Annotated in this window: 54 protein-coding genes (1 of these 54 cut by a window edge); 25 read left to right on the forward strand and 29 right to left on the reverse strand. The window is 45.0% G+C overall.

What is annotated here, in order from left to right; all coding sequences use genetic code 11:
• Nucleotides 1-15: 15 nt before the first annotated feature.
• Together clpB and BHE18_RS08740 are read right to left on the reverse strand one after the other, a co-directional pair.
• On the reverse strand, nucleotides 16-2,616 hold the full coding sequence (gene clpB, locus BHE18_RS08735; RefSeq protein ID WP_071618292.1) for an ATP-dependent chaperone ClpB: 2,601 nt from the start codon (nucleotides 2,614-2,616) through the stop codon (nucleotides 16-18).
• A gap of 153 nt (nucleotides 2,617-2,769) precedes the next feature.
• Entirely contained in the window at nucleotides 2,770-2,949 is a 180-nt protein-coding gene (locus BHE18_RS08740; RefSeq protein ID WP_032089181.1) for a YjzC family protein, read from the reverse strand.
• A gap of 189 nt (nucleotides 2,950-3,138) precedes the next feature.
• Here BHE18_RS08740 and BHE18_RS08745 point away from each other — a divergent pair, with 189 nt between their 5' ends.
• Nucleotides 3,139-3,948 (forward strand): undecaprenyl-diphosphate phosphatase, encoded by an 810-nt coding sequence (locus tag BHE18_RS08745; protein ID WP_071618170.1) that lies wholly within the window; start codon nucleotides 3,139-3,141, stop codon nucleotides 3,946-3,948.
• Nucleotides 3,949-3,999: 51 nt separating this feature from the next.
• On the opposite strand, the gene BHE18_RS08750 is transcribed toward BHE18_RS08745, so the two are convergent.
• Both BHE18_RS08750 and BHE18_RS08755 read right to left on the reverse strand, forming a co-directional pair.
• The gene (locus BHE18_RS08750; protein ID WP_071618171.1) at nucleotides 4,000-4,308 is read right to left on the reverse strand and encodes a metal-sulfur cluster assembly factor; all 309 of its coding nucleotides are present in this window, start codon (nucleotides 4,306-4,308) and stop codon (nucleotides 4,000-4,002) included.
• Between the two features lie 70 nt (nucleotides 4,309-4,378).
• Nucleotides 4,379-5,152: a prolyl oligopeptidase family serine peptidase gene (locus BHE18_RS08755; protein ID WP_071618172.1), complete on the reverse strand. Its 774-nt coding sequence runs from the start codon at nucleotides 5,150-5,152 to the stop codon at nucleotides 4,379-4,381.
• A 134-nt stretch (nucleotides 5,153-5,286) separates the two neighbouring features.
• Between BHE18_RS08755 and BHE18_RS08760 the strand changes: the two genes are divergently transcribed.
• From BHE18_RS08760 to BHE18_RS08765, 3 genes are all read left to right on the forward strand, one after another.
• Entirely contained in the window at nucleotides 5,287-6,102 is an 816-nt protein-coding gene (locus tag BHE18_RS08760; protein ID WP_071618173.1) for a Cof-type HAD-IIB family hydrolase, read from the forward strand.
• A gap of 100 nt (nucleotides 6,103-6,202) precedes the next feature.
• Nucleotides 6,203-6,355: a hypothetical protein gene (locus tag BHE18_RS23205; RefSeq protein WP_171910678.1), complete on the forward strand. Its 153-nt coding sequence runs from the start codon at nucleotides 6,203-6,205 to the stop codon at nucleotides 6,353-6,355.
• Complete coding sequence (locus BHE18_RS08765) at nucleotides 6,356-6,547, forward strand: DUF3813 domain-containing protein (RefSeq protein ID WP_071618174.1); 192 nt, start codon at nucleotides 6,356-6,358, stop codon at nucleotides 6,545-6,547. It begins immediately after the preceding gene.
• Nucleotides 6,548-6,605: 58 nt separating this feature from the next.
• Here the strand turns inward: BHE18_RS08765 and BHE18_RS08770 are convergent, their stop codons facing one another.
• Complete coding sequence (locus tag BHE18_RS08770) at nucleotides 6,606-7,460, reverse strand: YitT family protein (RefSeq protein WP_071618175.1); 855 nt, start codon at nucleotides 7,458-7,460, stop codon at nucleotides 6,606-6,608.
• Nucleotides 7,461-7,684: 224 nt separating this feature from the next.
• On the opposite strand from BHE18_RS08770, the gene BHE18_RS08775 reads away from it, so the two are divergent.
• The 5 genes from BHE18_RS08775 (at nucleotide 7,685) to BHE18_RS08795 (ending at nucleotide 11,834) form a co-directional block, all read left to right on the forward strand.
• Nucleotides 7,685-8,533, forward strand: a complete 849-nt coding sequence (locus BHE18_RS08775; protein WP_071618176.1) for a DegV family protein — start codon at nucleotides 7,685-7,687, stop codon at nucleotides 8,531-8,533.
• Between the two features lie 70 nt (nucleotides 8,534-8,603).
• The gene (locus tag BHE18_RS08780) at nucleotides 8,604-8,735 is read left to right on the forward strand and encodes a DUF3941 domain-containing protein (protein WP_071618177.1); all 132 of its coding nucleotides are present in this window, start codon (nucleotides 8,604-8,606) and stop codon (nucleotides 8,733-8,735) included.
• Between the two features lie 136 nt (nucleotides 8,736-8,871).
• Complete coding sequence (locus tag BHE18_RS08785; protein WP_071618178.1) at nucleotides 8,872-9,363, forward strand: YajQ family cyclic di-GMP-binding protein; 492 nt, start codon at nucleotides 8,872-8,874, stop codon at nucleotides 9,361-9,363.
• Nucleotides 9,364-9,466: 103 nt separating this feature from the next.
• Nucleotides 9,467-10,816, forward strand: a complete 1,350-nt coding sequence (locus BHE18_RS08790; RefSeq protein WP_071618179.1) for a CoA-disulfide reductase — start codon at nucleotides 9,467-9,469, stop codon at nucleotides 10,814-10,816.
• A gap of 148 nt (nucleotides 10,817-10,964) precedes the next feature.
• The gene (locus BHE18_RS08795) at nucleotides 10,965-11,834 is read left to right on the forward strand and encodes an SDR family oxidoreductase (protein WP_071618180.1); all 870 of its coding nucleotides are present in this window, start codon (nucleotides 10,965-10,967) and stop codon (nucleotides 11,832-11,834) included.
• A gap of 389 nt (nucleotides 11,835-12,223) precedes the next feature.
• Here the strand turns inward: BHE18_RS08795 and BHE18_RS08800 are convergent, their stop codons facing one another.
• From BHE18_RS08800 to BHE18_RS08820, 5 genes are all read right to left on the reverse strand, one after another.
• Entirely contained in the window at nucleotides 12,224-13,273 is a 1,050-nt protein-coding gene (locus BHE18_RS08800) for a LacI family DNA-binding transcriptional regulator (RefSeq protein WP_071618181.1), read from the reverse strand.
• A gap of 85 nt (nucleotides 13,274-13,358) precedes the next feature.
• Complete coding sequence (locus tag BHE18_RS08805; RefSeq protein WP_071618182.1) at nucleotides 13,359-14,897, reverse strand: alpha-amylase family glycosyl hydrolase; 1,539 nt, start codon at nucleotides 14,895-14,897, stop codon at nucleotides 13,359-13,361.
• Nucleotides 14,898-14,936: 39 nt separating this feature from the next.
• Nucleotides 14,937-15,779: a sugar ABC transporter permease gene (locus BHE18_RS08810; protein ID WP_071618183.1), complete on the reverse strand. Its 843-nt coding sequence runs from the start codon at nucleotides 15,777-15,779 to the stop codon at nucleotides 14,937-14,939.
• A gap of 2 nt (nucleotides 15,780-15,781) precedes the next feature.
• Nucleotides 15,782-17,068 (reverse strand): carbohydrate ABC transporter permease, encoded by a 1,287-nt coding sequence (locus BHE18_RS08815; RefSeq protein WP_071618184.1) that lies wholly within the window; start codon nucleotides 17,066-17,068, stop codon nucleotides 15,782-15,784.
• A gap of 152 nt (nucleotides 17,069-17,220) precedes the next feature.
• Complete coding sequence (locus tag BHE18_RS08820; RefSeq protein ID WP_071618185.1) at nucleotides 17,221-18,501, reverse strand: extracellular solute-binding protein; 1,281 nt, start codon at nucleotides 18,499-18,501, stop codon at nucleotides 17,221-17,223.
• 289 nt (nucleotides 18,502-18,790) lie between these two features.
• Between BHE18_RS08820 and BHE18_RS08825 the strand changes: the two genes are divergently transcribed.
• The 4 genes from BHE18_RS08825 to BHE18_RS08840 all read left to right on the forward strand — a co-directional run bounded on the left by BHE18_RS08825 (nucleotide 18,791) and on the right by BHE18_RS08840 (nucleotide 24,341).
• The gene (locus BHE18_RS08825) at nucleotides 18,791-20,551 is read left to right on the forward strand and encodes an alpha-glycosidase (protein ID WP_071618186.1); all 1,761 of its coding nucleotides are present in this window, start codon (nucleotides 18,791-18,793) and stop codon (nucleotides 20,549-20,551) included.
• A gap of 92 nt (nucleotides 20,552-20,643) precedes the next feature.
• On the forward strand, nucleotides 20,644-22,023 hold the full coding sequence (locus BHE18_RS08830) for an MATE family efflux transporter (protein WP_071618187.1): 1,380 nt from the start codon (nucleotides 20,644-20,646) through the stop codon (nucleotides 22,021-22,023).
• A 534-nt stretch (nucleotides 22,024-22,557) separates the two neighbouring features.
• Nucleotides 22,558-22,899: a P-II family nitrogen regulator gene (locus BHE18_RS08835; protein WP_032089200.1), complete on the forward strand. Its 342-nt coding sequence runs from the start codon at nucleotides 22,558-22,560 to the stop codon at nucleotides 22,897-22,899.
• Between the two features lie 59 nt (nucleotides 22,900-22,958).
• A complete protein-coding gene (locus BHE18_RS08840) occupies nucleotides 22,959-24,341 on the forward strand; it encodes an ammonium transporter (RefSeq protein WP_071618188.1) in 1,383 nt (460 codons plus the stop codon).
• Between the two features lie 67 nt (nucleotides 24,342-24,408).
• On the opposite strand, the gene asnB is transcribed toward BHE18_RS08840, so the two are convergent.
• The gene (asnB, locus tag BHE18_RS08845; RefSeq protein ID WP_071618293.1) at nucleotides 24,409-26,265 is read right to left on the reverse strand and encodes an asparagine synthase (glutamine-hydrolyzing); all 1,857 of its coding nucleotides are present in this window, start codon (nucleotides 26,263-26,265) and stop codon (nucleotides 24,409-24,411) included.
• A 148-nt stretch (nucleotides 26,266-26,413) separates the two neighbouring features.
• On the opposite strand from asnB, the gene BHE18_RS08850 reads away from it, so the two are divergent.
• Entirely contained in the window at nucleotides 26,414-26,977 is a 564-nt protein-coding gene (locus BHE18_RS08850) for a DUF2777 family protein (RefSeq protein WP_071618189.1), read from the forward strand.
• Between the two features lie 53 nt (nucleotides 26,978-27,030).
• On the opposite strand, the gene BHE18_RS08855 is transcribed toward BHE18_RS08850, so the two are convergent.
• The 4 genes from BHE18_RS08855 to BHE18_RS08870 all read right to left on the reverse strand — a co-directional run bounded on the left by BHE18_RS08855 (nucleotide 27,031) and on the right by BHE18_RS08870 (nucleotide 32,707).
• Entirely contained in the window at nucleotides 27,031-29,919 is a 2,889-nt protein-coding gene (locus BHE18_RS08855) for a bifunctional diguanylate cyclase/phosphodiesterase (RefSeq protein WP_235860266.1), read from the reverse strand.
• A gap of 231 nt (nucleotides 29,920-30,150) precedes the next feature.
• Nucleotides 30,151-30,510, reverse strand: coding sequence for a YisL family protein (locus tag BHE18_RS08860; RefSeq protein WP_071618191.1), 360 nt, complete (start codon nucleotides 30,508-30,510; stop codon nucleotides 30,151-30,153).
• Nucleotides 30,511-30,588: 78 nt separating this feature from the next.
• Complete coding sequence (locus tag BHE18_RS08865; RefSeq protein ID WP_071618192.1) at nucleotides 30,589-31,482, reverse strand: fumarylacetoacetate hydrolase family protein; 894 nt, start codon at nucleotides 31,480-31,482, stop codon at nucleotides 30,589-30,591.
• 40 nt (nucleotides 31,483-31,522) lie between these two features.
• The gene (locus tag BHE18_RS08870; RefSeq protein ID WP_071618193.1) at nucleotides 31,523-32,707 is read right to left on the reverse strand and encodes a DUF418 domain-containing protein; all 1,185 of its coding nucleotides are present in this window, start codon (nucleotides 32,705-32,707) and stop codon (nucleotides 31,523-31,525) included.
• A gap of 130 nt (nucleotides 32,708-32,837) precedes the next feature.
• Here BHE18_RS08870 and BHE18_RS08875 point away from each other — a divergent pair, with 130 nt between their 5' ends.
• The 6 genes from BHE18_RS08875 (at nucleotide 32,838) to BHE18_RS08900 (ending at nucleotide 34,885) form a co-directional block, all read left to right on the forward strand.
• Nucleotides 32,838-33,059 carry a spore germination protein gene (locus tag BHE18_RS08875; protein ID WP_071618194.1) on the forward strand — a complete coding sequence of 74 codons (222 nt, stop codon included), beginning with the start codon at nucleotides 32,838-32,840 and terminating at the stop codon, nucleotides 33,057-33,059.
• Nucleotides 33,060-33,070: 11 nt separating this feature from the next.
• Complete coding sequence (locus tag BHE18_RS08880; RefSeq protein ID WP_071618195.1) at nucleotides 33,071-33,313, forward strand: spore germination protein GerPB; 243 nt, start codon at nucleotides 33,071-33,073, stop codon at nucleotides 33,311-33,313.
• A gap of 27 nt (nucleotides 33,314-33,340) precedes the next feature.
• Nucleotides 33,341-33,964, forward strand: a complete 624-nt coding sequence (gene gerPC / locus BHE18_RS08885) for a spore germination protein GerPC (RefSeq protein WP_071618196.1) — start codon at nucleotides 33,341-33,343, stop codon at nucleotides 33,962-33,964.
• The gene (locus tag BHE18_RS08890) at nucleotides 33,945-34,124 is read left to right on the forward strand and encodes a hypothetical protein (RefSeq protein ID WP_032089210.1); all 180 of its coding nucleotides are present in this window, start codon (nucleotides 33,945-33,947) and stop codon (nucleotides 34,122-34,124) included. Before gerPC ends, BHE18_RS08890 begins: the two co-directional genes overlap by 20 nt.
• Nucleotides 34,125-34,131: 7 nt before the next feature.
• Nucleotides 34,132-34,587 (forward strand): spore germination protein GerPE, encoded by a 456-nt coding sequence (locus BHE18_RS08895; protein WP_071618197.1) that lies wholly within the window; start codon nucleotides 34,132-34,134, stop codon nucleotides 34,585-34,587.
• A 79-nt stretch (nucleotides 34,588-34,666) separates the two neighbouring features.
• Nucleotides 34,667-34,885 carry a spore germination protein gene (locus BHE18_RS08900; protein ID WP_032089211.1) on the forward strand — a complete coding sequence of 73 codons (219 nt, stop codon included), beginning with the start codon at nucleotides 34,667-34,669 and terminating at the stop codon, nucleotides 34,883-34,885.
• Between the two features lie 65 nt (nucleotides 34,886-34,950).
• Here BHE18_RS08900 and BHE18_RS08905 read toward each other — a convergent pair whose 3' ends face one another.
• From BHE18_RS08905 to addB, 3 genes are all read right to left on the reverse strand, one after another.
• Nucleotides 34,951-35,259, reverse strand: coding sequence for a hypothetical protein (locus BHE18_RS08905; RefSeq protein WP_071618198.1), 309 nt, complete (start codon nucleotides 35,257-35,259; stop codon nucleotides 34,951-34,953).
• 99 nt (nucleotides 35,260-35,358) lie between these two features.
• A complete protein-coding gene (addA, locus tag BHE18_RS08910; RefSeq protein WP_171910687.1) occupies nucleotides 35,359-39,129 on the reverse strand; it encodes a helicase-exonuclease AddAB subunit AddA in 3,771 nt (1,256 codons plus the stop codon).
• Nucleotides 39,119-42,613: a helicase-exonuclease AddAB subunit AddB gene (addB, locus tag BHE18_RS08915; RefSeq protein WP_071618200.1), complete on the reverse strand. Its 3,495-nt coding sequence runs from the start codon at nucleotides 42,611-42,613 to the stop codon at nucleotides 39,119-39,121. The genes addA and addB overlap by 11 nt, the downstream gene beginning before the upstream one ends.
• Nucleotides 42,614-42,783: 170 nt before the next feature.
• Between addB and BHE18_RS08920 the strand changes: the two genes are divergently transcribed.
• Nucleotides 42,784-43,992: an MFS transporter gene (locus tag BHE18_RS08920; RefSeq protein WP_071618201.1), complete on the forward strand. Its 1,209-nt coding sequence runs from the start codon at nucleotides 42,784-42,786 to the stop codon at nucleotides 43,990-43,992.
• Here BHE18_RS08920 and BHE18_RS08925 read toward each other — a convergent pair.
• From BHE18_RS08925 to BHE18_RS08955, 7 genes are all read right to left on the reverse strand, one after another.
• Entirely contained in the window at nucleotides 43,972-44,520 is a 549-nt protein-coding gene (locus tag BHE18_RS08925; RefSeq protein ID WP_071618202.1) for a GNAT family N-acetyltransferase, read from the reverse strand. The two genes, BHE18_RS08920 and BHE18_RS08925, sit on opposite strands and share 21 nt — an antisense overlap.
• A 791-nt stretch (nucleotides 44,521-45,311) precedes the next feature.
• Entirely contained in the window at nucleotides 45,312-46,487 is a 1,176-nt protein-coding gene (locus BHE18_RS08930; protein ID WP_440480380.1) for an endonuclease, read from the reverse strand.
• Between the two features lie 189 nt (nucleotides 46,488-46,676).
• On the reverse strand, nucleotides 46,677-47,852 hold the full coding sequence (locus tag BHE18_RS08935; protein ID WP_071618203.1) for a thiolase family protein: 1,176 nt from the start codon (nucleotides 47,850-47,852) through the stop codon (nucleotides 46,677-46,679).
• Between the two features lie 34 nt (nucleotides 47,853-47,886).
• Nucleotides 47,887-48,630 (reverse strand): 3-oxoacyl-ACP reductase FabG, encoded by a 744-nt coding sequence (gene fabG / locus BHE18_RS08940; protein ID WP_071618204.1) that lies wholly within the window; start codon nucleotides 48,628-48,630, stop codon nucleotides 47,887-47,889.
• A gap of 132 nt (nucleotides 48,631-48,762) precedes the next feature.
• On the reverse strand, nucleotides 48,763-49,323 hold the full coding sequence (gene lepB / locus BHE18_RS08945) for a signal peptidase I (protein ID WP_071618205.1): 561 nt from the start codon (nucleotides 49,321-49,323) through the stop codon (nucleotides 48,763-48,765).
• Nucleotides 49,320-49,961 (reverse strand): TVP38/TMEM64 family protein, encoded by a 642-nt coding sequence (locus BHE18_RS08950; RefSeq protein ID WP_071618206.1) that lies wholly within the window; start codon nucleotides 49,959-49,961, stop codon nucleotides 49,320-49,322. Before BHE18_RS08950 ends, lepB begins: the two co-directional genes overlap by 4 nt.
• Before the next feature lie 255 nt (nucleotides 49,962-50,216).
• Complete coding sequence (locus tag BHE18_RS08955; protein WP_071618207.1) at nucleotides 50,217-52,187, reverse strand: S9 family peptidase; 1,971 nt, start codon at nucleotides 52,185-52,187, stop codon at nucleotides 50,217-50,219.
• Nucleotides 52,188-52,423: 236 nt separating this feature from the next.
• On the opposite strand from BHE18_RS08955, the gene BHE18_RS08960 reads away from it, so the two are divergent.
• Nucleotides 52,424-52,828 carry a hypothetical protein gene (locus tag BHE18_RS08960; RefSeq protein ID WP_071618208.1) on the forward strand — a complete coding sequence of 135 codons (405 nt, stop codon included), beginning with the start codon at nucleotides 52,424-52,426 and terminating at the stop codon, nucleotides 52,826-52,828.
• A 37-nt stretch (nucleotides 52,829-52,865) separates the two neighbouring features.
• Here BHE18_RS08960 and BHE18_RS08965 read toward each other — a convergent pair whose 3' ends face one another.
• Nucleotides 52,866-53,399, reverse strand: a complete 534-nt coding sequence (locus tag BHE18_RS08965; protein ID WP_071618209.1) for a competence protein ComK — start codon at nucleotides 53,397-53,399, stop codon at nucleotides 52,866-52,868.
• A 197-nt stretch (nucleotides 53,400-53,596) separates the two neighbouring features.
• On the opposite strand from BHE18_RS08965, the gene BHE18_RS08970 reads away from it, so the two are divergent.
• Both BHE18_RS08970 and BHE18_RS08975 read left to right on the forward strand, forming a co-directional pair.
• Complete coding sequence (locus BHE18_RS08970) at nucleotides 53,597-53,836, forward strand: IDEAL domain-containing protein (protein WP_171910679.1); 240 nt, start codon at nucleotides 53,597-53,599, stop codon at nucleotides 53,834-53,836.
• 108 nt (nucleotides 53,837-53,944) lie between these two features.
• Nucleotides 53,945-54,607 carry a DUF421 domain-containing protein gene (locus BHE18_RS08975; protein ID WP_071618210.1) on the forward strand — a complete coding sequence of 221 codons (663 nt, stop codon included), beginning with the start codon at nucleotides 53,945-53,947 and terminating at the stop codon, nucleotides 54,605-54,607.
• Between the two features lie 21 nt (nucleotides 54,608-54,628).
• Here BHE18_RS08975 and BHE18_RS08980 read toward each other — a convergent pair whose 3' ends face one another.
• The 3 genes from BHE18_RS08980 to BHE18_RS08990 form a co-directional block, all read right to left on the reverse strand.
• Nucleotides 54,629-55,897: a M48 family metallopeptidase gene (locus BHE18_RS08980; RefSeq protein WP_071618211.1), complete on the reverse strand. Its 1,269-nt coding sequence runs from the start codon at nucleotides 55,895-55,897 to the stop codon at nucleotides 54,629-54,631.
• Between the two features lie 289 nt (nucleotides 55,898-56,186).
• A complete protein-coding gene (locus BHE18_RS08985) occupies nucleotides 56,187-56,498 on the reverse strand; it encodes an AzlD domain-containing protein (protein WP_071618212.1) in 312 nt (103 codons plus the stop codon).
• Entirely contained in the window at nucleotides 56,491-57,219 is a 729-nt protein-coding gene (locus BHE18_RS08990) for an AzlC family ABC transporter permease (RefSeq protein ID WP_071618213.1), read from the reverse strand. The genes BHE18_RS08985 and BHE18_RS08990 overlap by 8 nt, the downstream gene beginning before the upstream one ends.
• Nucleotides 57,220-57,323: 104 nt before the next feature.
• On the opposite strand from BHE18_RS08990, the gene BHE18_RS08995 reads away from it, so the two are divergent.
• On the forward strand, nucleotides 57,324-57,671 hold the 5' portion of the coding sequence (locus BHE18_RS08995) for a helix-turn-helix domain-containing protein (protein WP_071618214.1). The gene runs 210 nt beyond the window's last position; 348 of the gene's 558 nt are visible here — the first part of the coding sequence; its start codon is at nucleotides 57,324-57,326; its stop codon lies off the right edge, out of view.

Genomic DNA, 57,671 nt, shown 5'->3' on the forward strand with positions numbered 1-57,671 from the left:
AAGGTAAGATGATTCTTACTCGGCTATCGCTAAAGTCAGTCCCTGGTCATCTGCATCAATGGTGACTTCTTTGTTTGCCCCGATACTGCCTGCTATCATTTCCCTTGCGAGTTTGGTTTCAACTTCCCTTTGGAGATAGCGTTTTAACGGGCGAGCTCCGTAGACGGGGTCGTATGCGGATTCTGCGATGAATTCTTTTGCTTTTTCTGTCAGGTTAATTGTTATTTGCTGTTCCTCTACTCTGGACTGTAATTCTTCAAGAAGCTTTTCGATGATGTCTTTCACATTTTCGATGCTGAGCGGCTTGAATAGTATGATATCATCCACACGGTTCAGGAATTCCGGCCTGAAAGAGCTTCGCAGCTGCTTCATGACCAAATCCTTCGTATCTTCATCAATTTCTTCCTGCCCCTTATTTCTTTCCAGTAAGTATGAGGAGCCGATATTGGAAGTCATGATGATGACAGTGTTTTTACAGTCGACGGTTCTGCCTTGTGAATCGGTTAATCTCCCGTCGTCAAGCATCTGCAGTAAAATGTTGAACACTTCAGGATGGGCCTTTTCAATTTCGTCAAGCAGGATGACCGAGTAAGGCTTCCTCCTGACAGCTTCAGTCAATTGACCTCCTTCTTCATAGCCGACATAGCCTGGAGGTGCACCGACAAGCCTGGATACTGCATGCTTCTCCATATATTCAGACATATCAATGCGTACCATCTGTTCTTCACTGTCAAACAGGGTATGGGCAAGGGTCTTGGCAAGTTCAGTCTTTCCGACTCCGGTTGGTCCGAGGAATATGAACGAGCCGATCGGCCGGTTCGGATCCTTGATTCCTGCTCTGGCCCGGATTACGGCATCACTGACAAGTTCTACAGCCTCATCCTGGCCGATGACACGTTCGTGCAGTATTTTTTCGAGTTTAAGGAGTTTTTCCCTTTCCCCCTCCACAAGTTTTGTGACAGGGATCCCGGTCCATCTGGCTACGATGTTTGCGACTTCTTCTTCCGTCACTTCTTCTCTCAGGAGCCTGCCTTCCTGCTCCTTCATCATTTCCTGCTCAACAGATTGAAGTTCCTTTTCCATGGCGGGTATTTTCCCATGGCGCAGTTCCGCTGCCCTGTTTAAGTCGTAGTCGCTTTCCGCCTCCTCAAGCTGCCGTCTAAGCTTCTCCAGCTCTTCCCTCTTCTCCTGCACAATCCCGATACTTTCTTTTTCTTTTAACCACTTAAGCTTCATCGCATCGGCTTTTTCCTTCAAATTACTTAACTCTTCCCTGATTCGGGCGAGGCGTTCCTTGCTTTGTTCATCTTTTTCCTTTGTCAGTGCGGCTTCTTCTATTTCAAGCTGCATCACCTTTCTAGTCACTTCATCCAATTCCGAAGGCATCGAGTCTATTTCCGTCCGGATCATCGCACATGCTTCATCGACCAGGTCAATCGCTTTATCGGGCAGGAATCGATCAGAAATGTACCTGTCCGACAATCTTGCTGCTGCAACGATTGCCCGGTCGTGGATATTGACTCCGTGATGAATTTCAAATCGCTCTTTTAATCCCCTCAGTATGGACACAGTATCTTCCACATTGGGTTCCTGCACCATCACCTGTTGAAAACGGCGTTCAAGCGCCGGGTCTTTTTCGATATATTTCCGGTATTCATTCAGCGTAGTGGCACCGATACAGTGCAGCTCACCCCTGGCAAGCATCGGTTTCAATATGTTGCCGGCATCCATGGCACCTTCGGTTTTTCCAGCCCCTACAATCGTGTGCAGTTCATCGATGAACAAAAGGATCCTTCCTTCGCTTTTCTTCACTTCCGTCAGTACCGCTTTCAATCTTTCTTCGAATTCTCCCCGAAATTTTGCACCGGCAACGAGTGAACTCATATCAAGTTCAAAAATGGTTTTATCCTTCAGCCCCTCAGGAACGTCTTTTCTGACAATCCGCTGGGCAAGTCCTTCGACGATGGCTGTTTTTCCTACACCCGGTTCACCGATCAATACAGGATTGTTTTTTGTTTTCCTTGAAAGGATCCGGATGACGTGGCGGATCTCACTGTCCCGGCCGATGACGGGATCAAGCTTGCCGGATTTGACTTCCGCCACAAGATCCCTTCCATATTTTTTCAGAGCTTCATATGTAACTTCAGGATTTTGAGTATTCACCTTTTTTCCCCCTCTTACGGAAGTAATGATTTCTGTGAGCTTGTCTTTGTTTATACCCATTTCTTTCATATATATAGTGATGGCATGATCCCTTAGTTGAAATAGTGCGAGAATCAAGTGTTCAATGGATAAATAATCATCTTCCCACTTTTTTTGAATTTTTTCACTCTCTTGTAAAAGTCGGTTCAATTCACTCGATATATAATTTCCATACTGTACCCCGCTGCCCTCAACTGCAGGAATGCCCTTAAGCTGTTTATCAAGGAATTCATTTAAATCCGCCGTCTTTACCCCTGCCTTTTCGTATATGGAGGGGAGCAGACCATCCCCCGTCTGGCTCAGTGCTTTCCATAAGTGGATGACTCGGATGTCGGTATGTTTATACTCTTTTGCGAACTGCCCTGCAGATACAAGACCTTCTTGAATGCTGTGTGTCATGGATTCATATTTCATCATTAATCACCTCTTTTGACCTTTATTGACCTTTGTACCTATTATATATCCTATCCCAAAAAATAAAAAGAACAAGGATGACCGGTTGAATGAGGAATGTAGTATGTTCATTCCCTTTATGTCCAAACGGTAATCCCTGCTCCTAGCCTATCGTTAAGGTTTTCTCATATATGTCCAGTGGCGGTTGTGGTTGGAATTTTCAGGAAACCGGTCTCCCGCTTTCATTTTTAGCTTTTGAGGATTGTTTACATTACTGCCGGTTTCACCAATTTCGATATAAATTCCATTGTTTGGCGCTTTTTCTCCGCCCCTGAAGTGTCTTGGTTGTCCCATTCATGATTCCCCCTCATTTTGAAGCATGGCTTCTTTCTTATTTTTCTCTTAGGGAGGTGGTTCATGCATGCCATTTGGAGGTAACCATTAGATTACGGTTTGGTTAACATTCGGAAAAAGTCTTTACAGTTTGTACCTGTTTGGTGTTAAATAAAAAAATGTGGAGAAATAACGCTTGGAGGATATGTAATGGATTTTTATACGATAGTGAAATACTTATTTTTAGGGATATTCCAGGGCTTTACTGAGCCGATCCCAATTTCATCAAGCGGGCATCTCGTCCTCGCCCAGCACTTTCTGGGGATTGAAGAACCGGGATTGACCTTTGAAATATTAGTGAATACCGCTTCCCTCTTTGCTGTATTATTAGTTTACCGTGAAGATATTTGGCGTTTGATTGTGAATGGATTAGGTTACTTTAAGGAAAAAACACCGGAGAACAAGCGCGATTTTCATTTTATCGTGTATTTGATCATCGGTACGATTCCAGCCGGAGTAATCGGAATCGTCTTCGGCGATGTCATTGAAGAACATCTATCCTCTGTCGTGACGATCGGGATCACTCTCATCATAACGGGGACGGCATTGTGGCTCATCCGCAACCTGCGCGGAAGTAAGAATGACGGAGACTTGAACGCGAAGGATGCTTTGATCATCGGTCTGGCACAGGCAGTGGCACTGATTCCGGGAATAAGCCGGTCAGGGGCAACGATTGTTGCAGCGATGGCCCGCGGGATGAAAGCAGAGACCGCTCTCCGCTATTCCTTCCTTTTATACATTCCGGTCAGCTTCGGCGTGATGCTGCTCGGTATCAAGGATCTCATTGAAGCGCCGCCTGCAGCATCAATGACCGTTCCTTACGTGCTGGCATTCCTGGGATCATTGATTGCTTCATATTTCTCTTTGAAATGGTTCATGAATATTATGGTCAGAGGAAACCTGAAATATTTTGCTTTTTACTGCTTGATCGTAGGGTTACTCGTTGTTATGTTTATTTAATAGCGAAAAAAAACCCCTTTTCAATATCAATTGAAAAGGGGTTTTTTATGATCATCTGATGCCAAGCGCGATTTTTGCATAGCGTGACATATTGTCTTTGCTCCATGGCGGATTCCAGACAATATCGACTTCTGTTTCTTTTACCTCAGGGATATCCCTTAAAGCAGCCTTGACTTGATCGACAATCGTTCCTGCCAGCGGGCAGCCCATCGATGTTAGTGTCATGGTAACGGTCGCTTTGCCTTCCTCATCGAGATCGACATCATATACCAATCCCAGATTGACGATATCTATTCCCAGTTCAGGGTCGACAACTTGTTCAAGTGCACCCATCAAATTATCTTTAAGATCCTGATCCATCGTAACACTCTCCTTCACTCATCTTTATCTACCATTCATCTTAACAAAGAAACGGCCTGAAAACAAAAGGTTAAGCCGAAAGATGTTTTTCGAACCATTCCACCAGCTTCATGACACCTTCCCTGGAAACCTTATGATCCGCCTTATCATCAGCAATGAAGAGAATGTTTTCTTCATTTCCTTCGTAGGCAGGAAGGATAGCCCTGTAAAACTCCTCTGTCAGATGGAAAGGGACAACCTTGTCTTTTCTTCCATGCCAGAACATGAGCGGACGGCCATTCAACTTTTCCGGCTGCAGACTCAAATCATATTTTGACAGTTCATCAAGGATCGCCTTCACTTCTTCCTCACTGAACGGCAGCTCGTATCCAGCTGACTTCAGGTGAGCAAGCTGAGCCTTTGCAAATTTAACATAAGATGGGTTCCCCATCAGTGAAACTGCTGAAGAAATCCAATCATACTGAGTCAGTGCTCCAAGTGTGACGATGCCTCCCATCGATGTTCCGGCAACGCCGATTCCGTTATCGATCAGCAAGCCTTTTTCTTCAAAGTGACCCTTTAGCAGGGAAAGTTCATGGATGCTGTTCAAGACTATTTTCCAGAACACCCCGCCTAATTCAGCTTCTGTTTTACCTGTCGCCCTTTCTCCATGCTCCAGGCAATCCGGCAGGACGACTCTGAAGCCTTTTTCAGCCAGGTAATAAGCATAATGAAGATTATGCTCTTTCGCACTTGTGAATCCATGTATAAAAAAGCACAATGGCAGAGGCTGATTTCTTTCCTCTTCCTTTACTAAATGCAGATATGGGATATTTCCGATATACGACTTCTCAATTACGATCATGATCAGCTGCTCCCTCCTGTACGCTTATAACACTATTATGATATCCTAGATTTTACAGGTTGTATATTAATCAGCTCCTGTATTTACAAACTAATTTGATTCACGACATTACAAAGAATTGGGGATAATACGTTATGACTTTACATGAAAAACACTTAATCGTATTAGATTTGGACGGTACACTTCTGACCGATGAAAAAAAGATTTCATCAAAGACTTTCCATACATTAACAGAAGCAAGAAAACAGGGTCATGAAGTGATGATCGCGACCGGCCGTCCTTACCGTGCAAGTGAAATTTATTATAAGGAATTGAATTTAGCTACTCCCATTGTCAATTTCAATGGGGCTTTCACCCATCATCCAATGGATGAAAATTGGGGTATTTATCACACCCCGATGGATCTACATGTATCCAAGCAGATCATTGAAGCGTGCCACGACTTTCCGTTCCGTAATATCATCGCTGAGGTGAAGGATGATGTATATCTTCATTACCATGACGAAAAGCTTATTGATGTTTTCATGATGGGAAACCCTTCAATTTCCACGGGGGATATTCGTGAGTTTCTCACAGAGAACCCGACTTCCATGCTGATCCATGCTGAAGAAAAAGATGTGAAGGACATCCGGGCACATCTTGATGAAGTTCATGCCGAAGTAATCGATCACCGCAGATGGGCTGCACCCTGGCATGTCATTGAAATTGTGAAATCCGGTTTAAATAAAGCTGTCGGGATTGAAAAAGTCGCTTCTTCTTTAAACATCCCTCAGGAGCGCATCATCGCATTCGGTGATGAAGATAACGATTTTGAAATGCTTGAATACGCAGGAACCGGCATTGCAATGGGGAATGCCATCGACAAAGTAAAGGAAATCGCCAATGATGTCACATTGACGAACGAAGAAGACGGAATCGGCGTATACCTGCAAAAGCGCTTTAATCTTTGATGGCAGGAGTGGGAATTTTTTTTACTGTAAACACCGCCGGGTTAAGCCATACTACAAAAGAACACAATTCGTGTTCAAGCTTGTAAAAGGGGTGGTTGCAGTGGGTAGAAATAAATCGAAACGATTTGTACAACAAGGTAAAGTTGCTGTGGCAAAGCATGATGAACGGATTCCGTACCACTTGACGTATGCTGAAGCAGAGGCGAACAAGCTGTCTTCCAAAGTGGAAGATTCCTCTTTGGGGGGAATATAAATGAGCAACCCATTATTCCGGCAGGCCCGTCAGGCAGTCAACTCTGCAAAGCAGGCAGCATCTCAAGGCGGTAATACGGAGGCATCCGTCACCAAAGCCAAAAATGCCTTATCTTCTGCCTATGCGAACAGCAATACAGCAGAACAACACCAATTACGCGCCCTTCAGGATGAGCTGAATACTCTTCAATAAAGCAAAAAAAGGTTGACCTTCCAAGACGGGATGGTCAACCTTTTCTTCTTTTGCTGAATTAATCTCTCCTAAAGAACCCAAAGATGCCTGTCGTCTGCACGATATTGGTGAAGGCGTTCGGGTCGACTTCTTTTATCGTATGCTCCAGCTCATACAATTCATAACGCGAAATGACAATGATCATCATTTCTTTCTGCTCTCCGGAAAAGGCACCTTTTGCAGGAAGAGTAGTAATTCCCCTCATCAGTTTCGAGTGGATGGCTTCGCGGAGCTCCTGGGATTTCTTTGTGATGATCATCGCCGTCAATTTCTCATGACGGGTATGGATGGCATCGATGACACGTGTGGAAGCATACAGCGTCACGAGTGTATACAACGCTTTTTCCCAGCCGTATAAAAAGCCGGCAGAGATAATGATGAAAGCATTCATGGCAAAGAAATAAGAGCCCACCGGCTTATCTTTCATGCGGGACAGGATCATGGCAATGATATCCATACCACCTGTTGATGCCCCCCACTTCAATGTCAGGCCGACTCCGACAGCCGCAATCACACCTCCGAAAACGGCATTCAGCAAAATATCCGGTGATAAATGAATGACCGGGATGACCTCGAGGAAGAATGAGGTCAGAAATACAGAGATAAAGCTGTATACAGTAAATGATTTACCAACCTTGAACCATCCGATAATGGTGACGGGAATATTCAATAAGAATAATAAAATACCGGTTGATACATTAAACTGTGTAAATTCTTTGATGATGCTTGATAATAATTGTGCCATTCCAGTAAATCCACTGGCGTAAACGTTTGCCGGTATCAAGAAGAAGTTCATGGCGATCGCACCCAAAACAGCACCGATCAGCACCACCACAAACTTTTTCACTTCCAAATGCACACTATCCCTATTCATGCACAGACCTCCCCTATTGTGTAGCTTCTACTACTAAATATGTTCCACAAAATATCATAACTAAACTCTCCCTCAAATTCAGCTGCACAACGGTTTTTTCACAAAAATGATCTGTAAGTAACAAAACATTCTTTCATAAAGGGAAATTAGACAGGATTAGATTGTCATTTCAGCGAAAAATAGCTAGACTAAAGCTATAAGTAAAGATAAAAGGATGAGAAATGATGACAGTAAAATTATTTGCCGACAGTGCAAGCGACCTGCCAAAAGAATTTTTCAATCAGGACAACATAGAATTTTTCCCACTTAAAGTACATATCGAAGGACAGGATTATGAAGACCTCATCAGCATTGAACCCAAAAAGGTTTTTGATAAAATTCGTGAAGGCCACATGCCTAAAACCTCTCAAGTATCACCTGAAACCTTCCTGAAGAAGTTCACTGAAATTGCAGAAAACGACGAAAAAGGAATCTATGTCGCCTTCTCTTCCCAACTTTCAGGAACGTATCAAACAGCCGTGATGATCCGTGATCAAGTAAAAGAAGAACATCCCGGGCTTGACCTTGCCATCATCGACTCCAAGTGCGCTTCCCTCGGCTACGGCCTAGTGGTCAAGAGTGCCCTGACTGCCCTTAATGAAGGCTGTGACCAGCAAGAAATCATTGATATAATCAACTATCAGGCCGAGCATATGGAACATCTTTTTACCGTTGAGGATCTTGATTATCTCGCCAAAGGCGGCCGTGTTTCAAAAGCTTCTGCATTTTTGGGCGGACTGCTTAATATCAAACCTCTTCTTCATGTCGAAGACGGTAAGCTTGTACCGATTGAAAAACTCCGCGGCAAAAAGAAACTCCTGAGACGAATCCTTGAACTGATGGAAGAACGCGGTACAAACCTCTCGGAACAGACAATCGCCATCAGTCACGGAGATGATGAGGAACTTGCCCTGGAAATGAAAAAGTTGATTGAAGAAAAATTCTCTCCAAAAGATGTATATATCAATATTATTGGATGTGCCATCGGTTCTCATACAGGAACAGGGACATTGGCAGTATTTTTTCTCCACTGAGGCTCATAAAGCTCCCTGCTCTTTGTCATACTAATCGGGAAACCGTTTCTACTTGAAGGGAGTGCTTACTATGCCGCACACATCAGATAACGATAAAAAAGCGAAAGACAACCAGGCTCTGCATGAAGAGAAAAACAAAATGAAAGAACTAAACCGTCAAGCCGGAAAGAATCAATACTCCAAAAAAACGGACCACCTCTAATATGGACTCAATATGAATCAACCGGCCACCTGACAACAGGTGGTCTTTTCATTTCAATCATCTTTCTTCATAGTTGTGCAATATAAAGGGACTTCGATATAATGTTAGAAGAATATAGTAATGGAGGGAACTACATATGGCAAAAGAAAGCTCTTTCGATATTGTTTCAAAAGTCGAAATGTCAGAAGTAAGCAACAGCATCCAGATTGCACTGAAAGAAATTCAAACCAGGTATGACTTTAAAGGAAGCAAAAGTGATATCAAACTGGACGGGGAAGAAATTGTATTAGTATCTGATGACGAGTTCAAAATGAATCAGCTGAAAGATGTCTTATTAAGCAAGTTGATCAAACGCAGCGTACCGGTTAAAAATCTTGATTACAGCAAGCTTGAAGGAGCCTCCGGGGGCACAGTGCGCCAGCGTGCGAAACTCGTTCAGGGAATCGATAAAGAGAACGCGAAAAAAATCAATACAATCATCAAAAACTCCGGTGTGAAGGTAAAGAGCCAGGTCCAGGATGACCAGGTCCGTGTCACCGGAAAAAGCAAGGATGACCTGCAAAAAATCATTTCAGCCGTAAGGGAAGCGGACTTATCCATTGATGTCCAGTTTGTAAATTTCCGCTGATTTGTTATCTTACATAGTCTGATGGGTAAACTATACTCATTGGACTTTTTTTATATTCTGTACTGATTATGATTAATACTAGAGAAGTATACGGAGGAGAAATATGAATAAGAAAATTATCGTTATAGGAGCTGTGGGCGGAGGCGCCACAACTGCTTCGCAGCTGAGGAAGCTGGACGACAAAGCAGAGATTATTTTACTCGAGAGAACTTCTTATCTTTCATACGGAGCGTGCGGAATGCCGTATTATCTCGGAGAAGTAATCGAGGACCGTGAAGATTTATTTGCCTATACTCCTGAAAAGCTGCAGTCCAAAAAAAAGATCGATGTGAGGATGCAGCATGAAGCCGTAAAGATTGACCGGGAAAAGCAAACTCTTCATATTCATGACCTTCTTAAGAACCAAGAATATCAAGAAACCTATGATGCGCTGATCATAGCGACTGGTGCATCCCCATTCGTCCCTGATATAGAGGGACTTGGTACCATCCCCTCTTTCACTCTGAGGACGGTTGAAGACATGGATAAACTAAAAAACTACCTGATAACGGAAAAGCCAACAGCCGGGGCCATCATCGGCGGCGGGTTCATTGGCGTGGAAATGTCCGAAAACCTCACCCGTCTCGGTATCAACACTTGTATTGTTGAACGGTCCAAACATGTCCTCAACATCATTGATGAAGAAACGGCTTTGAAGATCCAGGATCACGTAAAAGGAAAAGGTGTTTCATTATACGTAGAAAACGGACTGCACAAAGTCACTTCTGAATCGGAAATCCTGCTTGATAATGGAGAAACGGTTAAAACTGATTTTATTCTTTTATCAGTCGGGATAAAGCCTAACAATGCACTCGCAAAGGATGCCGGGCTTACGATCGGAGATTCTGGCGGCATCAAAGTTAACGAGTATATGCAGACCGATGATCCGTCCATTTATGCTGTCGGTGATGTGGTCGAATCTTTCGACAGAATCGACGGCAGTCCGAAACAAGTCCCGCTTGCCTGGCCGGCACACCGCCAGTCCTACATCATCGCCAAACACCTGACAGGCAGTCCTGTCTCTTTTGGAGGGATGCTTGGAAGCGCGATTGCGAAAGTATTTGACTTGAGCATTGCCACGACCGGATTGGGCGAAAAAGAGCTGACAGAACGGAAAACGAAGTATAAGACGGCTGTACATGAAGGGAAATCACATGCAGGTTACTATCCGGACAGCAAAGATGTGTATGTGAGGGTTCATTTCTGTCCCGACACTGGTAAAATCTATGGCGGCAATGTAGTCGGCGGCGGAGGAGTGGATAAACAAATCGATGTCCTTTCCACTGCCATCACCGGCGGTCTCACGGTCTTGCAGCTGCAGGAAATCGAAACCTGCTATGCCCCCCCATTCTCCTCTCCAAAGGGCCTGCTGAATATGATCGGATACAAGGCAGAGAAGATGATGGATTCCTGATTAACGGAACAGACCCAGAGTGGGTCTGTTTTTTTTAGAAAAGGCAGTTTCCAAAAATGTCGACAAATGATGTTAATAATTGGACTCATCGGGTAAACACTAACCTAAGGATAATCATTTAACTTTACATTTAAAGGAGTGTTTCAGTTTGTCACAACAGCAAAATGAAAAGCAAACCTTCCCGCCGCAGCACCAGGATCATCAGCCAGGTACGATAGACGAAATGAATCCGCAGCCGATCCATACCGACCAGAACTATAAAGGAAGCGGTAAACTGGATGGGAAAGTCGCTCTTATCACAGGAGGAGACAGCGGGATCGGGCGTTCTGTCGCTTGGTACTTCGCACGTGAAGGTGCACATGTCGCCATTTCATACTTAGATGAACACGAGGATGCCAACAAGACGAAAGAACTGGTGGAAGCAGAAGGCGTTCGGTGCATGCTGCTCGCAGGCGATATCGGCAGCGAGACGTTCTGCAAAGACCTGATCAACAAAGTGATTTCGCAGTTTGGCAAATTGGACGTTCTCGTCAATAATGCTGCAGAACAGCATCCCCAGGACGGCCTTGAAAACATCAGCAGTGAACAGCTTGAAAGAACATTCAGGACCAATGTATTTTCAATGTTCCATTTGACCAAAGCTGCCCTGCCTCATCTTAAAAAGGGGGCATCCATTATCAATACAGCTTCGATCACTGCCTATAAAGGCAATAAAGATCTCATCGATTACTCTTCAACTAAAGGGGCAATCGTAAGCTTTACCCGGTCCCTTGCTGAAAATATCGCTTCAAAGGGTATCAGGGTCAACGGCGTTGCACCCGGCCCGATCTGGACTCCGCTCATCCCTTCCACTTTCAGTTCAGACAAGGTATCTCAGTTCGGTGCCAATACACCGATGGGAAGGGCCGGTCAGCCATTTGAATTAGCCCCTGCTTATGTCTATCTGGCAAGCGATGATTCTTCCTATGTGTCGGGGCAGATGATCCATATTAACGGCGGGACGGTCGTGAACGGTTAATCTGCTTTAGAAGAGGTGGCATGTGAGGCAGAGATTTGAATCATTTTAAGGAATAGTTAGAAACCGGGTTTTGGATACCCGGTTTTTTTCTGCGTGGAAATGTCTATTGACGTTCTGTTCCAGATTAGAATGATTGTTAAGAGATCATATATTTGGAATTAGGATCGTATTTTTGAATTCAGGATCGTAAATCTCAGATTCGGATCGTATTTTCCAAATTAGGTGCTTAAATCCGGAATAACCCTTACAAAACACCCACCCGGGTATACCCCTTGTGTTCATACTCCACCCAAAAACTTCTTCCACACCTCATTTCCAGCGTATTTTTACTAAATGAAGGACTATAAGCAGTTACACTCAACCCTTTTACCAAAAAAAGACCGGGGCAACTAAGCCTCGGTCTCTTCTTTATGATCAACTTCCCTCTTACTGCATGATGCACGCTTTACAATTTCGTGCGGTATGATGATTCGTTTGATAGGGTCGTTCGGGTTTTCGAGTTTCTGGATCAGGCTTTTAGCCGCTTCATTGCCTAGGTTGAAAATATTGATATCAACCGATGTCAGCGGGGGGCGGGACATTTCTGCAAGAAGAACGTTATTAAAGCTGATAATGGATATATCTTCCGGAACGGAAATATCCATTTCATCCAGCGTATTCAACACACCCAGTGCCATTAAATCATCAGCTACAACCAGTGCAGTCGGGGGGTGTCCCAGCTGCATCAGTTCATTGATCGCTTCCCTGCCGCCTTCGCGAAGAAATTCTTCGTGGATGATATATTCATCTTTTAAATCGTGGCCTGCATCCCTGAGCGCCTTTTCATATCCCAATAAACGTTCGACCGTAACGACCAGGTTCAGGTTCCCGCCGATAAAACCGATGCATTCATGGCCCAGTCCAAGGAGATAATTCGTTACCTCTTTCGCTGCCCTGAAATTATCATTGTCCACGTGTGTAATTTCTTCAGAATATTTATAAGGCTTTCCGACAACCACAAATGGAAAGCTGCGTGCTTTTAAATAGTTCATCACTTTGTCTTCGACTTTTGAATAAAGAAGGATGATTCCATCCACTCTCCCGCCTTGGACCATTTGGACGACACCTTCAAAGATTTCTTCTTCCGACTGGCCTGTCGTCATTTGAAGTGCATATTGCTTTTCGTGTGCTCCTTCACTCAACCCCCTCAAGACTGTGGGGAAGAATGGATTTTGAGAAAACGTACTGGCTGAACCTGGAAGTACCAGCCCCAATACCCTTGTGGATTGATTCGCCAGACTTCTGGCGATGAAATTCGGATGATACCCCAGTTGATCCATTGCTTCTCTTACCTTTTGTTTTGTCTTTTCACTGATTCTCGGGTTATTTGCGATTACGCGTGAAACGGTTGATGGTGCGACATTTGCCAGTTTCGCCACATCTTTTATCGTAACAGCCATCGTCACTCCCCCCTTCTGCTGCAAAATGAAAAATAATAGCGCTTTCAATCTTATACCTTCAAGGCCCTTTATAGAGCCCATCAGGTTAAGCTTTTCGGTTTTTCCTTCCGCGTTTCCATACCAGGTAAATAAATATTAGAAATAATACATAGACCGCTGCAAGTGCTGACAAATAAGGAATATTCAATCCGCTTTTGTCTTTCAGCAGGTAGATTTCCGCTTCTTCCCGTTCAAGCGCCACTTTATATTTCCCATTGTCATCACTGCGGACGAGGTCGCTTGTGAGCAAGCCTTTCAGCTCCTGATTCTCTGCCAGGTCTTCGGGACTTAGTTCCACTGTCTGGGTCTTGCTTGAATTATTGATGGCCACCACCACTGTCTGATCTTTATAGGTGCGTTTATAGATACCCATTCCATCTTTTTCATACAACGGTTCTACTGTTCCCCTTGTCAAAGCCGGGTAGTCCTGACGAACCTTTCCGAGTGTTGATATGTAATCAATAAGTTCCTTATCCGCTCGGAAATTCATCAGTCTCCGGTTATCGGGATCTTCTCCCCCGTCCATGGCAATCTCAGAACCATAATAGACAATCGGTATTCCCGGGGTGGTGTACATATATGCCATGGCAAGCTTCCAGCGCGTTCCGGGGAATACATTTTCCTGTACCAACAGCCTTGTAAAGCGTTCCATATCATGGTTATCGATAAATGTGCCCATTACATAGGGATTTTCATAATACGTTTCATTGTATTTCCAAAAATTGAAGAGCCTGTCCATTGACGTATCAGGTTTTTTAAATACTGATCGCATTTCTTCGGCTTGCGGGACATTAACAAATCCATCAATGCCGACGTCGTTATATTCAGCGATCTTCTGTGGGTCGCGGTCAAAAACCTCACCAAGAAGATAGAAATCGTCTTTTACTGACTTCACCTCTTTACTGAATTCACTCCAAAAATCCTGTGGAACATGACGAACCGTATCCAATCGGTAGCCGTCGACATCGGTCTCCTTTATCCACCATTTTGCAGCATTAAAAAGGTATTCCCTCACTTCGGGATTTTCGGTGTTCAAATCAGGCAAGTCATATAACCATGCATTCTGCAGACTATCCTTATTGGAAAAGTTCATCGGCTGCTTTTCATGTAACCAATCCTTTTTTGCAGGGTCATTCACCCACGGATGTTCAGGGCTCACATGATTAACCACAAAATCCAAAACGACTTTCATATCGCGCTTGTGAGCTTCATCCACAAGCTTTTTAAACGTTTCCATCGAACCAAAATGTTCGTCCGGCTTATAAAAGTCCGTGATCCAGTATCCATGGTATCCTTTTGGCTGGTTATCGAATACAGGGGTCAGCCAGATGGACGTGAATCCCATATCCTTAATATAATCCAATCGATCGATGATCCCCTGGAAATCGCCTCCCTGATAGGCTTTTGGATCTTTAGTATCCACTTCTTTATCATTTGTCGTATCTCCGTTATTGAAGCGATCCACCATCAGGAAATACATTGTTTCATCCTGCCACTTTCGTTCTTCTTTTTCAACTGCACCTGCGGGTACGGCGTAAAAAAGAAGAAACGGGACTAAAATGAGAGCAATTACTCTTCTTTTCATCTCCGCTTCCTCCTCGGGTAGTTAGTAACGCCTTTAAGATTATCCCTTTGTACCCCCTGCCGTCAATCCTGAAACGAAGTATTTCTGGAAGAAAAGGAATAATAATGCGATTGGGACTGCAATCAACACTGAACCTGCCGCAAACGTCGTAAATTCAGCACCGAATTGCTTCGCGACCATGTCATATAAAGCAACAGGGAGCGTGTACATTTTCTCTGAACGGAGCAGGATGCTCGCGATGATAAAGTCCGCAAACGGTGCAATGAAAGAAAACAGTGCGACGACCACGATGATAGGCTTGGCCAGCGGCATGACAATCTGAAAGAAAATCCTGAAGTGCCCCGCACCATCCATTTTTGCCGACTCATCCAGCTCTTTCGGTATGGTATCCAGATAACCTTTCATCAGCCATGTATTAATCGGGATCTGCCCTCCGACATACACCAGGATCAAGCCGATATGCGTATCCAGGAGATCCGTCAGTAATGCAAGGACGAAAATGGCGATCAATGCTGCGAAGTTAGGAATCATTTGCAGGATCATGAATGTCATCAGCCCATTCTTCCGTCCGGCAAAACGATAACGGGAGAAGGAATATGCAGTCAGACTTACAAGCATAACCGTGAGAGCCATTGTCGATAAACTTACTTTCAGAGAATTCCAGTACCAGATCAGGTAATTGCTCTGTTCGAGATCGAATAATTCCTTGTAATGCGCAAGCGTCGCATTTTTCGGGATGATCGACGACCCGGAAAGACTCTGCCCGGGATTAAAGGATGAACCGATGATCCAGGCCACAGGGTAAAGGATGATCGCAAACATAATGCCTATGGCGAGATAAGAAAGTGTCAAACGTATGAGTTTCTGTTTTTTCATATTCATCTTTACATCATATCCTCTTCTTGGAATGATTTCGTGCGTTTAAACTGCCAGATCGCTGCAGTGATGACGATGATGGAAAGCAGCAATGTAATGGCGGCTGCCTTCGAATATTGAGCCGACGTCATCGTCAGTCTGTATATCCATGAAATCAAGATATCCGTCCCTCCGGCATTTTGTCCCGTCAACGCCGGTCCGCCGCCGTTGAACAAGTAGATCACGTTAAAGTTATTAAAGTTGAATGTATATTGGGTGATGATGATCGGTGCCGTTGCAAATAAGACCAGCGGCAGCGTGATATTCTTGAATTTCTGCATGGCGGACGCCCCATCCACGGTCGCCGCTTCATATAATTCATCCGGAATCGATTGAAGCACCCCTGTGGTCATCGCAAAGATGAATGGGAAACCAAGCCATGTCTGAATGAAAATCAGGGCGAGTCTTGTATACATCGGCTCTGTCATCCAGGGCAGGTCCCCTATCCCCAGAAACGCGAGGATGTCCCTGTTGATGGTACCGAACGATTCATTGAACATTCCTGCAAAAACAAGGATGGAAACGAACGCAGGAATCGCCCAAGGTAAAATGAAAACCGTGCGGATGATCGCTTTTCCTTTTAAATCCTTCTGGTTCACTAGGATGGCAAGGAAAATACCGAGCGCCACCTGCAATGTCGTTGCCCCGAATGTCCAGACAAGCGTCCAGGCCAGAACAGTAAAGAATGTTTCCCGCCATATATCAATCTTGAAGATATCCACAAAGTTCTGGATCCCTACCCAATCTACAAGCTTTGCCGGCGGTGAATGATATAGATCATAGTTGGTGAACGCCAGCAGCACCACGAAGATAATCGGGAAGATGACCACAAATACAAGAAGCAGGAATCCAGGGGACATGATCAGATAAGGAAAACCATTATCTATCAGGTTTCTGTACTGTTCCATGATCGTACTGAGCTGTTCGCCCCTGTCACGCTTCTCGCCATTTACATATGCATCGCGCAAATTAAATAGATAAAAGCCGATGCCGAATAACAATACAATGATTGCAAGAATACCGTATACCATTAAAAAGATAGAGTGATCTCCGTACGATACGTCTGTTCCGAGGGTAGTGATCCCCCACAGGCCGTAACCAATCAAATCCCTGAAGACCAGGATAAATGCGGCTGTCATGATCAGGAAAAATCCGCCTTTTGCATATTGCTTATGATACAACTGACCGAGTCCCGGGATGATGGACAGGGCCAGCGCTGTTTTTCTATGTTTAGATTGATAGGATTGTTGCTCCATCCTATAGTCCCCCTTCTATCTTCAAGATCAATACTTAAGCTTCAAGAGCTTTAGGAAGCAGAAACTATTTTCTTCCTCCTAAAGCCCTTGAATGGGCCATTAAAAGGATAGCAGTACCCTCTCCTTTTTGAGAAGGTACCGCTATGATCTCATTAATTTGAATGATTCGTTTCGATGTTTTGTTCAATTTGCTTGACTGCGGCATCAAGAGCTTCTTTAGGCCCTTGTTTGCCGGTTACGAGCGTTTGAAGCGATTTTGCCATCGGATCCCATACTTCACCCATTTCAGGGATATTCGGCATTGGAACCGCATATTGAGACTGTTCGGCAACTGCTTTTGCACCTTCATTTTCTGCAATCGCAGGATCATCGATCAATCCTTGGTTCGTTGGTACTTCTTGAGTTTGTTCGAAACGAAGCTTCGCGTACTCATCCTGAGTGATGAACTCGATGAACTTTTGAGCCCATTCTTTGTTTTCAGAATAGCCTGATACATGCCAGCCTTTAACACCCATGAATGTTTTCATCGGCTCTCCGTTTGGAAGTTTAGGCATAGCAGATACACCGATATCGATTCCCGCATCTTTATAAGATTGGAAAGACCAAGGTCCGTTCATGACTGATGCCACTTTTCCTTCATTGAATAGTCCGTCCATTGCAGAACCGCCGTTTTCACCGACGATCCCTTTAGGGAATAGCCCTTCAGAGTACCATTTCTGGATAAATTCAGCACCCTTGACAGCGCCTTCATTATTTAAACCAAGGTCTTTCGGATCTAATGCTCCATCTTTCTCAGCGAAGACATATCCGCCGAATCCGCCGATTGGCGCATGGGCAAAGTAATAGTTATCCCAAAGTGCCAAGAAACCGTAGTTTCCTTCTTTCGTGAAATCTTTTGAGAATGAATATACTTCATCCATAGTTTTCGGTGCTTCCTTCATCAACTCTTTGTTGTAAATGAATACCGGCGTTTCAGAAGACTTCGGCAGACCATATAGTTTTCCATCATAGCTCTCGGCTGTCATTGAAGATTCAGTAAAACGGTCTTTGATTTCACCTTCAACTTCTAAAGGTGCGATGTGACCTGCAATTGCAAGTTCACCGATCTGGTCATGCGGCAGAGTCAGTACGTCAGGACCAGTACCTGCCGGACCATCGAGGCGTAATTGTTCTTTCAACTTAGTAGCCATTTCTACTTCTTTCACTTCAAGCTCGATGCCTGTTTCTTCTGTGAACTTGGCACCAACTTCATCAAGCCATCCGGATTTCTTTTCATCTTCCCAGATGACAAGCTTTTCAGGCTTGTTTGCATCATCGGCTTTTTTCTCGCTGTCTTTATTACCTGAAGATTGTTCTTCACGGTTAGGACCACAAGCAGCCAACGCCCCCATTACAAGCATAACTACCATCAATAATGATAATGCTTTCTTCATTTTGACCCCTCCTAAGTATAGGTGAATAATGAAAATCCCACGATTGTACAACCGTTTGCACACATACGTATAAAAAGTGACATAAGTTACCGCTTACACGTATTTGTGAAAGCGATTGCACAACCTATTTCCTATTATACAAATTAAATATCATTTAGCAATAGTTTTTTACATTTTTTTAAGTTTAATAGAGCTATTAAAAAACGCTTTCATGGTAGTGGTCCGTTTTATTGACAACTCCCCCATTGTAGACTACTCTTTAAATAAAAATGACAGAAGGGGGATATATATGATTCTGGAAGCGATTTATCATCGGCCAAAAGATAACTATGCATACGCTTGCACTGAAAAGGAAATCCATATCAGGATTCGAACCAAGAAAAATGATATTAAACATGCCGTTCTCCTCCATGGGGACCCGTATCAATGGGAAGATGGAGAATGGGTTTATGATAAGAAAGACATGACGCTGACAGGGAGCGACCAACTATTCGATTACTGGTACGCTTCCGTGACCCCTCCCTTCAGACGGCTCCGTTACGGCTTCATATTGAATGACGGAAATGAAGAAATCTTTTATGGTGAAAAAGGGTTTTCACAAGATTCCTCAATGGATATCGGGGATTACTTCTGCTTCCCTTTTTTAAATCCAATTGATGTGTTCGATGCTCCTTCTTGGGTGAAAGATACGGTATGGTATCAAATATTCCCGGAACGCTTCGCCAACGGGAACAGGGATAATGATCCGGAAGGAACCCTTGAATGGGGGAGCACAGAGCCGTCCAGGACAAATTTCTTCGGCGGCGATCTTGAAGGTGTCACGGAAAATATTCCTTATCTTAAGGAACTGGGGATATCCGGAATATACTTCACACCGATTTTCAAAGCATTTTCAAATCACAAATATGATACAATTGACTATTTTGAAATTGATCCCCAATTTGGAACGAAGGAAACCTTGAAAGAACTGATTTCCAAATGTCATGAAAACGGAATGAAGGTCATGCTGGATGCTGTGTTCAATCACAGTGGATTTTACTTCCCTAAATTCCAGGACGTCCTTGAAAATGGCGAAGATTCCCCATATAGTGATTGGTTTCATATCAACGAATTCCCATTGGATACGAAAATAACTCCCCCGAACTATGATACATTTGCATTTGAAGCTTCCATGCCCAAATTGAATACAGAAAATGAAGATGTACGGGCATATTTATTGGAAGTCGGACGCTACTGGGTGAAGGAATTCGATATCGACGGCTGGCGCCTTGATGTCGCAAACGAAGTAGACCACCAGTTCTGGAGGGACTTCCGCAAAGAAGTAAAGGCCATAAAACCCGATTTATATATCCTGGGGGAAATATGGCACGATTCCATGCCATGGCTTCGAGGGGATCAGTTTGACGCCGTTATGAATTATCCGTTCACAACCAATATGATCAACCTGTTCGCTAAACAATCGATAACGCCTTCGGGGTTCATTGAGAATCTGACCGGCGTTATCCACATGTACCCCAAGACTGTCACTGAAGTGAATTTCAATCTTGTGGGAAGTCATGACACGCCAAGGATCCTGACAGAATGCGATGAAGATCTCCGCAAGCTGAAACAAATCTTCACCTTTATGCTTTCATTCCCCGGGACACCATGTATATACTACGGTGATGAAATCGGCATGACAGGGGAGCAGGACCCCGGCTGCAGAAAATGTTTCCCTTGGGATAATGGCGCTCATAACGAAGAACTATTTCATCATGTTAAGAAACATATCGCACTCAGACGCAGCCACCCTTTACTTGCTAACGAAGGAAATCTCTCCTTCCTGCCTCCCGAACTGAATGATGGCTGTATCGCTTTCACCAAATCCAACGGAAAAGATACACTCTTCATCCTTTTGAATTGCAAGGATGAACCGACCTCGTACTCCCTTCCTTTTGATTTGAAAGGAAAAAAGATATCGAATCTATGGACAGGCGAAGAATTTGCTGCAGAAGCAGAAACGATTGAAGTTGAACTTAAAGAATATGGATTCGCCATCCTTCAGCTTTAATAATCATTCCTTGCATACAACGGGACTGACTCATTTGACTGAGTCGGTCCTCTTCTCTCTTCACCGAACTTTCATAACAAGGAGTAATGTTCATGAATAACACACAGAAAAAGATGACCTTGTTCGCCCTCACTTGGCCGATCTTCATTGAAATCTTCCTTCACATGCTCATGGGAAATGCCGATACATTGATGCTCAGTCAATACTCTGATGATTCAGTGGCTGCAGTAGGGGTATCCAACCAGATTCTCTCCCTCATCATTGTGATGTTCGGTTTTGTCGCCACGGGTACTGCGATTCTCGTGGCGCAGCACTTAGGTGCAAAAGATGAAACATCTGCAAGGGAAATTTCTATTGTATCCCTCGCAGTGAATCTGATTTTCGGCCTGATATTAAGCATCACTCTCGTTTTCTTCACAGAACCCATTCTTGCTTCCATGGACCTGCCGCGATCCTTGATGAACGAGGCTTCCTCTTATTTGAAGATCGTCGGAGGCTTCGCTTTCATACAAGCATTGATCATGACTGCAGGAGCCGTCATGAGGAGCTACGGGTTCACGAAGGATGCTATGTATATCACGATTGGAATGAATATAATCAACGTCATCGGTAATTACCTGTTCATTTTCGGTCCTTTCGGAATTCCTGTATTGGGGGTCGAGGGCGTGGCCATTTCGACTATCACTTCAAGGATGATCGGACTTATCGTTTGTATTGCCGTGATCATGAAGAGGATCCCTGGCGTTCTGCAAATTAAAAGGCTGTTCAAGCTTCCGATTGCGCATGTGAAGAACCTTCTTCGAATCGGGATCCCTTCTGCCGGCGAGCATTTATCCTATAACGGTTCACAAATGGTCATTACCTACTTCATCGCCAGTATAGGCACCCATGCACTGACAACGAAAGTTTACGCACAGAACCTTATGATGTTTATCTTTTTATTCAGTGTGGCGATCAGTCAGGGGACCCAAATCCTGATCGGACACCTGATGGGTGCAGGCGAATATGAAAATGCATACGAAAGATGCCTGAAAAGCTTAAAGATCGCCATTATCATTTCACTGGCAATGGCAGGGCTTTTCTCGATCTTCGCAGATCCGCTGTTAAGGATTTTCACCGATAATGAACAAATCATTTCGCTCGGTAAAATACTAATCTATTTAACCATCATCCTCGAACCAGGCAGAAGCTTCAATCTGGTCGTCATCAACTCTCTGAGGGCAGCCGGGGATGTCCGCTTCCCTGTCTATATGGGCATTCTGTCCATGTGGGGCGTCAGCGTCACATTATCTTATGTTCTTGGAATCTGGTTCGGCCTCGGGCTTATCGGCATTTGGATGTCATTTATAGCAGATGAATGGCTGCGAGGCTTGATCATGCTAAAACGCTGGCATTCTAAAGTCTGGATAAAGAAAGGTTTTGTGACCGGGAAGAAAGATATCAACGAAAACAAAATTGTACATGGATCGTGACGAGACTGAGAGAAATTTTTTTCATCCTAAGAAAAACCCGAATTAATTTGCTTCAAGATGGCAAATTAATTCGGGTTTTTAGTTTTAAAGGATAAGTAGGTGTTTGCACTTTCCAGCGGTTGGTTGGAGAGCAAGACGAAGATTTCTATCATAAAAGCGGAAGGGCTTTGAAGAGAAGACGAATTGGCCACGGAGGCTTTTTTTGCCTTCTTGTTCGGCTTGTTATGACATGTGCCTCTAAGCACTGGAGCTGGACAGTTCTTTCCCCAATATACAGGGAGGCTCACGGGCTGCCCGCGGAAAGCAAAGGCTTGCACGAAAATCAACAGCGGCATATTTACAACTAATACTGTTCAATTCTCCATTCTTAATAGTTTTCCTTTCAAAACTTTAATTGATGTAAGGTTTTTTAACATTAAAGCGTTTCCAAAGAAAATTAGTACTTGATATTTTGTTATTTTCTGAATATGATAAATAACATAACTAATTAATGTTATAAAATCTAACATCGAATTTGACAAGGGAGGAAATTCCATGAAGAAAGTGGAAGCGATCATCAGGGCAGAAGCATTCATTTCATTGCGCGAAGCATTGAGTCTGCGGGGATTCAGTGGACTGACCGTTTCAGAGGCAGCAGGATGCGGCAAGCAAAAAGGGAAGCAAGGGATTTTCCGCGGAAATAAGTTTGAAATTAACCTGGTTCCGCGTGTAAAGGTTGAAATGGTCGTAGACGATGACCAGGTCGAAGGAATCATCGATCTGATCGTGGAACAATGCAGTACCGAAACCGTCGGGGACGGCAAGATCTTTATTTACCCTGTTGAAGAGGTGGTAAGGATCCGTACTGGAGAACGCGGGAAACAAGCTGTTTTATAACTTTCGTTTTCAAATTGAGCAAATCTATTAATCATTCATTATTAATCGGAGGGATCACATTGATTAAAAAAATTTCTGTATTGCTTCTTCTATCACTGGGAATAAGCACTTCCGCCTTTGCCGCTTCCCCGACAGCCGAGACCGTTCAAGCATCTTTGGATTCCATATGGGTCATGATTGCAGCGTTTCTTGTTTTCTTCATGCATGCGGGATTCGCAATGGTTGAAACCGGGTTTACCCGCGCAAAAAATGCACTGAATATTTTAATGAAGAATTTCCTGACGGTTTCGATTGCCGCCGTTCTATATTTCCTCATTGGATTTGGTTTGATGTTCGGCTCAAGCGCAGGCGGATTTGTCGGAATGGATGGTTTTTTCCTCTCAGGCCGTGAAGATATCGGTTTCTTCTTGTTTCAATCCGTATTTGCCGCCACTTGCGCCACAATCATTTCCGGAGCAGTTGCCGAACGCATGAAATTGAAGAGCTACCTTATTCTGACCATAGTCATGACCGGCTTGATTTATCCTATTGTCGGACACTGGGTCTGGGGCGGAGGATGGATTTCGGAGTTGGGGTTCGTCGATTTTGCCGGATCCACTGTCGTTCATTTGACAGGTGCTGTCGGAGCACTGATCACAGTATTGTTCCTTGGAGCCCGCATAGGCAAATATTCAAAAGGAAAAGCGAATGCCATCCCCGGGCACAATATCCCGCTTGGAGCACTTGGCGTTTTCATCCTATGGTTCGGCTGGTTCGGATTTAACGGCGGCAGCAGCCTGGCAGCAGACCCGGAACTTGTCCCTCACGTCATCACCACTACATTATTCTCTGCATCAGCAGCCATCCTTTCATCGGCCCTTTATACGTTGGCCAGGTTTAAAAGAGTGGATCCTTCGCTGACTCTGAACGGAGCCTTGGGCGGTTTAGTCGGGATCACCGCGGGGTGCGCGAACGTCTCATTGACAGGATCACTTATCATCGGTCTTATTGCCGGCATCATTCTTGTAGAAGCTGTCACCATTCTTGATTCGAAATTCAATATTGATGACCCGGTGGGAGCGATTGCGGTCCACGGCATCTGCGGAATTTGGGGAACAGCAGCAGTCGGATTATTCGATATCCAGAATGGATTATTCTACGGCGGCGGCGCCTCCCTGCTTGCGGTACAAATAATTGGAGTGGGGGCTGTCATCTTGTGGACTTCCATCACTGTTGGAGGCTTCCTGTTCATCGTAACCAGAGTTTCCGGCATCCGCGTCTCCAGGGAAGAAGAGTTATCAGGTCTTGACTTCACAGAGCATGGATCGAATGCTTATGAACTCAAAGATACCGTGCTCGAGTCGAATTCAAACCCTTCCCCGTTCGGAAGCGAGCTTGTTGACCGCTTGAATTCGATCGGCGCTGGAAATATAAATAAAATGGATCAACGCAATACGGTTTGATCATTCCATAGAAAAGCCCCGTCCGTTTTTTTGCGGACGGGGCTTTTCTATGGATGCAGCTCTCACTCTACTCCACTATCTGTATATTATAATCATTAAACCACACATGGATCTGCCCAAGGTGTGCCAGTAACTGCGGCCCGCTCATCAACTGGCCGTACCAAGGGACCTTAAAAGCAGAACCGCCGGTTTTCACGATTTCTTTCAGCTTTTGCTCGTTGAAAAGTTCATACAGGATACTCGATCTGTCTGCCAGAATTTCTTCCAGCCAGCCGCTCACCAAATTTGTATAGACTGGATGATGCGTTTTTGGATAAGGGCTTTTTTTCCGATAAAGCACTTCATCCGGCAAAATCCCTTCCAGCGCCTTCCTCAGGATACCTTTTTCCCTGTTCTCATGCATCTTCATTTCCCACGGGATATTCCATACGTACTCTACCAATCTATGATCTGCGAATGGGACCCTGACTTCCAGGCTCGCCCCCATGCTCATCCGGTCTTTCCGATCGAGCAGAGTCGTCATGAACCAGATCAAATTCAAGTAGAATAATTGTCTTCTTTTCGTTTCAATTTCATTTTCCCCGTCAAGCAAAGGCGTTTCCGCGACCGTGTTATCATACTGTGCAAGAACATATTCCTGAAGGTTCAATTTCTTCTTCCAGTCATCCTTCAACAGCCCCTGCCTTTCAGCGACCGAGCGCATCCATGGGAATCCCCTTCTGTTAAAATCGTCCTCGCGGTGGAACCATGGATACCCTCCGAATATTTCATCCGCACACTCACCCGAGAGCCCGACTGTAAACTCGTTTTTAATCTCTTTGCAGAACCATAAAAGCGAAGAATCCACATCCGCCATTCCCGGAAGATCCTTTACATGTACGGCTTCGATCAGGTAATCTTTCAGTTCCTGCTGACTGATCACGCACCGGTGGTGGATCGTATTGAATTCTGAAGACATTTTTTCAATCCACGGCGCATCCGAATTCGGCTGAAAGTCACTCTTCGTAAAATACTGATCATTTTCTTCGTAATCGATCGAATAAGTATGAAGCCGCCCCTTCCCTTCATCGCGGTAGGTATTGGCAGCTATTGCAGTAATGGCACTCGAGTCCACTCCACCTGACAAGAATGAACACAGTGGAACGTCAGATACAAGCTGGCGTTTTATTGCATCCGACAGCAAGAACCGCACATTGGAAACCGTATCTTTAAACGAGTCCTCGTGCTTCTCACTCTTCACATTCCAGTATCTCCAGATTTTCAGTCCGCCTTTCGAGAAAGTCATGGCATGTGCAGGACGAAGCTCCTTGACTCCTTTAAAGACCCCTTCACCCGGAGTGCGGGACGGCCCCAGGCCAAGCACTTCCGAGAGGCCCCCGTGTGTAACTTCCGGTTTGACATCCGGATGGGCCAGCAATGCTTTGATTTCCGAGCCGAATAAGAATCCGCCGTCTTTTTCAAAATAAAATAAAGGTTTTACACCCATACGGTCCCTGCCGATGAAGACATGTTCCTTTTGACTGTCCCAGATGGAAAAGGCAAAAATCCCGTTTAAATGATTGACACATTCTTCACGCCATTCAATATAGGAAGTCAACAAGACTTCTGTATCTGAATGGCCGTTGAATGCATACCCTTTTCCCTTTAACACTGCGCGCAGATCTTCTGTATTATATAACTCGCCATTATAGCAGATCGTATACACATGACCCTGATGAGTAATGCTCATCGGCTGCCTTCCGCCTTCGGGATCCACCACGATCAGGCGTTTATGACCAAATGCTGCATGTGGACTGACCCAGGTATTCGTTTCATCCGGGCCCCTCTTCGACAGTTTTTCTGCCATTTCACCGACAATATTTTCCTGGTTTGAAAGATTTCGTTTATAATGAATCCAACCTGTAATACCGCACATGATGATCATCCTCACTTTCTGGTCAAACAAACTGGGCTCTCTGACACATAGATTATCTTATGCATTTCGGGATAAATGGTTAATTGCCTCACTCAATCTTCACATGAATGAAATATGATAATTATGATAAGAAATGTAGTTAAGGAGGGATATTCATTTGAGTAATATATATCGTTCAAACATCCTAAAATCCCAAAAGAGAGCATTTTCAGAAGGAACCGTCCTGGTTGATGAAGATACTTGGCTTTTCTTTGAAATAGATGCAGAAGAAGAATCAGAGCTTGAATTTTATATTAATCATGAAATAAGGCTTTTAAGGGAGGATACCTGGATTACAGGCGTACTTTTAGAAAACGGAATCGTCGCAACTCCATATGAGCGCATAAGGATGCTTGACGGAGACAGGATCCAGATAAAGAAGAACATCCTCTTTTCTTTGGAAAATCTGATCGGGGATATTTCTGATGATGCTTTTCTTCAATTCATCACTACCTTAAACAATTTAAATTATTCACTTTATGATTGTATATTCTGTCACAATCACCTTGTGTTCCTGGGCGGCCAGAAAATGAAGCAGGGCGTGAATTTCATTAACTTTGACAATGGTGATGAAGTATGTGCAGTCCAGCATCATTTTACCTATTTTAAAAAGAAGCGGGACCGCTTTGAATTCACACTCAGCACTGGAAAACGAATCGTAATCGAAAACTTCAATTTATGATGCAAAGGCAAAAAAATCGTGTTCACCGGCAAACGCCGGCAAACACGATTTTTTTATTTTGTCCAAGCCAGCTCCCCCTGCACGGCAACCAAATCCCGCTTCATTAGAAATTCGTCCATCTTGCATGGGGGCATCGGTTTTTCAATCAAGAAACCTTGAGCATAATCGCATCCCAATTGTTTGAGCAGTTTAAGCTGCCGGGCGGTTTCCACCCCTTCCGCAACCACTTTCAAATTCAGCCCCCTCCCCATCATCGAAACGGACTGGACGATTGCCACATCAGGTGAGTGATCACTCATATTGCGCACGAATGATCTGTCAATTTTCAGCATATCGATCGGTAAGTGTTTCAGGTAGCTCAACGATGAATAGCCGGTGCCGAAATCGTCGATTGCAAGTTTAACCCCCAGCTTCGAGAGTTCCTTCATGACTTCAACTGAATAAGACGCATCATGAAGCATGATGGTTTCTGTAAGTTCAAGGCAAAGGTACTCTGGAGGCAGTCCGGAGATTTTCAATGCTTCCTTTACGTCACTCAGGAAAGCAGGATGCTGGAATTGAATGGCCGACACATTCACGGATACGTAGAATTCACCAAGTCTTTTGTCCAACCATGTTTTCAGCTGTTCACAAGCACCCGTCAATACCCACTTACCAAGTTCCTGTATCAGCCCTGCCTCTTCTGCAAGCGGGATGAATTCGGCTGGAGAGATATGCCCTAAATCTTCATGCTCCCACCGGAGAAGCGCTTCACATCCAATCAATGATTCATTCGGAACGTCAATGATCGGCTGATAAGCGATATACAAATCATTTTTTGCGATGGCCTTTCTGAGCTGTGCTTCCATTTCCACTTTTCTCAGTGTCTCTTCATTCATATCCCTTGAAAAGTATACCGTATTATTCCCGCCGCGTGATTTTGCATGATTCAGCGCTGCATCCGCATTCCGCAGTACTTCTGATGACTTTTCTCCGTCTCTCGGATATATTCCGACACCGATGCTGACGGTCATGTAGAAATCTTTCCCGTTGTAGGAAAACGGCTCTTTGATTGCTTTTAAAATTGCATCCGTCAAAGAAGAAATGCTTTCCTCATTCACATTTTTTGATAAAAGCACAGTGAATTTATCCCCGCTGAAACGTCCGAGGTACGCGCCCTTTGGAAGGGTATCCCCCAGTCGTCCGGCAAGCTCTCTAATGACAAGGTCTCCTGCCCTGTGCCCCAATGTATCATTGATGATCTTAAATCTGTCGATATCCATGAACAGCACGGCCAGCTCCCTTTTTTTCTTTTTCGCCCGCTGAATGTGTTCATCGATGATTTCACGGAACTTCTGTTTGTTCGGCAGATCAGTATCCCCGTCGTAATATGCCAGCTGGGTAATCTTCTTTTCCGACTGCCTTTGCTGGGTGACGTCTTTTCCTATTCCGAATATCCCGACACATTGACCGTTTACCGTGATCGGGATATTTTTTATCTGAAAATGATTGATTCTGCCATCCCTGGTTGATATAGGGAGATCATAATACTGTTCCCTGCCGTCCATTGCGCGATAGAAATGTCTCCTTACCCTCTGACGATCTCCATGCATTATATAATTCAGTGCATTCTTGCCGATCAGTTCCCTTTCACTGTAACCGAACGTTTTTATAAATGAAGGGTTAAGCGAGGTGAACCGCCCCTTCAAATCGGTGCTGTAAACGAAATCTGTATTATTATCAAAAAGAGAACGATAATATTCTTCCGATAACTCTATATTTTGTGTAAGTTCCCTGATGTCACTTGATGCGGTATTGATCAAGTTCGTCAATGTCATCATCGCATTGGCCTCTGGGGCAAGACGAAACTCCGGCCGGAAGTCCAGAAGCGGTTCCCTTACTTCCTCAGAGATACCAAAATAGGTCATCGAGTGTGCTATCAGTTTAGGTTGATCGTTTGCATCATATCCGAACTCACCATAAGAAAAAAAGCCGTTGACCGCTGAAATTTCATTCAATTTGTCCAGTTCCTGCTGAGTGAAATCCCTGATATATCTTTTACGGGCAGTGCAGTTGAACACATAATGGGCCTCTACCGGTCTCCGCTTCAGCTTGTTCAACTGCCTGGAAGTGGACTCCAGCAGATCCTGGACATTCACAAATCCGAAGCTGACCCTGTCTCCTTCATCCAACTCCCTGCTGACCTCGATTGCGCCGTGAGGGAATATATTTATGACATATACAGCTGTTTTTTCATTTCCCTGCCGGAACAAAAAAGGAAATTCGATCGAAGAATCCGGAAGGTCCTTGACGAACGCTTTCCCCAAATACCTTTCTAGTACATGAAGTGGTTTTTTTTCATTTATTTTATAAATGACATTTCCTTGCGATTTCGTTATTTCAAAGGAAGGACCTACTTCCTGCCAATGTTCCAGCGCATACGTATGAACTTGAAGGTCGGAATGATTCAACGAAACGGCTGCCACACCATTTTCTGATATTTGGTCACCGGTGAATACGAAAGACGGCATATGTGAGGGATCATCCGCAGAGACTCCCCCGACGATTCTGAATTCACCATTCCGCGGGGAAATTCCCTGCAGGATTCCTGATATATCCATTTTAAGATGACTTACAAGAAGGATGACTGCTTTCGTATCAAAACGGATCAGTTCATCATACATACGTCCGCCATCCCTCAAACCTTGATTTCCTTCGTTTACAAGAAAAGAATTCAGTTCGGTTTTCCCAAATGCTGTGAATGTAAGTACAACGTCAGGCAGCATCCGCCCTTCGAATATTTGACCACTTGAACTGCAGCCGATCAGCGTTGCCCGGGGTAATGAAGAAGCCACTTCTATTTGAAGAGAAGTGATGAAGTCAATGGAGGAATGACCTGTGAAGGCTTGAACGAGGAGAGAAGGGAACAAATCCAAATCATTTTCCTTAATGAATTTCTTCAATGAGTTTTCGTCTTTATATATGCATTGAAAGGAAGCAATCATATTCCACACCCACTCTGAAAAGACATGATACTACAAAAATACCACAATTCGACAGTTTTGGATATTTATTTTTCGCATCTATGAAATACGCTTTTGATTTCCGTTGAAGACTACGCTTTCCGCTAGTCGGCGAATATTCCTTGATTACATAAAAAAAGCCTGCGTGAGCAGACTTTTTTCCTGAACCTATTAAATGCCGAGCGGCAGGCTGAATCCGAGGATGAAGACGATGATGAGGGAAATAACCAGCAGGATCCAGAACATCTTCGTGCTTTTCCCTTTGTTCATCCGTACAAGGATCATTTCAAACATTCCGATCACCCAGACACCGACCAGCGCCTTGATCCCGTATAAGGCAGGATTGATGCCCTGATGCTTCCAGAACAGCAAAGCACCTGTCAGAATGATGAGAAGATAGAACAGACGCAGAATCATGTGAACCACTTTCATGCCTTTCGCTTTGCCGGCATTATGGAGCCTTACCGCTACAAAGAAAAGGATGATCGCAATCACCCACGTCGTAATATGTGCATGTGTGTTATCAAACATAGTGAACCTCCCAATGCAAAAATATTAATGCTCATCATATATTACCACAAGCACTGCGGCAACAGAAAATGTAACCACTCACTGTAACCGATTTGTCAAAATTCCGATTCCGCCTACTTCGATTTCGACTGTGTCCCCCGCTTTCAGGAAACGCGGCGGTTTAAAACCTTTCCCAACCCCGGCAGGAGTCCCCGTTGCAATAATATCACCCGGCTCCAGTGTCATCCCTTTTGACAGGATGGAGATGATTTCAGGGATGGAGAATATCATGAGTTCCGTGCTTGAAGACTGACGCACCTCACCATTGACACTCGTCCGGATCTCCAGCTGATGCGGGTTATCGATTTCTTCTTTAGTCACGATATACGGACCGATCGGACAGCTTGAATCCAGGCTTTTACCTATGAAGAACTGGCCGTGATTCTTCTGGAGATCCCTTGCTGTAAGATCATTAGCGATTGTATAGCCAAAAATATGATCCATCGCTACATCAGGTGAGATCGCTCTTCCTTTTTTGCCGATCACGACTGCAAGCTCCCCTTCATAATCAAGCTCTTCCGTTACATCTTCATGGAGGGGTACGCTTTGTTTATGACCGGTCACGGTGTTTGTCGCTTTGGTGAAGATCATGATATGTTCCGGGATGTCTTGTTCACTTCCCATTTCAATGGCGTGTTCCCGATAGTTCTTGCCCACGCACATGATATTCCTTTTTACATGCGGTATCGGGGCCAGCCAGTTGATTTCATCCACGGAGTACCGGTATTCCGCGAAATTTTTTCCCGCTCGGCAGCGTTCTAAAAGCTCTTCCACTTTGGAAAGAGCCGCTTCGCCGGCTTCGATGAGCTTTTGTACGCTTGAAGGGAATTCCTTATCCAGGTCAGCAGCCAAACCTATGAGATCGATAACGACTTCTCCTTCCACAACACCGTACGTGGATCTTCCATTCACTTCAAAACTGGTAATCTTCATCCGTTTCCCATCCCCTTTTCTTCATTATTAAAATATGAATCTAACCTTCCGACTTTTTCACAGAACTTTTCCCATAGCTAAGGACTCTCCACAGCTTTTCTGCGGGGCCAAACCTGAATCTGGACAGCCAGATTTCCGAAAGAATCATCTGGATGATAAAGATTCCGACGGCTAAAAGGGTTCCGGTCGTCAATGTTACTTCCCCGTATAGACCCAAACCGTATGAATAGAAAATCAATGTCCCAATGATCGATTGTAAAAGATAATTGGAGAGTGACATCCTTCCGGCAGATGCAAGGGGCCTGGTCCATTTTTTCACATTTTCATTCTCTAATAATAAAGCCAGGATTATTGCATAAGATACTGATAAGAAAGGACCTCCCAAATAATCCTGTATGTAAGAATACGCAGTATTCGCTTCTATTAATATAGGAAGCAGCTTTAATCCGATACTGGCGGTAAGCAGGACGGAACCGAGCAGCAACCAGCTTCTTTTGTATTCAACAGCTTTCTCAAGCAGTTTCAATTTACCGGCACCTGCACCGATCATCATGACGGGCAGAATGGAAAGCGTCAGGAAAAGAAGGTTCCCTGGTGAGTTCACTGCATACCAATCACTGAAGCGCTGTATCATGATATCAGCGAAACTGCCTGAAGCATAGGCTGCTACTGAATCCTGGACTGCAGTGATATTCGTATAGTGGGCAACCCCTGCAGGATCCGAATATGTCATCAAAACTAAAAGAATACTAAAAAATAATTGAGGTATCAGAAGCAGTAAGCTTCCGAGCAACAAAAGGCTCTTTCCTGCCATTCTCATAAATAATAATAAAAGCAACCCGAAAACAGCATAGTTGATTAAAATGTCCCCCGACCAAATCAAGAAAGCGTGGACAGAACCAATGAACAGTAAAACTAGAAGTCTCCTTACTCCAAATGAATAAAAAGGCATTCCTTTTTGATTGGCCCGCTCCTGTTGAATGGAAAGCCCATAACCGAACAGCATGGCGAACAAAGGATAGAAGCTTGCCTGCACCAACACATCGATCCATGGGTACAGTACCGCATCATCCGGTGTCTTCCACCAGGAGTACGGATCCATGTAAAGAAACGGGGAATGAAATGAGATCATGTTGATGATGAAGATGCCCAAAAGTGAAATTCCCCTTATGACATCCAGGCTTACAATACGTTCTGATCGTTCAATCGGCGATAATGTGTTCATTCATTTTTCCTCCAGCAATTAGTACTCTTCCATTGTACATGAGAACGGCGATTTAGGCGATTATCACTCATTTTCATCTTCCCACATAGAATAACAATAATTATCCTAGTCTTAAAGGTGTGAGTGCCAAATGCCCGCAATCGTCGGAATAGCTCAAGTTGTCAGCGTCGGATCAAGCGGTGTTTTTCATATAGGGGATGTGTTTACAATCAATCCTATTTCAACTGCAAAAACCTTTGCCGGAGCTGGTTCCTTCATTACAGGCAGAGGGATTTCGGTGTATAACGAAAGTTCATTGACCTATACGGTGGATGATGAAGTCATGGACCAAGGCATTAACTTTAACCTATAAGGGTGATTCAAATGAATTACTACCTTCAGCAGACCATCCAGATTCGATTCATCAAAATAGGGGGAATGACGAATTCCTCCGTGCTTCAAATCGGTGCCTGCGGACAAATCAATTCAAGAAGCTACCTTTATAATACCGGCGGGTTTACCGAGCCCGCACCTGCAGCTAAAAAAAGTGGAGAAGAAGGAACAGCTCAAGCCGGGGGTCCTTCCGCCTCTCCTCTAGTCCCGCTGCAGTCCCCCGGAACAGTTTAGCCAGCGGCAAAAGAAAGAGGTGTAAACATGAAACAATATTATATGACGCCGGAACAGCTCTATCAATATATCGAACAATTGAATATGAAAGTTGTCGCGCTGGAACAAAAGGTCAATAAACTTACAGAAGAAATGACCGCTGTCAAAGACACTCCAAAAATAAACGTAGAAAAAATAGAATACAAATTCGATCAATTAAAAGTTGAATCATTGGACGGAACGCTGAATATCGGACTGAACCCCGGGGGGATGAGTGAAGAGATCGAGGACTTCGCCGTAGCGCCGAATGGGAAGAAAAAGGCGGTAAAGGATATAACACCATATAAGGATAAGATAACGGATGAAGTGACTTCATACATCAAAAACGATCTCCCCTCACTTATTTCCGATAATGAAGTGCAGCTGCAGCGGTCGATCGATGCCTCATATCTCAACATGATTCAACAGGATCTCATGAATCAAATGCCGCAGCGGATCGATTTCTATGTGAATAATATTCCTTTTATCGAAGGAAAGCACACGGATGAAGAGTGGACCGGGAAGATCATCTCCAAGATCAAGCAGGATATTCAGTCCGCCCTCTTTTCATTCATGTCACAAATGCCTGATAATATGGAAGGGATGAACAATCATGAACCTACAAGTGATTAACCGGGAATTATCAGTCGGTAACATCGATATTCAAGGGGTTGCCAGTGCCTCCCTCGTACTGATCGGGGATGCTGATATCATCCAGCTTGCATCAGCTTTCGATACTCCCCCTGAGTCATTATTGATCGGCCCATTTGTTCCACTCACCCCGAAAGGTTGACGGGTCTATGTTCAAAAGATATTCAATGGTGAATGAACTGAGAGGAGAGACACTTTCCTTCTCTTCCGTCTATCAGCTCGGTGATTCTCAGTCCATTTTTTCCACAACAAAAGCATTTGCCGTGCAGCGTGAAAGAGAGTTTTTCCTTGGCAGCGAGGGAAGGTTTGATGCAGAGGTATTTAATCAGCTCGTCGAACTTCCGCCGATAAATCCAAGGATCTCTGTGAGCAGATTGAATCTCTCGCCCATTAAAGTAAACTGCATGCACGTACTCGCAACCGCTTTTTCTTCAGTCGTTCACATTGGAAACACATGCAATGTCTACATGGACTCAAGGGTAAAGCATGTCCGGCAGCTGAAGGGCGATGCAGAATACAGTGAAGAAGAGGAAGCGATGATCGAAGAGGAAAAAGCTCAAGCGGCGGAAGAAGGCGAACCAGTTGAATTCATTGAGTACGACTAAGGGGAATGAAGATGAATGAACGCTCTCAACTTTATCACATAGATTAAAAGTGTAGACTACAAAAGAAGGATGTTTTATTATGCCTGCGATAATTGGTCCGGTTTCCATTCTGAGCGTCGGCGGCGGAAATGTTCAATTTGGGGATACTGCCATCATTTCACCGAAGTCTGCCTCAAAAACGTTTGGCGGTTCAGGCGGTTTCAATACAGGTCCATTCCAATTGAGCTATAATGTCTTCAGTATCACGAACACATTTGATTGCAATGTCGTAGATCAGCCGATAACTGGAAATAACTAAGGAGCAAAAAGTCTGTGTCAGGGCTTTTTGCTTTTTGTCTTATCCGTTAAATCTCCCGCAGTTTTTTACTGCCTCCTCCTATTCCTGCGCTCAATGCTTTTTTTCGTCCTGACCAATTTTGATGACGGCTGCTTGCGGATCCATTTGATGAATTTTCCGATCTTCTCATCCTGTCTCAATGCTACGATGGTATTCAATCTGGCTCCAAGTTCTTCATTGGTGTAGAGTGAGTGGATTTGTTTATGGCATGGAATGCATAATTTCGCAGTCGGCATGAACGCACCGCCGACTTCTTTCGGCGTCATGTGGTGCACGGTTACGGCAACCTGCTGTCGTGCACAAAGTTCACATGTACCCGTCGTTTTATTCTTCATATCATATCAATTCCCTGTCCAGTATTTGTTCCTATCGTTCCCTATTTAAGATCAAACAAGCCGCTCACAGGATGATTCCATCCCGTGGCGGCTTTTCTGCTACAACTCCAGTAAATGCCCTCCATCAAAAAAGTAGAGGTATTTTTCGGATACTGATACTTTCCATATTGATTCAAGTGCTTTTGTATAGAGTTCAATTTGCACTTTATAGCGGTTTTCCAGAATTTCTTTCGCTTCTTCAAATCCGTTTTTATACCTGTCATGTATCCCGTCTGTTTTATAATCCAAGAGAACAAGGCCCTTTTCATCCCTGAATACACAGTCTATCACACCCTGCACCAGGATGGTTTCCTCCACAGCCTCATCACCCGTATCGGAAATTTCCTTCAGCGGAACACTCATGCTGAATGGAATTTCCCTCTGGATCTCATCTGCTTTCACCATTCTTTCACCCAGTTCACCGTCAAAGAATCGCAGGATGTTCGTGATGGAAATGGACGTTCGCTGTTCCTCGGTCATGATCTCTTTTTGAACGAGCTTCTCTAATAGGGATGAGACTGTCTCTTCGTCCGGCTTGCCATCTTCAAATGAAATATGCTGCATGACCGTATGCATGGCCGTTCCTTTCTCTGCAGGTGACAACTCCTTTGCCTGCATGAAAGCAGGACGGTTATAAACAGGCTTCTGCTGGCGTCTGAGCAGCTCGACACTTGCGGATTCATCCCTTATTTCATACATTCGCTTCAATTCCGACACCGACTGTTTAGAACGCAGGGTGGCAGCGCGCATATTGGGATACTTCCATAGCAGGCGTTCAAATACCTCTTCCTTATGAGGAGATTCCGCTGCAACCTCTTTGCCGTCCCTGACTGCTTTTCTCCAGTCATCTTCAACTTCCTCAGCGGCATCCTGTTCCGCGTCCAATTCAGATTTGTGAATCTTTGTCACATTCCAGCAGGAAGGATGAAGTTGTATGTCTTCGTTTTGCCCGGTACTCCCTATTTCCCCTTCATGGATTTCGATGCAGTGAGAATGACGGACAAGGGCAGGGCCTATCCAATCAAGATAAGATGAAGCACCGGCCCGGTCATGATCCGGAAGCAGCCACCCGCTCTCTTTCATGGTACTTTTCCATTTCTTCACGGATTTCGCGAAGCTCTTTACCGTACCGATCAGGAACAGCTTCTCTTTGGCACGTGTGAGTGCCACATATAATACCCTCATTTCTTCAGAAATGGCTTCCATCCTTTTCTTTCGCTTGAAAGCAAGCTGCGGAAGGGAAGGATAGCTTATCCTCTTGTCCGGATCTGTATATTTGCTTGCCAGACCGAGGTCCTTATCCAGTAAATACGAAGCATTCAAATCCATCAAGTTGAATTGCTTTGACGTACCTGCCACAAAAACGACCGGAAATTCCAGTCCTTTACTGGAGTGGATGGTCATCAATCGGACCACATCTTCCTGCTCGCTCAGCGCCCTTGCCACCCCGAGGTCATCTCCCCGTTCCCTCATGCGGTCAATGAACCTAAGGAAACGGAACAACCCGCGGAAACTTGTCGATTCATACTGGCGGGCCCTGTCATAAAGCGCCCGGAGATTGGCCTGACGCTGCTTACCTCCTGCCATACCGCCGACATAGTCGTAAAACCTGGTATCACGGTACAGCTGCCAGATCAGTTCTGTCACCGACCCTTGTCTAGCCCTTGTTCTCCAGCCGTCCAGCTGATAAAGGAAGAGCTTCACTTTCTCGAAGGTTTCTTCCCCGCTTGGCCGTGAAGGCTTCTCTTCGGCAAATTTCTTCAACGCTTCATAATAGCTGCCTGCCTTTGAGTAAATACGAATATTTGCGAGTCCCTCTTCATCCAGACCTGCGATCGGGGAACGGAGAACCGATGCAAGCGGGATGTCCTGGTATGGGTTGTCGATCACTTTAAGAAGCGAGAGCATAATGGAAATTTCCGTTGCGTCGAAATATCCCGTGGAAAGATTCGCATAAATCGGGATGCCCTGACGTTTGAATTCTTCCATGATCTCAGCGGCCCACGGCATCGAGCGAAGCAGGATTACGATGTCCTTGTATTGTATCGGACGCTCTGTTTTTGTTTTCGGATCAAATACAGGGCTTCTTCCTTCTATCATCTCTTTCACTTTTCCGGCCATATATCTTGCTTCAAGAACAGACTTTTCAATATCTTCTTCATCAAAAACAGATAAAGACTCATCTTCAGCCTGCGAAGGGGTTCTTTCAGGGGTTTCCTGATCGATCAGGGCCACCTCGACAGGATATTCCCTATCTTCCGGGTAGGGTGCACCCTTCACGAGTTCCGCTTCTTTGTTATACTCCATTTCACCCACTGAAATGCCCATGATTTGTTTGAATAAAAAGTTTGTGCCATCAAGAACCTCTTTTCGGCTCCTGAAGTTTTGCGACAAATCTATCCTCAATCCTGCTTCACCCGGCTCAGGAAGGAACCGGTTATACTTGGTCAGGAATAAATTCGGTTCTGCCAGACGGAAACGGTAGATCGACTGCTTAACATCCCCCACCATAAATCTATTTCCCGAATGTTCCTCTTCACCTGTTATAAGAAGGAGAATGGATTCCTGAACCATATTGGTATCCTGATACTCATCCACGAGGACCTCTTTGAATTTTTGTTTGTATTGCAGTGCTGCTTCCGACGGCTTAAGCGTCCCGCTTTCAGCCGGATCTCTCAGGATATCCAGGCAGAAATGCTCCAGGTCTGCAAAGTCAACAAGTCCCCGCTCTTCTTTTACTGCCTTGAAACGGCGCCCGAACTCAATGACGAGTTCTGAGAGAGTCTGGATGGACTCTTTCATTTTTCTCATGTCCGCCAAAAATGACTGCGGGTTTCTCATGAAAAATTCTTCCTGCAGCTTCTCAAGCATTTTCTTCCCCTGATCACGAAGTTTCTTTGCTTCATCTGCAAGGTCTTTATCGAATTCATCTCCCCTGCATGGCTTAAGTTTTGTAAAATGAAGGCGCTGCATTTTCTCATAGAGGGCATTCCAAGAATCCTCAGCTGCCAGTATCAGCCCGTTCACAACCTCGAGGTCATCCTCGAAGTTCACAGCCCTTGGGGATGGACCTCCCGGGACCTTCGTTAAATCAAGCGCCCGTTGAAATAAAGTGCGCGCACCTTGCAGCTGTAAACCGATATCGACTTTCAGCGGATCAGAGATAGAAAGTGAATCGATATCTGTTTCCTCACTGATGTCATACATCTCCGTCAGATCCCTCAGCCATCTTTCAGGATTCGGGTGGGATCGTGAAAAGTCATACAGTTTTCCTATCATCTCCTGAAGGGCACCATCACTGCGGTCATTTGTATAGGTATCCACAAGCCTGAAAAAAGCTGTATTTTCTTCTTTTCCGTATTCATCTTCAAATAATTCATCAACCACTTCGTCACGGAGAAGATCACCCTCTGTTTCGTCTGCAATCCTGAACCCGGGATCGACATCGATCAGATAATAATATTTCCGGATCACTTCAAGACAAAAAGAGTGCAATGTCGAAATCGAAGCACGATTCAGCAGGCTCAGCTGTTTTCTAAGATGCGTGGAGTGCGGATCTTCATCGATTGCCTTTTCGATTGCCTGGCCTATACGGTGCCTCATTTCAGCAGCAGATGCATTTGTGAACGTAACGACCAGGAGCTCATCGACATCCAGCCTGTCTTCTTCAGAAAGGATGCGTTGTATGATGCGCTCTACAAGAACCGCCGTTTTTCCCGAACCGGCAGCTGCAGCGACGAGAATATCCTGCCCCTTGGCCCAGATCGCTTTCCACTGGTCATCCGTCCAGGTAACATCCTGGGGTTTTACAGGAATGATGTTATTGGCCATTTTCATCCTTTCCCTCCTCTCTTAATTTTGCAAGCAGATCATCTGCCTTAGCCGCCCGGAGGACCCTGTATTCATTCTCCTCGAAGGCCTGATCGAATTGGCAGACAGGACGGTATGAACAAAATTGGCAGGGTGTCCTGTCTTTCAGTTTATAAGGTGTTATATCAACCGCACCGGTGACGATCTGATTGCCAGCGTCTTCATACACTTTGCGTACATGCTTCCGCATATAATGGAAATCCTCGTTCGAAGCGGATTTGGACCTTGATGAAAGAGTCCCGTCCTTTTTAATTCCTGCAGAAATGATATCGGAATTACCGGTTTCAAGGGTCCTGTCCATCAAACGGATGATATCGGAGTCCCCGAGTACGAGCCCCTTCATCTTGAAGCTCTTGAAAATCTCATTCTCTATCTGATCCAGAGTCAATATCTTTTTGCTGTTGATCATCGGATTATGGACATGGAAATATAAAACACCTGCAGGCTTGGCTTCCTTACCGACGAATTGCTTCGAGTGTGATAATACGATATCGAGATACGTCAGCATTTGAAGGGCAAGTCCATAATACACCTCGGTTACATCAAGATCCCTTGCACTCGATTTATAGTCGACGATGCGGAGATACACTCCGCTTTCATCTTCAGCCTTGTCCACCCGGTCAATCCGTCCCTGCAATTCCATCTTCGTGCCGTTTTTCAATTGAAATTGAAACGGCGGCAGTTCTGCATTCGGACCAAATCCGAGTTCCACCCCTACTGGAACAAAACCGCTCGCCTTAGCGTGCTCACTCAGGATCAGGCTTGCACGGCCGATAATATGTTCCAGCTTTTTTGCTATATAATGCAGGCGGTTGGAACTTAGCAGGATTTGATGCTGCAGCTTAGGGGCCAGCATCCTCACTGCGTCCCTCGCCAGCTGCAGGCATTGGGCTTTTGTGAGCCCTGCCCAGGTCAGTCCGTGTTTCTCCACTTCATCCGATATCCATTTAAGGGCGGAATGGAACATCTCTCCGATATCAGGCGCCTCAAGCTTAAAGAGTTCCCTTTCCCTGAGCTTCAGTCCGTGACTGGCGAAGTGGGAGAAAGGACAGCTGTTGAAGAGCTCCATCCTGGATACACTCGCCAGAATTTGCTCGCCGTAAAGATCCCTGCTCGTTTCTTCCGTCAGCCGCTGCGCTTTATTTTCATAGAACAAGCTGGTCAAGATATGCTGTGCCTGCCACTTCCACTCTCCAGAGCCGGCATAAAAGTTATACACATCCCACCAGAAATCAAAAATCGGATACTCCCGTTTCTTAAGCTGAAGCTGGGAAGTCAGGTGCGATATCGTGACATTAGGGTGGCACACATAGTGCAGCTGCTCTGCTTCCGGGAGTTCTGAAGGTTCATTGACCAGCATTTTCTCAGCCGCTTCCGGGTAAATCTCTTTCAGTCTTTTAATGTGGGAGGAAGGAAGGAGGGCCTTTCCTTCTTCATTCGCTATTGGATAGCTCACATACAGCCTTTCACTCGGGGTTGTGAATGCTTTATACGCGACGAATTCTTCATCCAGGAGCTTTGTCCGGTTCGTTGGTGCAATCTTGAAGCCCTTTTGGAGCATTGCCTCCCTGTCTTCGTCCGATAAAACGCCTTCCTCGCCCATCTTTGCCGGAAGTACCCCGTCATTGATGCCGATCATGAACGCAGCCTTGATATCAGCAAGCCTGGACTTTTCCAGATCGGCTATGATGACCTGGTCGATCGCCGGCGGCACAAGCGAGAACTTCATCGATTCCATACCCGCGTCCAGAATGGATGCGAATTTCTTAACGGTTGTTTCCTCATCCCCGAGCATCTCCACGTACTGATCCAGTAATTCAATGACGGCACTCCACGCCTGATCATGTTCCCTCGCAGCCACGAGATCCCCGCGCTCTTCAGCCTGAATCCTCAAGCGTTCGAGCTTTGCGGGAATATCAAGTTCTTCCAGATAAAGATAAAGCGTCTCGCAAAACCCTCTTCCGGTCCGCTGCTTCTTCAGCCTTTTGCCCAGGCGGACAATCGGTGCCGAGATGAATAGTCTGAGCTCATTGATTTCATGCTCAAGCTCCCTCTCCCTGTCTGTCTGGGGGGCATCGACATGCTCAAGACCCCTGAACCGGCGGTATTTCCAACGCTCTTTACCCGTCCAGCGGTCACCCTGTATCCCGTAGGCAAGAACATAATTCTCGAGACGGTCCATCTGCTCGCGCAGCTCGGAAGGGTCCTTCTGATAAGGAAATAATAGATCCGTTTTCACAGCCCTGAATACAGGTTCATATCTCCAGTTGGAATTCATGATTTCAAGTGTGGAACGTATCAGTTCAATCAACGGATGATTGAGCATCGTCCTTTTCTGATCAAGGAAAAAAGGAATCTCGAAATCTTGGAAAATCGTTTCGATCTTATCCCGGTAATCCGCGCTATTCCTGACGAGTACTGCTATATCCTTATACCTGTATCCTTCAGTCCGTGCTAGCTTCCTGATCTCCCTCGCAATCCCCTCGATTTCAGCACGGCGGTTGGCCGCCTCCAGAAACTGGATGGAATCTTGTGCATCCCCTCCGGTATAAACAACAGCTGGACGTTCTTCAAAATGTCTCTCGATGTGCAGCATAGAGCCGCTCCTGAATCGTATAGGTTTAACATACTCTTCCTCTTCGACCGGCTGGCGGACACCTTTGCAGATTTCCTGAAGGGTATCATACGTCTCATTCGTCATCCTGAACAGGCTCAGCTCATTCATCGGGCCGAACTGCTGACTGGAATCAGCAGTCAGGGCGATTGTGACGTCCCTGCTGTGTGTGATCAGCTGTTCAATGATGAGATATTCCTGGGGGGTAAAACTGTGGAAGCCGTCAATATAGATTTCAGCATCTTTAAGAAGCTCAGAGTTCTTCACATTATCCGCAAGAAGCTGGAAATAATCCTCTGAATCTATATATTTGCCCATGAGCTTCTCTTCGAACTTCTCATAGATCAGTTCAAGATCATGAATTTTATCCTTCAAAGCCTTGGATTGGCCTTCTTCCTCCTTGAAAGCCTCCAGCTCCTGCGGCTTCACGCAATACCGCTTGAATTCTGTAAGCATCGTCTCCACATGATCAATGAAACCAGGTTTCTCAGATGCCTTGGAAAAGATGCGGAGATTATCCTTGTTCTCTTCGATGATTTTCCTGATCAGCATATTCAAACCGACGCTTGAGAGATGATAACGGCTCATCCCCCCTGTTTCCTGGAGGATTTTCCATGTCAGTCTCGTAAAACTGAAGACCTGGGCACGTATCATCCCGTTCAATCCGGGAGTATTGACCAATTCGTATTCTGATATAAACGACATCTGGTCGGGCACCAGATAAATGATCGGCTTTCCGTTCGGCTGTCTGCGCAGCTTTTCTTTTATCTCTGACAGCATTCCGTGGCTCTTGCCGGTACCTGCCCGTCCCAGTATAAATCTGACAGCCATGCTCTCACTCCTTTAATTATATATTTCTATGATAACCAACAGGTTACTTGAATTTTTGTATAGGTCCATTATAAACCATTCTCTCTCTGAACAAATCCATCCTGCTTCATTCTATCATGAAAATATTTGGGAGCTTCCGCATAGAGTAAAGAAGGCAGGTGAGCGTGATTATGCAGATTTCCTTTAAATTGATTTCTATTTTACTGGTCAGCATGGGCATCATGGTTGCATGCAATATCTATACATTCATCCCTATTTACGGCGAGATAGCCTCATCTTTAGGAATCCCTTCAGAAGCAGTCGTTGTTGCCGGCAGTTCGTTTACATTTTTTTATGCTTGCGGTTTATTGACATTCGCTAATATAGCAGACCGGTTCGGGAAGAAAGAAATATTAATCTTTGGCATGCTTGTTTCCGCCCTCTCAACTGCACTGGTCATGTTCTCTTTCGATTCCTGGAGTTTATCCATTACGAGGGGGCTGCAGGGGTTTTGTTTAGGGAGCTTTGCACCGGTTGCATTTTCCTATACGTATGACCTGTTTGGAGGTAAAAGTCGTACACTGCTCCTCGCCTTGATCAATTCGGGGTTTCTCTTTGCAGGTATCCTTGGTCAGTTATTGAGCGAGGGGATCACGAAAATCAGCCATTGGACAGCTGTATTCATATTCTTTTCCATTATGTATCTTTTTCTTTTCCTCACGGGGAAGAAAATACTGCCGGGGACTCCTGTTTCTGCAGACAATTCCGACAGTCAGCCGGCAGTCATCTTTTTCAGGCTGCTGCAAAACAAGAAGCTTCTTATGCTTTATGTTATTGTATTTACTCTTCTCTCTTCTTTCGTCGTTTATTATGACAGTTTAACAAGATTTCTTTCGGGGAAAGATGATCTCCTTTTACAAACACGACTTACAGGCTTGATCGGTGTTTCACTCTCTCTATATACCGGAAGACTGCTAGAAAAACTTGGAGCCTATAAGACATTATTCATTGGATTCACACTTGCCATCCTGTCCTTTGTCATTTCGTTTATCAGCGTATATACCGTCCATCCGCTGATTCTGATGACTTCTTCCATTCTATTTGTTTCTTCGATTTCCCTATTGATCCCTACCGTCATCACCCTGATCGGGGATATCAGCAAAGGGGAAAGGAGCCAGGCGCTCAGCCTCTACTCGTTCATCTTATTGGGCGGGACCAGCCTTGCCCCTCTCGCTGCGATGAAGCTGGGCTATGCTCAGTCCCTGATATTGCTGGTTGTGTGTTTCACAGTCAATATTCTGCTGGGGTGCCTGCTGTCATTCAGAAGCAGTGGCGATTTGGAAGACGGTTTGCAGGGGGGAAATAAAAAAAGAAGGAATTCATCCTTCTTTTCGCTGTGAATGCCATTCATTTTCCAGCATTCCATATAAATGCATATCATGACGTTTTCCATTCCTCTGTAGAAAATCGCGGAAACTGCCTTCTTTTGTGAACCCCAAATTTTCATACAAACGGATGGCGTGTGAATTATAAGAAAATACAGTCAGCTGGATACGATGCAAATTGAGTTCATCAAATGCAAAATCCAGCAGGCATTCCATCGCTTCCCTGCCCAGCCCCCGGCCCTGATATTCTTCTTCGCCGATCAAGATCGACAGCCCGCCGACACGGTGCGCCCATAGGATCCCGTCAAGTTCGGCATAACCGATCAGGCGCCCGCTGTCCTTTAATCGGATAGCGAAACGGCGGGTATTATGATCCTCTCCCCCTATCCATTCCTTCACGTCATCCTCAGACTTCGGTTTGTAAGGAAGAGCGTCCAAGAGCCTTTGAAGTTTTTCATTTCTGCTCCATTTCACCAGGAGACCGGCATCGTCTTCACTTAAACTTGTCAAATGTACTTGTTTGCCTGTAAGTAATGGCTTCATTGTTTTTCACCTCGAGTTAACAGTATTCGAGAGGGTAGATAGTTTTTCCTTTATTGGGTGCGCAAAATTCTGAAAAGGTTCAAACTTGAAGTCTTTTCTTGGAGGAGATCGAGATACATCAAAGGCACCATTATACAATGGTTTATCCATGATGGTTCAGCATTCGATTGAATTGGTTCTGGTTTATTTTAGAGGAGGGGGTTACAAATAAGCTGGTTATTGAAAGGGGCATCTGATGGTGGATTAAATCATTAAGCAGTCTAAATACTGAGGGTGGAAGTAACATTTGTATTGGATGTAAGCGAATCTTTTAGTTTGACAGTGGAATCTTCGATTTTGCCTAATAATCTTTTAATTTTACACATTAATCTTTCGATTCTGCGATTAATTCCACCACTTAGAAAAATATGGATATTAATAACCCGCCCCCCTCCTTCATATTTCCGTGGTCTGTACTTAAAAGGGTCAGTCATCAGAAGGGAAGTACACGGAAGGGGTGCCGGGTATTACAGCAATAGGATGAGATGGATATTTTTCGACAATCGGCACATTTATCGGGAAAGAGGAACAATAATTTGGATTCCGGCACGATAATCCTGAAACCGGCACAATTAAGGAAATAGCGGGGCCAGCTCAGGCTGCCGCCATTTAATAATGTGAGCGGGTGCGTTCCCCGGGCTGTAAATGATCAGTAAATAGACTCATCTCCTCAAAAACTACCATTATTCAACCAAAAATAAAAAAACGGAGGACATTTCCATCCCCCGGCAGCCAAACTTCAACCTGAACAATTACCAAATCATCTCCGCCCATTCCGGATGATCAATGAATGGGTTCCGGTTTCCTTGATAGTCTCCATAAATAATATTATTGCGGCGGATTTCCCGTGAATCCACTGGATCTTCCTCGTTCCACTCGAGTAGAACGGACATTTTCCCGTGATAGGGTGCACTTCCGTTATTCACATTCTCATTTAACTCCAGATCCACTTCACCGCTGTCCCCTTCATAGCGGACTGCCATGTAGAATATCATGCGGGCAACGTCTCCCTTTACTTCGTCACGGGGCTCCCAAGAGTCTCCATCATAGTAATTTCCGGCAGCTTCACTGTGTTCGGTGCCTCCATTGTCAAAGTCGAGATTCCCCCTGGTGGAATTGACCGTCACGTCGGTCGGGCGAAGATGATGAAGGTCTGTTCCCGGTCCCTGGGAAGTGCCAAAGTCACCGTGTGACTTCGCCCAGACGTGTTCCCGGTTCCAGTCGTCCACACCGCCGCCGTTTGTCGTCTTTGATTGTGAGCGGCCTGAGTATAAGAGAATGACATTGTTTGAATTGGCCGGATCTTCGTCTGTGTTCCGAAGCGCTGTCCACACTTCGCTGTAGGATAGCGTCGTATGTTCATCGATGATATCGTGCAGAGCCGTTTTTAGTGCAGAGCCTGTTTTTCCTTCTGCACCTGAATAGTATTCTTCATAGGCTGGTGGATCAGCAGGATCGGCCGGATCTTCCGGGTCGGTATCTCCCGCAGCTTCTTCAAAAGCAGAAGTCGACTTCACACCTGGATGAGAGAAGTAATCTGTCAGGCTTCCGGTAACTTTCAGCTTTTGCCCCATAAGGGACGGATTGCTGCTGAGACCGTAGTTCGAACGGAATGAAGAAGGGATCTGTACATAAATCATTTCATTGACATTCGTTTCCGATGGCGTATCAGCCAGAGCCAGTGCATAATCATTCGGGAAGCTCTCTGTCACGACAGATGACTCCGAGGTCGGCTGGCCAACAACGTAGCCCTCCACTGAATGGACTGAACCTGACTGACTGACGATTGCCTGGCTCACAGAATAAGGTGAATCCCACGTACCGCTCCCTGCTGCATCAGTTTTGTCCACTTGTACACCGCTGCAGCTCAATAAAACCAGGACGGACAAAGTTAAGATACTCATCAGTTTTCCTGAAACTTTTTTCAAACGTAAACGCCTCCTTAATGCTGGTATACTTTTAGCGTACAACAGAAAATTTTGAAAAAGGGTAAAATGAATGTAAATTTTGAAAAATAAGTAAAAACGACCATGCCCTGTTAGGATAAAAGCACTCGTTGTTGGTAGGCATAAAAAAAACGCCGTCCCTAACCCTCGGGCGGCGCTTCCCTATAAAACTTACAGACTTTCGATAAATACTGAAGCCCCCATGCCTCCACCTACACACAAGGAAGCAATACCCTTCTTGAAATCCTGCCTCTTCAGTTCATGTACGAGCGAGACGACTATACGTGCACCGGTGCATCCGACTGGATGACCTATGCTGATGCCGCTTCCATTCACATTCACCTTATTACGGTCAAGGCCAAGCTCCTTCTCAACTGCGAGATACTGTGCGGCAAAGGCCTCATTTATTTCGAACAAGTCAATTTCATCCAATGTCCAGTTCCCTTTATGTAACCCTTTTTGAACTGCCGGTACAGGTCCGATGCCCATGACTTTCGGATCGACACCTGCTACGGAGTATCCCGTAATCCGGGCAAGCGGCTGAAGCCCTCTTTTCTCTGCTTCATCTTCGCTCATCAGGATCAGTGCTGCTCCTCCGTCGTTCAAACTGGAGGAGTTGCCTGCGGTCACAGTCCCGCCTTCACGGAATGCAGGCTTTAATTTCGCAAGCTTGTCAGAAGACAGACCCGCACGCGGCCCTTCATCCTTGTTGATTACCTTTTCCCCTTTCCGTTCCTTTACTGTAATCGGAACGATCTGTGAGTCAAAGTATCCTTTTTCGATGGCATTCACTGCCCTTTGGTGACTCAGCATGGAGAATTGATCCTGTTCCTCCCGTGAGATATCGTGTGATTCCGCGAGATTTTCCGCCGTCTCACCCATCATGATGCCGTGAATAGGGTCCTCAAGCACTTCCCACACCGAATCCCGGATTTCACCATGCTGCAGCCTCTGTCCGAAGCGATGTTGTTTTAAGATATACGGACTGGAGCTCATGGCTTCCACCCCGCCGGCCAATACGATATCAGATAAACCTGTCTGGATCTGCATAGCGGCCGAGATGATGGCCTGCATTCCGCTTGCACACTGTCTCTGAACCGTGAATCCTGTTGTCGTATCGGCAAAGCCTGCAAGCAGCGCAGCAGTACGGGCCGTATTGGGCTGATCGGTGCGCTGGATACAATGACCGAGGATCACTTCATCGATCTCATTTGAATTCAGTTTGCTCTGTTTAGCCGCTTCCTTCATGACAGGTACAATCAAATCTGTCGGCAGTAAATCTTTGAATGCTCCCCCGAATGCTCCAACCGGTGTACGAAGGGCCGATGTGATGACTACGTTTCTCATAATTTCTCTTCCCCTTTCATTGTTGTACGATTTTTTACATCATGATTCCGCCGTCTACATGAAGGACGGTCCCATTCACATAATCACTGTCATCGGATGCCAAATATAAATAAGCTTTTGCGATATCTTCAGGCTTGCCAAGCCTCCCGAGCGGTATCATCGATTTCATTCCTTCAATCACTTTCTCAGGGACGCTAGCAACCATGCCGGTTTCAGTGAATCCCGGTGCCACCGCATTGACATTGATTCCTTTCTTGCCCAGCTCCTTTGCCCACGTTTTAGTCATTCCTACCACAGCTGCTTTTGCTGCAGCATAATTTGTCTGTCCAACATTACCATATACTCCGCTTACCGAAGAAGTATTGATGATTTTTCCCTTTCCGTTTTCCACCAGGTGGGGAAGGACGGCCTGCGTACAGTTGAACACACCGGTCAAATTGACATCGATCACTTTTTGAAAGTTTTCCTCGGATAGTTTATGAAGCATACCGTCCCTGGTGATACCTGCATTATTGATGAGTATATCTATCTTTCCGAAATGTTCTTTGGCAGCTGAAACGAAACTGTCCACAGATTGACGGTCCGCTACATCCCCTTGGAAGAATACCGCCTTTCCAGCACCAGCCTCATTCAACGTTCGTTCTTTATCTCTTCCTGTTTCTTCATCAAAATCTACGAAAGCAACATGACAGCCTTCTTTTATGAAGACTTCAGCTGCCGCATATCCGATTCCATTCGCTGCCCCCGTGATGAGAGCCACTTTCCCCTTTAATCTCATTGACATATCCCCTCCTGCTTCCTATTACGTTTCGACAACATTTGGCAGAAGTCCTGCTTCACCTGCAAATCGTCTGTTTAAAGCAAAAAAAAGAATTCTGTTCATCTACCTGAACAAAATTCTTCCTGTTTATCAGTTCTTGAATTGCATATCCCATTCATCGAGCGGCCAGTATCTGAGGTCGACTTTCCCGACAACCTGCTCCTGGTCGACGAACCCGAAGTATCTGCTGTCCATGCTGCCCCTGCGGTTGTCGCCGAGAACGAATACTTTCCCCTCAGGTACCGTCTTTTCACCGGTGATTTCTTCAAGGGTGAAATCTCCTGTCAGTTTGTTTCCGGCGTATTCCTCCTTGAATTTATCAAGGTAAGGCTCCGGATAATATTCTCCGTTGACATATAACTTATCGTTTTTATATTCCACTTTATCACCAGGCAGGCCGATGATTCTCTTTACGTAATCTTCTTTTTCATTTGCATGGAAGACCACTACATCGAAACGCTTCAGATCACCCAGCTGGTAGCCGATTTTGTTGACGACAAGCTTATTCCCATCTTCCAATGTGGGCATCATCGATTCGCCTTCCACCACATAATTCGAGAAAAGAAAAGTTCGAATGACGATAAAAATAATTAATCCTATTCCCAGGGCTTTGATCCATTCAAGACCTTCTCTTTTTACCTCTTCTCTCAATTTGATTCCTCCTGCTTTTTCCGTTCAATCCTTTGATCGATCTCGAGCTTTTTATTTAAACGAATTTCAATTTGTTTTCCAACCAGCCACAATACAAAAATGACGACACCTACTATCACTGTTCGCACAGGCTGTTTCACTAATGATATGATATCATACCCGATGAAACTTATGGTAAAGATCATCACCATTTTCCCCGTCAGGACAGCAAGCATATATTGAGCGATGCTGATGCTGGATAATCCCGCAACAACGTTTACGAGCGCTGAAGGAGTAAATGGGAAACAGAGGAGCAGGAACAATGGTCCAAAGCCATGTTTGTCCACCCAGCGGGTCAGCCTCTTCACTTGACGGTTATTCCGCAGAAACCTGAATACCTTTGTTTCTCCATATCTTTTCACCAATAAAAATACCATCAATGCCCCGGCAGCCGCACCGATCCAGGAAAAAAGAAACCCAAACCATAAACCGAAAGCATTGGCATTCGCCATCACAAACACAACCAGCGGCAGGAAAGGAAGGAAGGCCTCAAGCATCGGCAGCATGATGCCTGCAAAAGGACCGAGGGCTTTATATTGCTGAATCATTTCCATTATATTTTCGAGGGTAAACCACTCTTTAATTGCATTAATATCCATAGTATATGTTTCCCCTTATACAACGATGAACGATTCTCATTCGTTATTCACATTAGCTTGCTCACTTTATCATATCATACCACTTTGAGAATTCCATACTCTTGTATTTAAACCTTTGCCTAAAGAAAGGAAATTTAAACAGCCAGCCCCATAATCAGAATTAAATTATTGCGCAGGCAGCTGAATAATGTTCCCCATTCTCCCGGCACCAGTATTTAAAGTTATAAAAAAGACCGCCATATTGGCGGTCCACCCTTATAGATATTCTTCGAACCAATCGAGGATTTCCTGAAGCCTTGCTTCCCTCAAAGAAGGTTTCCCGGTCCGGGATAGATTGTGATTCGATTCTGGGAACCGTACAAACCTTGACTGTTTCCCGTCCCTCTTTAAGGCTATGTACAATTGTTCTGCCTGTTCGATCGGGCAGCGGTAATCTTTTTCGCTGTGAAGGATCAATAGCGGTGTCTGGATGTTCTTCACATACGCAAGGGGTGAATGCTTCCATAACGTCTCGATATCATGCAGCTCACATTTCATCTGCCATTCCGAGAAATAATATCCGATATCGCTCACCCCATAAAAACTGATCCAGTTACTGATCGACCTCTGGGTAACGGCAGCTTTAAACCTGTCAGAATGGGAAATGATCCAGTTGGTCATAAACCCGCCATAACTCCCCCCGGTGATTCCCAGCCTGGACTCGTCAATCCACTTATTTCCGTCGAGCACATAGTCCACTGCATCCATGATATCCCGGTAGTCTCCTCCGCCATAGTCCCCCCGCACTGCATCGACAAAGGCCTGTCCATACCCATGGCTCCCCCGCGGATTCATGTAGAGAACCCCGTAACCTTCACCCGCAAGAAGCTGCATTTCTTGAAAGAATGTATTGCCATACATGGTATGGGGACCGCCATGAATTTCTACGATCAAAGGATATTTCTTTCCTTCAATGAAGTCTACAGGCTTCATGATCCACCCTTGAAGGGGCACACCATCCCTGCCGTCAACCATGAACATCTCCGGGGTAGAAACCTGTCTGTCATTCAGCCATCCGCCGTTCACATCCGTCATTTTCTCAATCTTTCCGGTAGGCACATGGAGCGTATAAAGCTCACCCGGTTCTTCAGGTTTACTCATCGCAAGTACCGCCCGCTGTCCTTCCGAGTGAAAGTCGAAACCATAAATATGCTGCTCTTCTTCAAACAGGGCGGGATAAACCGCGCCCTCTATGTGAGCATAATAGAGGATGGTATTGCCGCGGTCGGATGCGATGAAATAAAGGCTTTCATTATCCTTAGACCAGACGATCCCCGACTGCGAAGCCCCTTGTATGCTGTCACTGTTGAGATAGTCGCCCGCCGGGAGATCCATTGCTTCAATAAGCGGCATGGAGATGCCCGATTTCATGTTGTACAGATAAATCTTATTTTGGGTGGCATTTTCATATTCCCGGTTATGCCCTATATAAGCCAAATAGCTGCCGTCATATGAAAAGCTTGCACCTCCATAGTACCCCTGTTCTTCCGACACTCTTTTGGATTCCATCTTTTCCATATCGAATAAGTAGAGTGCTGAGGTGAAAGAAAAATCCTTATTTTCTTCAAAGTCTGCAGAATAGGCGATATGGCTTCCATGCCAGGCATGCAGTGCATAATCATGTTCATCATCGGTCAGCCTTTTCATCTCTTTTTGTTCCAGGTCGATCGACACAAGCTGGGCATAACGTCCATCATGAAATCCCCGGTCATCGGATTTATATTTCATGGAGGAAGCAACAAAAGGCTTGATTTTATCTTCTTTTTCCTCATTGTTATCATGAAGCGATTCGCCTTTTTCCAAACGGATCACGCATACGACTTTCGTTCCGCACGGGGACCAGACAGGATTTGAAATTCCCCTTGGTGTATTCGTCACCTGCTCCGCCTCCCCGCCATCCCGGTTCATCACATAAAGCTGGGAACTGCCGGACCGATTGGATATAAACGCAATGCGGCCGCCATCCGGCGACCATCTTGGTGAAGACACCTTCTCCTCCCCAAACGTCCATTGAGCCGTTTTACCCGTGCGTGTGTCAAGACAGAATAAATAAGAGAGATAATCATCCTTCTCTTCATCCATGACGGTCTGCACATAAACCACCGCATCACCATCCGGCGAAAACCGCGGATCCGAAAGAGCTTTTATCTGGTATAGATCTTTTATGTTGATTGCATTGGGATTCATTAATATCCGGCTCCTTTTCTTTTTTCCTGAATATATTAGTTCGACAGCTAATGTTGATTTCCTTTCTCTCATTGAAATCGGGCTTCGTCATTAGACGGATAGGAAAGGCCCTTCTCCTTCATACTAACAACAAATCCCCGATTCTCCATTTTTCGCTATTGAAAGTGAATCCATTTCAATTTAAAATAGAAACACGAACATAAGTTCGATAACTGAATGAAAAGAGGTCTTTTCATATGACACGGATCCCGGAGAATGACCGAAACATTTTAGAGCAGGCCATTTACCTGCCAATGGTACTGACAATATTGAATCGAGATTTGCAAATCGTAGATAAAAGCCCTTTTAAACTCAAACGTCCTTATCTGGAACTGATCGAGGAAACCATGAAAGTCATCCAGGGCGAACTTGCCTATGTAAAAAAGTATATGAGGGTAAATAAGATGAAGGTGGAAAGGCTCCAATCGGACGATGCATTCACGATGTATATGTTTATATATAAAGGATACGAGGAGCATCACAACTACTTTAATCCCCGGCTCCGGAACAGAGTGGAAGATTTAATGCGCCATTATTTATTCCGCCGGTTTCTCGAAACGAAATCCCCGTTGGAAAAACCGGAGAGCCCCCGCCAGGCCTGACTTCCAAACAAATGAAAAAAGCGTGATTAAAGGCTTCTCACGCATTTGTTTTATTTTTCAGGTAGAATGATTTCATCGTGTATTTACTTTCCATCTCTGAAACCCGCTGGGAATAGGCTATTCGAAGGCTGGAAGTACGAAGCATTTGATTTTCAAATGAGCTGTATGAAATGGGTACCAGGTGGGATTCCCGATTTTGAAAGGTCACGGAGGTTTGACCGTTCTCGGCAGCAGCATAACTCGTTACATGGGAATGGGATATCCACATACATTCACTTTTCACAGGAGAAACAGTCGGGAATAAAAACATCGACATATGAGGGTTTAACATGATTGGGGCCTTATATGAAATACCGATCAGCTCTTTCGTCCCATCCTTCCTTCCTTGGTACGAAGAACCGAAGAATTCACAGCTTTTCTTCAAAATGTCCATCGGTTTAAACGGAGAAAGTATGACATCCCCCATTTCAATGATTTCAGTAAATGTCTTGGCACCATATTCTACAGGCTTTAACATCAATGTATGAGGATTCACTTCATATTCTTCCAAAATTCGCGATTTACCCTTCATATTCTCTCCTCCTTTTACATATTTCTCCAAAATAATACCACAAATACCGACAAGTGTCTCCATTATTTTTAAAAAATTCTGATATTATTCCGCCGAGCCTGGTCCTCCCGATAAAAATTATCAGAATATTTAATATTTTGGTTGAATTTTTGTCTCTCCTTCCATATACTAATAAAAAGAATTCAGAGGTGGTCGTATTGGAAAATAAAAAGTCCTATACAGAAATGATGAAAGCTTCTGCGATGACCCGGAAACGAAATGGCGAGAAAAATGTCATGGAAATCTACATTGATATGCTCCTGAACGAAATCATCCTCACGTCCCAAAAGACGAAGCTCTTAGAAGACATCGATGCAGCCCTGGATCATAGAAATGAATCGTTATTTTTAAAACTCACCGAAGAATTAAAGGAAATCAACGTCCGATACGGCTCATAAGGAAAGGCCGGCTCTCATAACGAGCCGGCCTTCCTTTTTGTGTCCGGGGAATGACTTTGTGCATATAAGTGAAAGCTAAACGCAAAACCGTTAATTGGAGAGAGCGCCATGATTCTCATCAAGATTCTTATCCTGTATTTAGTCACCATCGCCGCCATGAGGCTCATGGGGAAATCGACCATTGTCCAGATGACGCCCTATGATCTCGTCGCCATCATCATTGTTGGAACAATTGCTTCAGAGCCGTTGATCAGTACAGAGTTCTGGCCGAGCATCACCGCACTGGTCATATTGGTGGCCCTTCATGTCCTTTTTTCACATCTTACGTTATGGCAATGGGGAAACAAATTCTTCCTGGGTGAGCCTACACTCCTGATTAAAAACGGCGAAATCCTCGAAGACAATCTGGAAAAATCAAAGATTTCCCTTATCCAACTTGCTTCCATCCTGAGGGCAAACGGCTATCCGAAAATCTCCGACGTGGATTATGCCATGCTGGAACCGATAGGGGAAGTCAGCGTCATCCCAAAAGTCGAAAACACACCTGTCACGGTTCAGCACCTGAATTTAAAGGTTGATGACGAAGGACTCCCCATCTCCGTCATAGTCGATGGAAAAATCCAAAAACGCAACTTGCACCTGCTCGGGAAAAACAGGGATTGGCTGATGGCTCAATTAACTGAGGAAGGTCTCCATCCTAAAGACGTCATCTATGCGTATATGACAGAGAAGAAGAAAAATCTCGTCATCAGTAAAAGGGAAAAAGCCTAGTCAATTGACCAGGCTTTTTCCTTATTCCTTCTCTTCTTTTTCATACTGCTCCAGCATGATTAGACGCTCCATCATCGTCGGGTGCCCGTATCGGAAGATTTTCACCAGGAGCGGCGGATTCACCTGCGAAAGGCCGACCTTGGAAAGCTTCTGAAACGAAGTAATGGCAGCCTGTTTATCCTCTGTCATCTCGATTGCGTACCGATCCGCCCGTGTTTCCTGGTAACGGGAAATCCAATTCGAAAATGGACTGACTGCAAACATCAGCATGCTTGTGATCAGGAGGAATAATGGCAGTGAACTGAGACTGGATACATTCGAAACCTTGATATCGTCCTTATAATTCGCCACGATCCCCCTCATCAGCTTCGATGCCAGGAACAAGCCGAAGAATGAAAGGACTAAATATATCGCAATCCCAATATAGATATGCTTTTCTACATAGTGAGCCATTTCATGGGCCATAACAAACAGAATTTCTTTATCTGTCAGCTGCTTGAGTGTCGTATCCCAAAGAACGATCCGGGAATTCGACCCCACCCCATTTACATAGGCATTGAGCGAATTGGTCTTTTCGGACATATCCACCTCGAACACATGATCAGCAGGGATTTCCGCTTTATCCGCAAGCGTAAGGATCTTTTGTTCAAGAGCTTTATCCTTAAGGGGATAGAAATCATTATACAAAGGATCGATCACAACCGGCTGGATGAACATCATGAAAATCGTAAAAGGAACGGACAAAGCCCATGCCGCCAGCCACCATCGGTTCTTAAATTTCTTCATAAGGCCATACAGGACAGAGACAATGATGAACATGATCAAATAGTTCACCCAAAAATCCGTCAATTCATCCTTCATCCACATCGAAAAATTCTGTGTGGAAATATTATAGGTCCTTGAAATTTTATAAGAGATGAACTGCAAAGGGAAAATGGCAATGAATGAAGCAAGCGACAACCAGAACAAGTATACCGCCGTCTGGATGAAGCGGTTTTTCGCCGTGCCCCTCGCCCATTTTTCAAACCCTCTCGATACACCCAAAATCAGGATCAGGAAATAAAACAACCATTCATAAGGCGTCGACAGGAAAAACAGCAGATTCTTGAACTTCGAAAATTCCTCACTCAGCATGATCTGCCTGGCATTCATGAATGTGGCAGGATCTGCACTGCTCCCTTTAAAGCTGCCGGGCAGCGAGGAGTCCGCCAGAATAAACAAATACACATATAAAAATAATCCCAGCAGCAAATAACCAAGCACCGCCCGGAAAGCCCACTTTCTTACCAAATTACCTTCCTCCCTTCCTTCCTCTCTTACTATATGTAATATCTTGTCCTTTTAAATAGAACAAGAAAAGTGGAAGGGCTTTGGTCAGAGGCGGGTGGCATAAGACGAACCGGACATGAAGGGGGGGCTTTGCCTTCTTGGCCGGTTTGGCTTATGACATGTGCCTCTAAGCCCTGCAGCTGGACAATAGAAAAGTGGAGGCGGCTCGTTTAGAGGCGACAAGCATAAGGTCCAGCCGGCCACGGAATATTCAAACAAAAAAGCCACGGAAAACACGTGACTTTCTTCCTTACATTAAGAATACCGAATATAAAGATAAAATGGAAATTGCACCGATGACGACCACAATCACATTCGCTCCGAGGAAGGCTAGGAGGAAGGCTGCGACTGTCCCAACAAGGCCAAATAAAAGATCACCCTCCTGAATCAATAAAATGCTGGGGAATATCAAGGCACCCAAAACTGCAAACGGCACATTTTTCAGAACCCCCTGCAGAAATGGAGGGAGCTCCTTTCCTTTAAAAACGATAAAAGGGAGCATCCTCGGAATATAGGTGACCACTGCCATCCCGATGATCATCCAGATTACAGCATTATTCATCCCTGACTCCTCCCCCTTTCCGTTTCAATACGACAACCGCCTCCACAAGGATGGCTGAAACAAGCGTTGCCAGTACAATGGACCAGCCATTCGATAAATTCGTGGTAAACAGGAGCACACTGTTCAAAGCCCCCGCGGTCACTGCCAGAAAAGTCACCTTGACGCTTTTTTTCATTGACGGGACAAGGAGTCCGACGAACATGGCATAAAGGGCAATGGTCAGACTTGCCTGCAGGAACCCTGGAAGGATCTCTCCGATAAAATAACCGATCCCGGAGTTGACCACCCAGCTGCCATACGAAATCAATATGACTCCGAAGGCGAAACCGGTCTTCACTTTCCCATCTTTCACACTGATGACTGTAAATGTCTCATCCGTGATCCCGAATGCGTAGCCCAGTTTTTTATACAGCACATCATCATCCAGCTTTTCACTCAGTGATGCAGACATCAGGAAGTGCCGGATATTCACGATGAACGTCGTAAGGATGATTTCAAGGATTCCCGTCCCCACCGCAATCAAACTCAGCGATATGTATTGAGCAGCACCTGCAAATACAAGCATACTCATTAAAACGGTCTCGGTGACAGTCAGGCCGGTAGTCCTTGCCAGTAACCCAAATGTAAGTGCGACAGGCATGTATCCGATGGCTATGCTGACCCCGCCCTGAAGCCCCTGACGAAAATCACTCGCTTTTTTTGTAGAAAGCAGTGCCTCCATCTCTTCACTTCCTTTATAATAGAGATAATAAACTATTTTAATAATTTGATAATTTATTATATTATACATACAGACGTTATAGTATACAAGAGAGGTTTTTGATTATGGATAATTTCCCGATTCAAATTGGTGAGAACATACGAAAAATCCGCAGGGAACGCGGATTGAGCCTGGAGCAGATGGCTGAGGAAACAGGGGTGAGCAAAGCCATGATCGGACAGATCGAGCGCGGTGATTCAAATCCGACCGTAGCCATCCTGTGGAAAATCGCGAATGGATTGAAAGTTTCATTTTCTTCACTCATAGAAAAGCCCCGGCACCAGGTGTCCATCACTCATTACAAGGATGTACAGCCTGTTCTCGAGGATGAAGGGAATTACATTGTTTATCCGATTTTCCCTTTTGACCCTTTTAAGAAATGGGAAAGCTACCGTATCGAGATGAAGCCGGGA

Source organism: Rossellomorea aquimaris (assembly GCF_001877785.1).
Classification (GTDB): domain Bacteria; phylum Bacillota; class Bacilli; order Bacillales; family Bacillaceae_B; genus Rossellomorea; species Rossellomorea aquimaris_A.

Excerpts from the sequence above, each read along its gene's own strand:
- clpB (WP_071618292.1), bottom strand. The coding sequence starts at position 2,616 with ATGAAATATGAATCCATGACACACAGCATTCAAGAAGGTCTTGTATCT.
- BHE18_RS08740 (WP_032089181.1), bottom strand. The coding sequence starts at position 2,949 with ATGGGACAACCAAGACACTTCAGGGGCGGAGAAAAAGCGCCAAACAAT.
- BHE18_RS08745 (WP_071618170.1), top strand. The coding sequence starts at position 3,139 with ATGGATTTTTATACGATAGTGAAATACTTATTTTTAGGGATATTCCAG.
- BHE18_RS08750 (WP_071618171.1), bottom strand. The coding sequence starts at position 4,308 with ATGGATCAGGATCTTAAAGATAATTTGATGGGTGCACTTGAACAAGTT.
- BHE18_RS08755 (WP_071618172.1), bottom strand. The coding sequence starts at position 5,152 with ATGATCGTAATTGAGAAGTCGTATATCGGAAATATCCCATATCTGCAT.
- BHE18_RS08760 (WP_071618173.1), top strand. The coding sequence starts at position 5,287 with ATGACTTTACATGAAAAACACTTAATCGTATTAGATTTGGACGGTACA.
- BHE18_RS08765 (WP_071618174.1), top strand. The coding sequence starts at position 6,356 with ATGAGCAACCCATTATTCCGGCAGGCCCGTCAGGCAGTCAACTCTGCA.
- BHE18_RS08770 (WP_071618175.1), bottom strand. The coding sequence starts at position 7,460 with ATGAATAGGGATAGTGTGCATTTGGAAGTGAAAAAGTTTGTGGTGGTG.
- BHE18_RS08775 (WP_071618176.1), top strand. The coding sequence starts at position 7,685 with ATGACAGTAAAATTATTTGCCGACAGTGCAAGCGACCTGCCAAAAGAA.
- BHE18_RS08780 (WP_071618177.1), top strand. The coding sequence starts at position 8,604 with ATGCCGCACACATCAGATAACGATAAAAAAGCGAAAGACAACCAGGCT.
- BHE18_RS08785 (WP_071618178.1), top strand. The coding sequence starts at position 8,872 with ATGGCAAAAGAAAGCTCTTTCGATATTGTTTCAAAAGTCGAAATGTCA.
- BHE18_RS08790 (WP_071618179.1), top strand. The coding sequence starts at position 9,467 with ATGAATAAGAAAATTATCGTTATAGGAGCTGTGGGCGGAGGCGCCACA.
- BHE18_RS08800 (WP_071618181.1), bottom strand. The coding sequence starts at position 13,273 with ATGGCTGTTACGATAAAAGATGTGGCGAAACTGGCAAATGTCGCACCA.
- BHE18_RS08805 (WP_071618182.1), bottom strand. The coding sequence starts at position 14,897 with ATGAAAAGAAGAGTAATTGCTCTCATTTTAGTCCCGTTTCTTCTTTTT.
- BHE18_RS08810 (WP_071618183.1), bottom strand. The coding sequence starts at position 15,779 with ATGAATATGAAAAAACAGAAACTCATACGTTTGACACTTTCTTATCTC.
- BHE18_RS08815 (WP_071618184.1), bottom strand. The coding sequence starts at position 17,068 with ATGGAGCAACAATCCTATCAATCTAAACATAGAAAAACAGCGCTGGCC.
- BHE18_RS08820 (WP_071618185.1), bottom strand. The coding sequence starts at position 18,501 with ATGAAGAAAGCATTATCATTATTGATGGTAGTTATGCTTGTAATGGGG.
- BHE18_RS08825 (WP_071618186.1), top strand. The coding sequence starts at position 18,791 with ATGATTCTGGAAGCGATTTATCATCGGCCAAAAGATAACTATGCATAC.
- BHE18_RS08830 (WP_071618187.1), top strand. The coding sequence starts at position 20,644 with ATGAATAACACACAGAAAAAGATGACCTTGTTCGCCCTCACTTGGCCG.
- BHE18_RS08835 (WP_032089200.1), top strand. The coding sequence starts at position 22,558 with ATGAAGAAAGTGGAAGCGATCATCAGGGCAGAAGCATTCATTTCATTG.
- asnB (WP_071618293.1), bottom strand. The coding sequence starts at position 26,265 with ATGATCATCATGTGCGGTATTACAGGTTGGATTCATTATAAACGAAAT.
- BHE18_RS08860 (WP_071618191.1), bottom strand. The coding sequence starts at position 30,510 with ATGTTTGATAACACACATGCACATATTACGACGTGGGTGATTGCGATC.
- BHE18_RS08865 (WP_071618192.1), bottom strand. The coding sequence starts at position 31,482 with ATGAAGATTACCAGTTTTGAAGTGAATGGAAGATCCACGTACGGTGTT.
- BHE18_RS08870 (WP_071618193.1), bottom strand. The coding sequence starts at position 32,707 with ATGAACACATTATCGCCGATTGAACGATCAGAACGTATTGTAAGCCTG.
- BHE18_RS08875 (WP_071618194.1), top strand. The coding sequence starts at position 32,838 with ATGCCCGCAATCGTCGGAATAGCTCAAGTTGTCAGCGTCGGATCAAGC.
- BHE18_RS08880 (WP_071618195.1), top strand. The coding sequence starts at position 33,071 with ATGAATTACTACCTTCAGCAGACCATCCAGATTCGATTCATCAAAATA.
- gerPC (WP_071618196.1), top strand. The coding sequence starts at position 33,341 with ATGAAACAATATTATATGACGCCGGAACAGCTCTATCAATATATCGAA.
- BHE18_RS08890 (WP_032089210.1), top strand. The coding sequence starts at position 33,945 with ATGAACCTACAAGTGATTAACCGGGAATTATCAGTCGGTAACATCGAT.
- BHE18_RS08895 (WP_071618197.1), top strand. The coding sequence starts at position 34,132 with ATGTTCAAAAGATATTCAATGGTGAATGAACTGAGAGGAGAGACACTT.
- BHE18_RS08900 (WP_032089211.1), top strand. The coding sequence starts at position 34,667 with ATGCCTGCGATAATTGGTCCGGTTTCCATTCTGAGCGTCGGCGGCGGA.
- BHE18_RS08905 (WP_071618198.1), bottom strand. The coding sequence starts at position 35,259 with ATGAAGAATAAAACGACGGGTACATGTGAACTTTGTGCACGACAGCAG.
- addA (WP_171910687.1), bottom strand. The coding sequence starts at position 39,129 with ATGGCCAATAACATCATTCCTGTAAAACCCCAGGATGTTACCTGGACG.
- addB (WP_071618200.1), bottom strand. The coding sequence starts at position 42,613 with ATGGCTGTCAGATTTATACTGGGACGGGCAGGTACCGGCAAGAGCCAC.
- BHE18_RS08920 (WP_071618201.1), top strand. The coding sequence starts at position 42,784 with ATGCAGATTTCCTTTAAATTGATTTCTATTTTACTGGTCAGCATGGGC.
- BHE18_RS08925 (WP_071618202.1), bottom strand. The coding sequence starts at position 44,520 with ATGAAGCCATTACTTACAGGCAAACAAGTACATTTGACAAGTTTAAGT.
- BHE18_RS08935 (WP_071618203.1), bottom strand. The coding sequence starts at position 47,852 with ATGAGAAACGTAGTCATCACATCGGCCCTTCGTACACCGGTTGGAGCA.
- fabG (WP_071618204.1), bottom strand. The coding sequence starts at position 48,630 with ATGAGATTAAAGGGGAAAGTGGCTCTCATCACGGGGGCAGCGAATGGA.
- BHE18_RS08950 (WP_071618206.1), bottom strand. The coding sequence starts at position 49,961 with ATGGATATTAATGCAATTAAAGAGTGGTTTACCCTCGAAAATATAATG.
- BHE18_RS08955 (WP_071618207.1), bottom strand. The coding sequence starts at position 52,187 with ATGAATCCCAATGCAATCAACATAAAAGATCTATACCAGATAAAAGCT.
- BHE18_RS08960 (WP_071618208.1), top strand. The coding sequence starts at position 52,424 with ATGACACGGATCCCGGAGAATGACCGAAACATTTTAGAGCAGGCCATT.
- BHE18_RS08965 (WP_071618209.1), bottom strand. The coding sequence starts at position 53,399 with ATGAAGGGTAAATCGCGAATTTTGGAAGAATATGAAGTGAATCCTCAT.
- BHE18_RS08975 (WP_071618210.1), top strand. The coding sequence starts at position 53,945 with ATGATTCTCATCAAGATTCTTATCCTGTATTTAGTCACCATCGCCGCC.
- BHE18_RS08985 (WP_071618212.1), bottom strand. The coding sequence starts at position 56,498 with ATGAATAATGCTGTAATCTGGATGATCATCGGGATGGCAGTGGTCACC.
- BHE18_RS08990 (WP_071618213.1), bottom strand. The coding sequence starts at position 57,219 with ATGGAGGCACTGCTTTCTACAAAAAAAGCGAGTGATTTTCGTCAGGGG.